Genomic DNA, 57671 nt, shown 5'->3' on the forward strand with positions numbered 1-57671 from the left:
GGTGATCACCGACGTCCGCGCGAGTGATGTCCGTGGTGTCCCGATGGGACAGGGACTGGTGACGCCATGGAGTCGTAGCGTCCATCACACCCGCGACTATCTCGCGGTACGGATCGAAACGGATGCCGGCATCTGGGGGCTCGCCCTCGACGGTGACTGGGACTCCATCCCCATGACCGCCGAGGCGGTCCGAACTCACGTGGCGCCGCATCTCGTCGGCCGCTCCGTGTTCGACCTGGAGGCCCACTCGCGACTGCTCGGCAACGTGGGCGCACCAGGCCGGTTCTATTTCATCGAGATCGCACTCTGGGACATCATCGGCAAGGCGCTCGGCAAACCGCTGTGTGAGTTGTGGGGAGGACGCGACGACCGGGTCGTCGCCTATGCAAGCACGGTGCACTACGGAAAGACCCCGGCGGAGCGCGGCGAGGACTGTCGACGATACCTGGCCAGGGGGTATCGAGCGGTGAAGCTCCGCCTGAGTGAGGACACGATCGACAAGGACCTGGAACTCGTGGCCGCCTGCCGCAGCGCGGTCGGCGACCAGATGGACATCCTGGTCGACGCCAACCAGGCGGGTCGTCGTCCGGACGACCCTCGGGCCTGGACTCTGCAACGCGCCCTCGACACCGCCCGCGGCCTGGCCGAGCTGAACGTCGGCTGGCTGGAGGAACCGCTGTCGTACGCGATGGTCGACGAGAGCAGGCGGTTGGCGGCCGAGGCCGACCTGCCGATCTCCGGGGGTGAAGGAAAGCGCGGCCTCCAGCAGTTCTGGCAGGTGCTCCAGGGCGGGCTCTACAACATCCTGCAGCCTGACCCGGTGACGTCCGGGACCCCGACGACGCTGCTGAAGGTCGCCAGCTTCGCGGATGCCGCGGGACTGCCGGTGGCCTTCCACCACGGCAAGGGCGGAGTCGGGATGCTCGTCGCCCTGCACATGCAGGCGGCGATGGGTGCCCGCAAGTACCTCGAGGTCATGGACGACCCCGGTTACTGGAACCCGGACGGATTCCAGGTCGGTTTCAGGGCACCGGTGTTTCCCGACGCCGACGGTATCGTCCGCTGCCCTGACCGGCCCGGTCTGGGCGCCGACTGGGATCCCGACTGGCTGGAGAAGCACCAGCTCGCGGGGTAGGCGCGCGCGATCCCCGAAACGGTGGGAAACAGACCCTTCAGGCCTCGGCCCGGACCCCACGGCTCGCCGTGCCGGCGCTGGGGAGCGCGGCGTGGGTCACCACCGTCGTGGGTACGACGATGCGCCGTGGCAGGGTGGACTGGTCGACGTCGCCTCCGGCCATGCGACCGGCGAGCAGCCGAGCGGCGTGCCGGCCAAGGGATTCGGCGTCGTAGGTGACCACCGTGACCGGGACGGTGAGCACGTCGGCGAGTTCGAAGTCGTCGAATCCGGAGATCGTGGCCACCACCTGGTTGCGGCGCAGTGCGCGGTAGGCGCCGATGGTGTTGCGGTTGTTGGTGCAGAAGATGGCCGTCGGGGGTTCGGGCAGGGCGAGAAGCTGGTCGGCCGCCGCCTCGGCGGAGGCGAGGTCCTGCTGGGCGCGTCGGACGTAGTCGTCGGGCAGCGGAACGCCCGCCTCCTCCAGCGCGGCACAGAATCCGCGGTAGCGCTCGGAGCCGGTGTAGACCGACGGGGGGTTGCCCAGGAATCCGATCCGTCGGTGACCAGCGGCCAGCAACGCGTTCGTGGCCGCGTGCGCGCCGCCGAAGTCGTCGACCAGCACGCAGTCGGCGTCGATACCGCTCGGCGGTCGTCCGACCATCACCACCGGTGGGCCGCCAGGAAGCTCCTCCGCGAGGTAGGCCTGGGTGGGACCGGCGGGCACCAGGATGATCCCCTCGACCTGGCGGCTCGCGAGGTCGCCCACCGCGTCGCGTTCGCTGGCCGGGTCGCCCGCGGTGTTGGTCAGCATCACCCGGCGGCCCTGCGGGGCGAGTTCGGCCTCGATCCCCAACGCCAGCGCCGCGTAGAACGGGTTGCCGAGGTTGGTCACGATCAGGCCGACCGTCCCGGTGCGATGGCGTTGCCGGAGGCTTCGGGCCACGGCGTTCGGCCGATAACCGAGCACCTTTACCGCCGCCTCGACCCGCTCGCGGTTGGTCTGGCTGACCGTCGGGCTGCCCCGCAGGACACGGGACACGGTCATGGCGCTCACCTGCGCCAGGGCGGCGACCTCGCGAATGGTCGGCGTCCCCGGAACTCGGGCTGTCTCCACCATGGCTCCTCGGGTCAGGTGCGTCCGAGAATAGGTCACCGACGGGCCGCGTCGTGGGCCGTGAGCGCCGCACCGAGCAGCGGCGCCTGAACCGGTCGCCGTGCCACGGCCATCGGCAGCTCCTCCAGTGCTGGTACGGCCTCGACCATCCCACGGCGTACCGACGGGCCGAACAGGTCCCAGGACGCCGACATGGAGCCGCCGACCACGACGACGCCGGCGGCGAAGCTCGCGAACCAGGGCGCGAGCGCCCTGCCGAGGTGCGCGAAGCCCTCGTCGAGAACCCGCTCCGCGACCGCATCGCCGGACCGCGCCAGCTCGGCCAGCTCCGCGACGTCCTTCCGCGTACCGGTCAGCTCTTCGTAGCGGGCGATCAGCGCGCGCCGGGAGATGGTCTCCTCCAGCGGAGCGTCGGCGTACCGGACGAGGTCGGCCCGACCTTCGGGAGGGACGCTGGGCCCGACCCGGACCGCCTTGCCCGACTCCAGGAAGGTCGAGCCGATGCCGGTGCCGAGGGTGATCCCGACGACGCGTTCATGGCCCCTCGCGACGCCGAACGCCCACTCGCCGCCGGTGAAGGCCTCGGCGTCGTTGACGAAGGCGAAACCGCCGGCGCCGGGGAGGCGCTCGGCGAGCTCCGCTCCCACGTCGACGCCGTACAGCGAGTCGAACTTGCCGACGTCGCGGTACCACGCCACACCTGCCGCGTAGTCGAACGGACCGGGAACCGCCACGCCCCAGATCGAACCCGGCCCGGCGGCAACGCTGCGTGCCGCCTCGGCCAGGTCGTCGAGGATCTGCGCGGCGGACTCGTCGTGGGCCAGCGACCTACGCACCGTCGCCGTCACGGCCGGCGCGTCCTGGCGGAGATCGACCAGGGCGGCGGTGACGTGGGTGCCGCCGACCTCGAGTACGGGCACGGGTTCGTGGGTCATCGGAGCAGGTCCCTCACCGGACGTACGCCTTCACCACACGGCTGGTGTCGCCGGCGAGGCCGGTCACCGTGTACCGACCCACGGCCGCCGGGATGACCAGCGTCTCGGCGTAGTTCACGACGTGCTCGACGCCGGCGTCCGTACGCACCACGACGCCAGGACCCTCCACCACGTTGATGACCTGGAACCGATCGGCGGTGTTCTGCGGCGCCTCCACCCCGCCCTCGATCGAGACGCGATGGATGGAGAAGAACATCTCGGGGAGCTGGCCGATCATCTCCTCGCTCCAGCCGTCGGCGCGGACCAGGGCGCGCGGCTCCTGCACCAGGTCCTGTCGAACGGCCTCGCCGGTGCGCTGCGTGTTGAGGTTGCGGAACGCGTGCTCCACGTGGACCGGGCGCTGGCGGTCGGCGGCATCACGGCGCAGCCAGTCGTAGAACCGCAACGAGTACAGGTAGGGCGTCGCGCTGATCTCCAGGACGACGTTGCCCTTGCCGCTGCCGTGCGGCGTTCCCGCCGGGATGAGGAACAGCTGGTGCGGCGTGGCCGGGAAGGTCTGGACGTAGCGCTGGATGTCGAACGCGACGCCGTCGTGGTCGGCGCGGTGAGCCTCCTCGTGGAAGCGTTCGACGTCGATGTCCTCCCGTAGGCCGAGGAACACCTTGTTCTGTTCCTCACCGACCATCAGGTAGTAGGTCTCGTGCTGGGTGTAGGGCCAGCCGAAGACCTCACGCATGTAGTCCGGTTGCGGATGGCAGTGCACGGACAGGTTGCCGCCGGCGACGGTGTCGAGATAGTCGAACCGGATCGGGAAGGAGAACCCGAACATCTCGTGGACGTCGGAGCCCAGCAGGTGTTCTGGGTGGAGCGCCACGAGCAGCTGGAACGGCACTTCGACCGAGCCCTCGGCGGTGCCGATCAGGACACCGGACTCCGGGGCGATCAGCTCGTAACCCAACGCGGTGTTCACCGCCTCGGGATTGAACCCCAGCGTGCGGCGACCCCACTGGCCTCCCCACGGAGTGGTGTTGAACGTCGGCCGGGTGCGGAACGGCTGGCGGACCAAACGTTCGGCGGTGGCACGCAGTGACTCACCGGCCAGCGACACCGGGTCGCCGGGGACCTGCAGGTCGAGATAACGGTCGATGCGCGCGGCGATGGCGTCACGATGCCGGTCGAGGATCGGCCAGTCGATGTAGAGCAGCCGGCGGCCGGCGCCGCGGCCGGAGTCGTCGGGCTGGCCGAGGTTCGTCGCGCTGCCGGCGCCGATGGCCGCCTCGGCGTAGCGCTTCGGCAGGTCGGCGTACCACAGCGCGTCATGCTCGACCAGCGCGGCGCCGGGGCCGTAGACGACGGTCAGGCCGTCGGTCGGCGTCACGGTGGGCAGTGCTTCGAAGAGGTCTGCCAGGTCCCCGTCGGCGAGCTTCGCGAAGTCCGGGTCACCGGTGAGCTCGGTGGAGTCGGTGCGTTCGACGATCGTGGCCCAGGACGCGAGATGAGCACGAAGGTCGACGAGGGTCACACCGGGTGCCACGTCGAGCAGGCCCTTGACGACCGCATCCCAGTCGAGGATCCACGGACCGTCGACGGCGAGGACCGCTACGTCGTCGCCGAGCTCGGCCACGGGTGTGCGCCACCCGTGGTGGATGTCTGTCCCGACCGGTGCGTACCGCGGGTTGGGCTCGTACGAGCGTCCGTCGGCATCTTGCTGCACGGTGACCCCTTCTGAGGCGAAGTTATCGTTACCATAGCTCATCCCGTCATGGCTATGACTAACGCCTACCGATTCACTAAAGCCTAGGCATGTCTCGACATGCTAGCGAGCCAACCTCTTGTCACAAGGTGGAGATAGCGTTAACTTCACTCCACTGAAACATCACCTGTCTCAGGAGGAACCGTTGCTCCCGGCTGCCTCGGAATCCACCCACCTCATGAGTCGCCGCTCCGCGCTGTCACTCATGGTGGCCGGGTTGGGCGCCACTCTCGTCTCGTGCGCACGCGGTTCTGAGACGCGGCCGGCGCCAGGTGACGTGGTGACCCTCGTCACTGACAACGCCACGTGGGGGCCTGGTTACAGCCAGGCCGGGGACGCGTTGCACCGGCTGGTCGGCTACCACATCCGCTCGCGGTCGGTGCCGAACGTCAGCAACTACCAGCAGATCGTCCGCATGTCCGCGCAGACCGACTCCACCTCCGACCTGATCAAATGGTGGAACGGCTACCGGCTCCAGGACCTGGCCCGGGCCGGAATCCTCACCGACGTCAGCTCGGCATGGGACCGAGCCGCGCGCGAAGGTTGGTCGGACGACGCCGAGTTGCGCACGTCGTTCACCTTCGAGGGACGGCAGTACGGCGTACCGCTCTACAAGTCCTACTACGTGATCCTCTACAGCAAGAAGGCGTTTGCCCGGCTGAAGGCCGACGTGCCGACGACCTGGGACGAGTTCGTCCACCTGGTGGAGGCGGCTCGTCGCGCGGGTATGACACCCATCGCCTCGGGTGGCGCCACGACGTGGGAGTCCCTGATCTGGTTCCAGCAACTGGTCAACGGCCTGGACCACGGCTACTACCAGGACGTGACGGCCGGCCGGGCCTCCTACACCGATCCGGTCGCGCAACAGGCCATGCGCCTGTGGGCCGACCTGTACCGGCGCGAGGCGTTCTCCGCACCGGACCTGTCCGCCGGATCCCTGCCCGGCCAGCTCGCCAAGGGCACCACCGTGATGCAGCTGTACGCCACCTGGACCGTCGGGTCGTTGCTCACCTCGGGGTTGTCCGACGCCGACCTCGGCGCGTTCCTGCTTCCGCCGCCACCGGGTGGAGCGCCCTCGGTCGTGGTGGAGAGCGCGGGCCTGACCGTCGCGGCGAAGTCGCACAAGCACGCGGCCGCGGTGGCCGTCGCCGACTCCTGGCTCGATCCCTCGGTGCAGAAGGTCTTCTCCAACTTCCTCAAGGACACCTCCGCCGATCCGTCGGTCGTGCCCGACGTCGGCGTGGTGCGGGACGTCGCGACCGCCGTCAAGGAGCAACAGCCGGCCCAGGCGACGAGGTACTGGGAGGCGTCGCCGCCGGCGCTGGTCGAGGGCAACGTCCAGGACCTCAGCGCCTTCATGACCAACCCGACGCCCGCGAACGCCCGCTCGACGCTGGACAGCATGCAGCGCCGCGCCGACAAGGAATGGAAGGTGTGGAACTCGTGACGACCGCCGGCGAAAGCGCCGCGCCCACCCTCGAGCGCACCGCACCCCGCCCGGCACGCCCGTCGGAGCCCCGGCCGCGCCGCTCCTGGGCGGCCGCCGGATTCCTGCTGCCGGCGGTCGTGCTGGTGGGTGTCCTGCTCGTGCTGCCGTTCCTGTTCACCGCCTACCGCAGCTTCTTCAACGACAACGGGCTGACCCGGCACTGGGTCGGCCTGAGCAACTACGTCGACCTGGTGAGCGACCCCAACTTCGGGCAGTCGCTGCTCAACACGGTCATGTGGGTGGCCGGAACGCTGCTGCTGCCGGTGCTGATCGGCCTCGGGCTCGCGGTGTTGACCAACTCCGTGACCTGGGGTGTGGTGGCCCGGACCGCGGTGACGATTCCGTACGCGCTGTCCGGATCGGCGACCGCGTTGTTGTGGACGTTCCTGCTCCAGACCGACGGCGCTGTCAACCAGATGCTGCGCGCGGTCGGGCTGGGCGCCTGGCAACAGGAGTGGCTGCTGCACTGGCCGCTCAACACCGTGTCCATGATCCTGGTGACGACCTGGCAGGGCACCGGCGCGGCGATGATCCTGTTCCTGATCGGCCTGCAGACCATCCCGACGGAGACGCTCGAGGCGGGCCGGCTGGACGGCGCCACAGGTCTGCGGCTGTTCTGGTACGTCATCGTCCCGCAGCTGCGCCCGATGACCGTCGTGGTCGTCGGTACGTCCATCGTCAACAGTCTCAAGACGTTCGACATCGTGTGGCTGCTCACCCAGGGCGGCCCGGGAACGGCCTCGGAAACGCTGGCACTGACGATGTACCGCGAGACCTTCACACTCAACCGCTACGGCTACGGCGCCGCCGTCTCGGTCGTGCTCACCGTGGTCGTCGTCGCCGCGTCGTGGCTCTACCTGCGCCGAGCGCTGCGGACCCGCTGAGGAGAACGAGATGATCCGCTCGATCGTTCGCAATGTCCTGGTCGTGCTCCTGGCCGTCTTGTGGCTCATCCCGACCTGGCTCGTGGTGGTGAACGCGTTCACCCCCACCAAGAACTACACCGGCACGCCGCGTTGGTGGTTCGACTCCGCCGGCTTCCTCGACAACGTGCAGGCGGCGTTCGACACCGCGGGCGTCGGCCAGGGCATGGTCAACACGTTGATCTTCGCCGTGGTGGGCGGCCTGGTGGCGGTGCTGATCGCCGCGGCCGCGTCGTTCGCCGTGGTGATCATGCCCGTACGCCGACCAGGGCTGTGGTTCTGGCTGATCTTCCTCGGGACCGTGCTTCCGCTGCAGACGTTCCTGTCGCCGTTGTTCACCGGCTACGCACGCACCAACCTCTACGACACGCAGTACGGCATGGTGCTTGTCTACGTCGCCTTGACGATTCCGTTCGCGTTCTTCGTCAACCGCAACTTCATGGCGACGGTGCCGCGTGAGATCACCGAGGCCGCGCAACTGGACGGTGCCACCTGGTTCCGCATGTTCGTCCGCATCCATCTGCCGCTCGCCCGCAGCGCGCTGCTCGCGGCGTTCATCTTCCAGTTCACCTGGATCTGGAACGACCTGCTGTTCGGCATCACGCTGTCGCTCAGTCCCAACGTACGGCCGGTCATGGCGACACTGGCCGACCTGAGCGGGAGCTACTCGACCGTCGGCCCACCGGTGGTGCTCGCCGGTGCGCTGGTCGTGTCCCTGCCGACGGTGGTGCTGTTCTTCGTGTTCCAACGGTTCTTCGTCAACAGCCTGCGCCTGACCTCCTGAGAGTGTCGGCCGTCCGCGCCGACGGACGGTGGGCCCAAAGGGTGACGGCACCGACTCAGCGACGATGCGTCCCGACCGCAACGAGATCAAGGAAGTGTTCCCCACATGACCACCCGAGCTCTGGTGAAGGATCACCCGTGGTCGCACGAGAAGGCCCGGGCCGGCACGGTCAACCTCGCCGTGGCCGCGCAGACGAGCGCCGGCGACAGCATCCTTCGTGCCCTTCCCGAGCACCTCGTCCGACGTTCACCGAACGGCGACCAGCGGAGCGTACGCATCCTGTTCGCGGGTGACGGCGATCCCGGTGACCTGACCGCGTGGCGGTTCTCGGTCCAGGTCGCGGGCCACGGTGAGGTGCCCGTCGAGGTGATCGACGGCCCGGAGGGCTCGGTGCGGTTGCTGCTGCCGGTCGACCCCGACCGCCGGGACGTCCGCATCGAGGCGCGCCGCGGTGACACCCACGCCACGTTGGAGTTCGCGCTCGAGCCGCCCCGCGACTGGACCATCCACCTGGTTCACCACTCCCACCTCGACATCGGTTACACCGACCCGCAGGGCACGGTGCTCAGCCAGCACGTGGCGTTCCTGGACTCCTGCCTGGATCTGACCCGCACCACCGACGACTGGCCCGACGACGCGCGGTTCCGGTGGGCGGTCGAGTCACTGTGGTCCTTCGAACAGTGGGCGGCCGCACGGCCGGCGGAGCGCGTCGCGGAGTTCATCGAGCGGGTGCGGGCCGGGCAGATCGAGCTGACCGCGATGCCCTACAACCTGCACAGCGACACCTGCTCCACCGAGGAACTGCACGAGCTGTTCCGGTTGGCCCGGCAGGTACGCGAGACCTACGGCATCGACTTCCAGTCGGCCATGCAGACGGACGTGCCCGGAGCGGTCGCCGGCCTGCCGGACGCGCTGGGGGAGTACGGCGTCAAGTACCTCTCGGTGGCCCACAACTGGGCCGGCCGCTCGGTGCCCAACGTCAACGGCGGCTCCCGGCTGCCGCGGCTGTTCCGGTGGCGGGCACCTTCGGGCAAGGAGGTGCTGGTCTGGATGACCGACAGCCCGCACGGTCTGGCCTACATGGAGGGCCCGGTCCTCGGCTTCGACACCTCCTACGAGATGGTCGACGACCTGCTGCCGGCCTACCTCACCTCGCTCGCGACCAGGCCGTACCCGTTCCCGCCCGGCATGTTCGGCTGGCACGGCCCGGCCGTGGAGGACCGCGACCCCTACCCGTGGGACGTCCTGCACCTGCGGGTCCAGGGCCACTTCGGTGACAACGCGCCGCCGCGCCTGATCCTCGCCGAGAACGTACGCCGGTGGAACGAGACGTGGGCGAGCCCGCGGCTGCGGCTGTCCACCAACACCGACTTCTTCCGCGACGCCGAGGCCCGCCTCGGTGACCGGATCCCGGCCTTCGAGGGGGACTGGGGCGACTGGTGGGTCGAGGGTGTCGGCTCCGGTGCGCGCCCGCAGGCGATGGTGCGCCGTGCGCAGGCAACGGTGACCGACGCGGAGTCGCTCTACGGCCTGGCCACCGTGGTGGAGAAGAGCCCGCATCCGGAGTGGGCGCAGGCCGCCCGTGGCTCCGCCGCGAGTGTCTACCACCACGTGTCCCTGTTCAACGAGCACACCTGGGGCGCGTCGAACTCCTGGACGCACGGCGACAGCGGCATGAACTCCGGTGAGCAGCAGTGGCACTGGAAGTACGGCCAGGCCCTGCACGGCAACGACAACGCCGAGACGTTCCTGGACCAGGCGTCCGCGACACTGGGCGGCGTCCTCCCGGAGGCCGACGGTGCGGACGTGACCTTCTGGGCCGTCAACACCACCCCCGCCGCGCGCACCTCGATCGTCAAGCTCTTCGTCCGCGAGAGCCGCGTGCCACTGGACCGTCCACTCAGCGTCACCGACGGCCGCACCGGCGCGCCCCTGGCGGCGGTCGAGAAGCCGCAGGTCAACCCGACCCACCGCGACGCCGGACGGTTCCTGCGCGTCGAGGTCCCCGACGTACCGGCGTTCGGTCTGGTCCGCCTCGACGTGACCTCGACGGCGCCGACCCGCACCACGTCGGCCGAGCGGTCGGGCCTGTCGATCGGGTCGCAGACCGAGGTCCAGAGCGGGCTCCCGGTCGAACTGCCGACGGCGAAGGACCTGCTGCTGGAGAACGACCACCTGCGCGTGCAGGTCGACCTGCGGCGGGCCTGTATCGCCAGCGTCATCGACAAGTCCACCGGTCGGGAACTCGTCGACCAGGAAGCGGTGGTGGGCTTCAACGGCTACGTGTACGACACCTACACCACCGCCGGTGGCTACAACCACCACTCCAACCGCACCTCGGTCAGCGACGAGCTGGAACTGCTCGGCAGCCGCCGTCTCGCCCAGCCGGCCGTGCTGGTCGAACGGGTGGACAACGCCATCGAGCAGAAGGTGACCTTCGAGTACCCCGCCGACGGTGTCAACTGGGCGCGGACGACGGTTCAGCTCGGCCGGCACGCGGCGCACGTGGAGATCGACAACCGGTTCGACAAGCCGGCGACGATGACGAAGGAGAGCGCCTATCTCTCCTTCCCCTTCGCGATGGAACAGCCGACCGTCCACTACGAGATCTCCGGCGCGTTGACAGGCTCCGGCCTTGAGCACGTGCCCGGTGCGCCGCAACACATGCGTGCGGTGCGGTCGTTCGTCTCGCTGGAGGACGCCGAGGGGGCTGTCGGCTGGGTGACGCGTGACGCCCCACTGGTCGAGCCGGAGACGATCGCGTTGCCGTACGCGCCGTTCCCGGACAGCACCGCTCCGCGCCAGCCCGGAACGATCTACTCCTGGGTGCACAACAACCTCTGGGACACGAACTTCCCGGCCCAGCAGGCGTTCGAGGCGACGTTCCGGTACGCGGTCGGGGTTCGTCGGGCGGGGGAGGACCTGGGAGCGGACGCGCTCGCGCTGCGCACGGCGTACGAGATCGACCACCCCCTCGTCGGGGTGTGTGGGCAGGCCGAACCCCGTCCCGACCAACCGGCGCAGCTGTCCCTGCTCGGCGTGGACGACCCGCGCGTCACGGTCCTCGCGGTGATGCCCGTGCCGGCGGAGGATGACGCCGCGGCCGCAACCACCGACCTGCTCGTCCGCCTGCAGTCCTACGCGACGACCGAAGTCACGGTGCGGCTGCGGTGCGGATTCGGCATCGAGGGTGCGTCGCGCGCGACGTTCCTCGGGGACACGACCGGGACGGTCGAGGTGGATGGCTCCGACATCGTGACCCCCATCTCGCGTCTCGGTGTCACCGCGGTGCGGATCAGGCTCGCCGACCGCTGATCCCGACCGGCCTGGCCCGGTGACGGGGGCCGAGCCGGGCCGCACTCCCGCACTCCCGCCCTGGCGACGGGCGGACTCCGGTGCCCCGGCGAAGGGTGTCCTTCGCCGGGGCACCGTGATGTCCGGAGCCGCGAACCCTGCGAAAGGCCGTCGACCACGACAGCGTCGCGGCGGCTGAAAAAGCACGACAAGTGGCGCGTCGGAGATCGCAGGTCGACCTTGCTCCGCCATTGCTCGGCGCACGATCACCGGTACGGACAGGCCTCCGGGCGGGGACCATCGGCTCCCGGTGTCGGGTAGTCCTGCCCGCTCCCCGAGGATCGTTGAGCCCCCGGCACACGTGCTGATCGGACATAGGCTTCACCTGCGTCTCCTGCCAGTCGCGGCGAAACGCCCTCGCGAGGAGGCGCCGATCCTGCCGGCTTGGAAGGGAGTTGATTCCACCATGGAGTTCCGCGAGTTGGGGCGTTCGGGGTTACGGATCTCGATGCTGAGCCTTGGGACCATGACGTTCGGGGGTAAGGACAACTTCGGCGCGTTGGGCAGTACCGACGTGAGCGGTGCTCGCCGGCAGATCGGCATGGCGATGGACGCCGGGGTCAACTGCGTGGACACCGCGGACATGTACTCCGCCGGCGCGGCCGAGGAGATCCTCGGCGAGGCGATCGAGGGGCGCCGGGACCAGTTGGTGATTTCCACCAAGGTGCGGATGCCCGCGGGCGACGGACCCAACGATGCCGGGCTCTCACGCCACCACATCATCCGGCAGTTGGAGGGGAGCCTCCAGCGGCTGCGTACGGACTACGTTGACATCTACCACGTGCACGAGTGGGACGGGCAGAGCAGACACCTCTGGAGGAGACGCTCGAGGCACTGGACACACTGGTGCGGACAGGCAAGGTCCGCTATCTCGGCGTCTCGAACTACGGCGGATGGCAGTTGATGAAGGCGCTCGCGGTGTCGGATGCCCACAACTACCAGCGCTTCGTCAGCAACCAGATCTACTACTCCCTGGAGTCCCGGGACAGTGAGTACGACCTGATCCCGGCGTCGATAGACCAGGGGCTCGGCGTCATGGTGTGGAGCCCGTTGGCCGGAGGGCTGCTCACCGGCAAGTACCGACGTTCCGAGAAGGCACCGGAGGGCACCCGCCGGGTGGACGAGCGTTGGCAGGAGCCGCCGGTCCGCGACCCGGACCGGCTCTACGACACGGTCGAGGTGCTGGTGGGTGTGGCCGAGGGGCGGGGCGTGTCGCCGGCCCAGGTCGCGCTTGCCTACCTGCTCCGCAAACCGGGCGTCACCAGCCTGGTGATCGGCGCACGCAAGGACGACCAGCTCGCGGACAACCTAGGCGTCGCCGACCTCACCCTGAACGATGAGGAGTTCGCCGCGCTGGACAAGATCAGCCGACCGGAGCTGATCTATCCGTACTGGCACCAGGCGCACTTCGCCGTCGACCGGCTCGGCCCTGGCGACCACGCGCTCCTCGACCAGTACGTCGCGGCCTAGAAACGCCGTTGGCCGCGGTGCGGAACCGAATCCACACCGCGGCCAACGGATGACGATCAGGGACGGACGCTACCGCGCAGCGACTCGGGGATGAGGTCGCCGTGTGCGGTCGTCAGCTCGTCACACAGGTCCCAGATCTGGTCGACGGTCAGCGACGCGGAGGTGTTGGCGTCGACCATCGCCGCCTGACGGACCAGTCGGGGCTCGCCGCGCACGGCGGCGGCCACGGTGAGGCTTCCGACACTGACGTAGGCCTGGTTGACGGCCGCGCACTGCAGCGGCAGCGCACCGACCGGCTGGGAGCGGACACCGCCTCCGTCCACGATGGTGGGCACCTCGACGGAGTAGTCCTGGGACAGGTTGTCGATCAGGCCGGCGTTGTGGACGTTGGCGTAGAGAGTGCGCTGGGTGCCGGTCTCCAGGCTGTGAATCACCTGCGGGGCGTACTCCGTCGCCTCGCGGTGGATGTCGAGAAGCTTGCCGGCCTGCAGGGCCTGCCTGGTCTCGGCGTACTCGTCGAGGTTGCCCTTGCTGATCCGCAGGTAGTCACCGACGGGGATCCGGAGCCGCTCGATCTCGGAGTCGTGGTGGAGGTACCACGGCAGGTACTCCGAGGAGTGCTCGCTGGTCTCGGTCGGGTAGAAGCCGATGCGTCGGTACATGTCGACGCGGACGCGGCGCCGCAGCTGCTCGTCCTTGGCGATCGCCTCGTCCAGCTTGGGGTACAGGCTCTCGCCGTTGTGCTCCCAGCGCAGCAGCCAGGCCTGGTGGTTGACGCCGGCGCTGTGGTAGGTGACCTCGTCGTAGGGGACCCCGACGATGTCGCAGAGTCCGCGCACGGTCCAGTACACGGAGTGGCACAGGCCCAACACCTTGAGCGAGGGCGCCACCGCGTGCAGGTAGGCGACGTTCATCGCCATCGGGTTGGTGTAGTTGAGCAGCCACGCGTCGGGGCAGATCTCGAGGATGTCGCGGGCGATGGCGTCGAGTACGGGGAAGGTACGCAGGCCACGGAAGATGCCGCCGATCCCAACGGTGTCGGCGATGGTCTGGCGCAGGCCGTACTTCGCGGGAACCTCGAAGTCGCGCACGGTGGCGGCGTACATCCCGACCTGGACCGTGTTGATGACGTAGCTGGCGCCTTCAAGGGCCCGACGCCGGTCCGTGGTCGCGGTCACCGTCGCGCGAGCAGACATCTGCTCGATCGTGTGGAGCGCGATGGCTTCGGCGGTCTCGAGCCGCTCCGCGTCGATGTCCTGCAAGGAGATGTGGACATCGGTGAGGTCCTTGAACCCGAGAACGTCAGCCAGCAGTTCGCGGGTGAACACGACGCTACCCGCGCCGAGGAAGGTAATAGTCGTCACGAGGCCACCTGTCGCCGTTGTGGAGGAGGATGTCATCGGTGGCTGCGCAGGCGGCAGCCAGCATCCCCGGGCAGCGTAGAACGCTCATATCAGCTCGTCAAGGCACTCATATGAGCAAAAACGAGCAATGTTACTGGGCGTGACGTCGTGAACGCGGTGCTTGACGAGGCCGTGCTGGGAGGGCCGGGGAGGGCCGTCAGGCCGTGGTGACGGCCACGCCGGCGCGGCGGAGCGCGGTCAACTCGGCGGGGTCGATGTCCTTGTCCGTGACAAGGTCGTTCACCGCCGAGATGTCGCAGATCCTGGCGAAGGTGACCTTCCCGATCTTGCTGCTGTCGGCGATCACGACGTTGCGCCGGGACTGCCGGATGAACGCGAGGTCGGTGTGCGCCTCGGTGTCGTCGTGGGTGGTGCAGCCTTCGGCGACCGTCAGGCCGTCGACGCCGACGAAGGTGATGTCGAAGTGGTACTCCGCGACCAGCGCCTCGGCCGTCGGGCCGACGAGTTCGTAGGAGGCGTGCCGCGCCTTCCCGCCCGTCACGAGGAGCCGGATGTTGGGGCGTAACACCAGCTCAGTGGCGATGTTGAGCGCGTTGGTGACCACGGTGATGTTCTGCCGGTCGGCCAGTGCCCGGGCGACCTCCGTCGCCGTGGTGCCCCCGGTCATGCCGACCACGGAACCGTCCTGGACGAGCTTCGCCGCCTCCAGGCCGATGCGCCGCTTCTCCGGATGATGGTGCGAGGCCTTGTAACGGATCGGCAGCTCGAGGCCGACGTTGTTGGCCATGGCGCCGCCATGCGTGCGAACGAGCAGCCCCTGGTCATGGAGGGCTCGAAGGTCACGCCGAACCGTGGCGCCGGAAACGCCGAGCCGGTTCGAGAGATGGACCACGTCGACGCTGCCGTGCTGGGCGATGTGGTCCAACACCGCGTTCAGTCGCTCCGCACGCATGCGCGACATCGTAACCGCGGCGACACAGGTTTGCGCAGAACCTGACGTAGCCACTTTCGGCCCTCACATGCCCATTTTTGCTCGTCTTGGCCGGCGCGTCGTGGCACGACCTGGGCTGAACCTAGGCAAGCGCTTTGCGGAAGTGAGTGACATCGCGCTGCCGGGAGGTCTATTGTGTTCGCACCGTAGGCAAAGTGAGCAAAAGTGAGCATCGCGGGTAAGCGTCGTCCACCCACCAGGTGAGCGGTCGCCGCCCGTGAGAAGTCGCCGCACATCGCGACCGCGTGACCCCGGCGAGGCGAGTGGACCACGAGCCTCCGAGGCGTCCCAGGTGTCCGGTTCCGGACGCCTGGGTGACGACGCCTCGCGTCGAGTCGAGCGTTCGGGCCAGTGATCCTGGCGCCCGTCGACGACGCGGGACACGGGTCCGACCAGATCGCGGCCGTAGGGCGCGACATTTTCATCGAGAGGAAAGGCAAGCAATGCAGCTCGATCACTCTTCGGCGTCTGCCCCTGCCCCGGGCAAGAAGCAGGTGTCGCGTCGTGCCCTCCTCGCAGCGGTTCCAGGCGCCATGCTGTTGACGGCCGCGGCGTGCGGCAAGTCGTCCGGCTCGTCCATGGATTCGGAAGAGAGCCACAGCGGCCCGGTCACCCTGACCTATGGCCTGTGGGACGCGACGCAGCTACCGGCCATGAAGCAGATCATCGCCGAGTTCGAGAAGGCCAACCCAAAGATCAAGATTCGCACCGCGGTGACTCCGTGGGAGTCGTACTGGACCAAGCTGCAGACCGCCGCGACCGGCGGGAGCGCGCCGGACGTGTTCTGGATGACGCTCGCGTACTTCCAGCTGTACGCGTCCAACGATGTCCTCATGCCGCTGACGAAGCCGATCGCGGAAGCCAAGCTCGACATGACGCAGTACGAGCCGGCGATCACGAAGGGCTACACCTGGGGTAAGGACGTCTACGCGCTGCCGAAGGACATCGACAGCATCGGCCTCTGGTACAACAAGAAGCTCTTCTCCGAGGCCGGCCTGCGCACGCCGGACGCCTCGTGGAAGTGGTCGGACCTGCTCGCCGCGGCACAGCGGCTGACCAAGGGCGAGGTGCACGGAATCGCCGCGACCCTGTCGGACCAGCAGACCTACTACAACACGATCCCGCAGAACAACGGCTACGTCATCTCCCCCGACGGGAAGAAGTCCGGCTACGACCTGCCGGCGACCATCGAGGGCCTGCAGTTCTGGACCGACCTGATCAACAAGTACCACGTCTCGCCGACCCTGCAGCAGATGACCGACACGGACCCGCAGCAGATGTTCGGCTCGGGCAAGATCGCGATGTACTACGGCGGCTCCTGGGAGTCCATCGCCTTCAAGGCGATTCCCTACGCGAAGGAGAACGTCGACGTCGTACCCATGCCGCAGGGCAAGGTGGCCAAGACGGTCAGCAACGGTCTCGGGAACGTCATCTACTCCAAGACGAAGTACCCGCAGGAGGCCTGGAAGTTCGTCCAGTTCCTCGGCTCCAAGCGGGCCGCGGAGATCCAGGCGCAGACCGGCGCGGTCATTCCGGCGACGAAGGCCGCTCAGGCAGCCTGGGTCAAGTCGACGCCGGAGTTCAACCTGCAGACGTTCGTCGACGAGTTCCAGTACAACTACCCGTTCCCCGTCTCGGTCAACACCCCGGTCTGGCGCGACTACGCCACCAAGACGCTCGCCGACGCCTGGACCGCCAAGAGGCCGGTCGCGACCGTCGCCAAGGACCTCGCGAAGCAGATGAACGACGCCCTCGCGAAAGAGCCGGGCCGCCCGAGCTAGGTAACCGACCCGTTAGGTGGAGTCACTGCCATGGTGGTAGTCACGGAGCAGGCGCAGAGCCAGAGGGTTTCGGGGAGCCCTCGCCGCCCACGGCGTTCGGCCATGAAGAAGCTGGAGGCTCGCTGGGGCTGGTTGCTGATCGCACCGAGCCTCATCGGCCTTGGTGTCTTCTCGATCTGGCCGATCTTTCGAACCTTCTACTACTCGTTCACGGAGTGGGGAGCGTTCGGGGGACACACCTGGAACGGCCTGGACAACTATCGGACGCTCTTCTCCGATCCGGAGATCCTGCACTCACTGCGAAACACGCTCGTGTTCGCGGTGCTGTCGCTGCTGAGCGTGCCGGCCGGCATCGTCGTCGCGGCGTTGCTGAACCGACCGGGACTACGCGGGCTGGGTATCTACCGGACGCTCTACTTCCTTCCGGTGATCACGCTGCCCTCCGCGGTCGCGCTGATGTGGAAGTTCGTCTACAACGGCGACTACGGCCCGCTCAACCAGGTGCTCGGGGTGGTCGGGATCGACGGTCCGCACTGGACGTCGAATCCGGCCACGGCGCTCTACGCCGTAGCCATCGTCTCGATCTGGTCCTCGATCGGCTACAACATGATCCTGCTCCTGGCGGGCATGCAGACGATCCCGCGGCAGTTCTACGAGGCCGCCGAGATCGACGGCGCCGGCAAGATCCGGCAGTTCTTCTCCATCACGGTGCCGCTGTTGTCTCCGACGATCTTCTTCGTCACCGTCATCGGCGTCATCAACTCCTTGCAGGCGTTCGACCTGATCTACGTCATGATCGGGAAGAACAACCCGGCACTGGCCCAGACCGAGACGATCGTCTATCTCTTCTACGACAAGGCGTTCGTGCAGTCCAACGGCGGATACGCCGCGGCGATCGCCTTCCTCCTGCTGGGAATCATCATCGTCTTCACCGGCTGCCAGTTCTGGCTGCAGAAGAAGTGGGTGCATTATGAGTAGCAGCACTGTCGAGGCGTCCGCGGTCCGTGTCCGCGGACGCCGACGGGACAGGTCCAGCCACCGCGTCGTCCACGTGGTCCTCGCGGTGGGGGCGCTGCTGATGATCGCGCCTTTCCTGCTGGAGCTGTTGATCTCGGTCGAGACGTTCGCCGAGGCTACGTCCGTCCCGTTGACGCTGTTTCCCGAAGTCTGGCAGTGGTCGAACTACATGGACGTGTTCAGCGCCATGCCGTTCCGCCAGATGCTCGTCAACACGGTGCTGATGACGGTGGCCCGCACCATCGGACAGCTGGTGTTCTGCTCGCTGGCCGGGTACGCCTTCGCCAGGTTGCGGTTTCGCGGCCAGGGGCTGGTCTTCGGGCTCTTCCTGTCCGTGCTGATGGTGCCGTCGCAGCTGTTCCTGATCCCGCAGTACGAGATCATCCACTCGCTGAACCTGCTCAACAGCCTTCCCGGTCTCTTCCTGCCCGGCATCTTCAGCGCGTTCGGCACCTTCTTGATGCGGCAGTTCTTCATGCAGCTCCCTCGGGAGATCCAGGAGGCTGCCTACATCGACGGTGCCGGCCCGTTCCAGACCTTCTGGCGGGTGCTGCTGCCGCTCGCTCGGCCGGGGCTGATCGCGCTTGCCATCATGGTCATCATGTGGTCGTGGAACGACCTGCTGTGGCCGCTGGTGGTGAACACCGACCCGGAGAGCATGCCGGTCTCCGCCGGTCTGGCCAGCCTGCAGGGTCAGTTCCTCACGAACTACCCGGTGCTGATGGCGGGTTCGGTGATGGCGAGCCTGCCGCTGATCATCATCTTCATCGCGTTCCAGCGCCACTTCATCGAGGGCATCGCGTTCAGCGCCACCAAGGGCTGAGCGACCTCACCGTAGATCCGAGCGAGACGCCGGGCGCCCTGCACCGGCGAGAGCTGACGCATCCGAAAGGATCTCCATGGGTTACGAGCCGCTCCTACGGCTGAGCGACACCGTGTCGTTCTGGCAGGGCGATCTCGACCGGCACGAGCAGACGAACGTAGGAGTGGTTCTCGCCGACGACCAGGCCATCGTCATCGACGCGAACTTCGAGGGCCCGGCTCGTCGAATCCTGAGCAGCCTCAAGGAACGCGACCGGGCGACCGTCACCCATGTGGTCAACACGCACTACCACGCTGATCACAGCCTGGGTAACGAGGTGTATGCCGAGGCGGGCGTCAGCATCGTGGGCGCCCTTGGACAACGGGACGAACTGTTGGCCAAGGGCGCCGACGACGCGCGGCTGCAGACCGGTGCGGCTCCCGATCGACTGTTCCCACCGACGCTGGAGTTCTCGGAGTCGATGGAGTTCCACACCTTCGAACTGCGGTTGATGGCAGTCGGACCCGCGCACAGTGGGGCCGATCTCATCGCGTGGCTGCCCGGTGACGGCATCCTCTTCGTCGGTGACCTGGCGGTGGCATGGGAGCACGGCAACAACTTCTCCGACCCCGACGCCGACATCGAGGGGTGGATCCGCGCTCTCGAGCGGTGCATCGAGTTGCGCCCCCGGGTGGTGGTCCCTGGGCACGGCCGGCTGTCCGAGCCGGACGTGCTGGACACCCAACTGGGCTTCGTCTCGGAGCTGTGGACGATGGCCCTGAAGGCCGTCGAACGTGGAGACGACCTGGACGATCCCGCGGCCGCGCAGCGTCTGCTCGCGGCCTATCCCGACTTCGCGGTGAGCAGCGATCGGCTGCGAGAGATGTCTCGCTCCATGCTGGGCGCCGCGAAGAATCGCCCGGCGTAGGGAAGGAACGGCGATGCTTCCGAACTCCGGCGCCGGTACCGGGGCACCCGCCCCGCGACCCGGCCACGCATCCCTGACCCGGCGGAGACTTCTCGCGGCGGCGCCGGCAGCCATGCTGGCAACGGCGGCGGCAGCCTGCGGTACGTCCGGGTCGAGCGGGCGTACCGCCAAGTCGCCGAAGGGAAAGGTGACCCTGACCTACGGTCTGTGGGACCTGACCCAGCTGCCGGCGATGAAGCAGATCATCGCCGAGTTCGAGAAGGCACACAGCAACATCACCATCCGCACGGCGGTCACGCCCTGGGACTCCTACTGGACCAAACTCAAGACCGCCGCGACCGGTGGTAGCGCGCCGGATGTCTTCTGGATGACCATCGACTCCTTCAAGCTCTACGCCAGCGGGGGAGTGCTCCTTCCGCTCGACGACAGCATCAAGCGAGACGGTCTCGACATCGGCCAGTACGTCCCGGCGGTGACGAACGGCTACCAGTGGAAAGGGCAGCAGTTCGGCATACCGAAGGACACGAACTCCTTCGGGCTGTTCTACAACAAGGAACTCTTCGCGAAGGCGTCCGTCGCCCCGCCGAACCCCACCTGGACGTGGGACGACCTGGTCGCCGCGGCGGTCAAGCTCACCGACAAGGGCACCGGAGTCCACGGAATCGCGGCACCTCTGGTGGACGTGCAGGGGTACTACCTCACGATCCCGCAGGCCGGTGGTTTCGTGATCTCGCCGGACGGGCGTAGTTCGGGCTACGACAAGCCAGGAAGCATCAAGGGCCTGGAGTTCTGGACCGATCTCATCAACAAGCACCACGCTTCCCCGACTCTGCAACAGCTGACCGACACCGACGCGCTGAGCATGTTCACCTCCGGCAAGGTCGCGATGTACTACGGCGGCTCCTGGGATCCGGTGGCGATCGCCGCCGTGCCGTACACCAAGAAGAACGCCGAAGTCGCACCCCTGCCCAAGGGCCCCAAGGACGCGACCTTCTACGCGAACGGCCTTGCCAACGTCGTCTATGCCAAGACGAAGTACCCGGAGGAGTCCTGGGAGTTCGTGAAGTTCCTCGGCTCCAAGGTGGCCGCCAGGATCCAGGCCGGGACCGGGACGGTGATTCCGGCGTATCGGGGTGAGGAGTCCGCGTACGCGGAGGCGATTCCGCAGTTCAACCTGCGGGCGTTCATCGACCAGCTCCCGAACGCGCGGACCTTCCCGTCCTCGGTGCAGACGTCGGTCTGGAGTGACAACGCGCTCAAGGCCTTCGCTGCCTCCTGGAGTGGCCAGGAGCCGGTCGCGCGGACCGCCGGGGAAGTCGCCGCGCAGATGAACTCGGCGCTCGCCGCCGAGCCACGCTAGTCGTAGGGATATCAGGAGAGATGCAATGACGGACGTGGTGGTCGTTGGCGCGGGAATCGTCGGGCTGGCCGCGGCGTACGAGGTGAGCCGGCTGGGCTACGGCGTGACCGTGGTCGACGCGGGGCACCAGGGCAGAGCGACGGACGCGGGTGCGGGGATCGTGAACCCGCTCGACCTCGTCGGTGAGCAGTCCGCTGCCGAGAGGGAGCGGGTGGCCCTGTCGGGAGCCACCTACTACCGTGAACTGCTCGCCCGGCTGGCCGACGACGGGGAGACCGATCATGGCTACGCCACCGTCGGCCAGCTCGTGGTCGCCACCGACGACGCGGAAGACGGCGTACTCGAAGCGCTCCTGGCTCGACTGTCCGGCTCCCTGCCCGCGTCGTTGGCCGACTACCTCGGACCGGTCCGCCGGCTGACGGTCGGCGAGGCCGCGGGCATGGTGCCGTACCTCAGCGACGGCATCCGTGGCGCGCTGCTGCTGCCGGGAATCGCACGTGTCGACGGGCAGAAGCTCGCCGTGTGCCTCGCCAGCGCCCTGCGCAAGCGAGGCGCGGACGTCCGGCACGGTGTCGGCGAACTCGTGACCGTGGCCGGCGAGGTGGTCGCTGTCGAGGTCGACGGCGAGCGCATCGACACCGGTCGAGTGATCGACGCCTCGGGCGCCTGGGCAGCGGCGCGGTGGCCGCGCCTCCTGGGCGACGGCGTGACCCCCGTGCGCGGTCAGATCGTGCACCTTTCCTATCCGCGCGAGGGGATCGCCACGACGCCCGTCGTGAGCAACGTGGGCGGCCCCTACATCCTCGCCTTCGACCCGGATCGGATCGTCACCGGCGCCACCCACGAGCGGGTCGGTTTCGACTACCGCGTGACCGCTGGCGGACAGGCGGACGTCCTGACCACGGCACTGCGGGTCGCCCCCGGGTTGGCGGACGCCACAATGCTGGAGACACGCGTCGGCTTCCGGCCGGTGAGCCGCGACGCGTTGCCCATCGTCGGCGCGGTGCCGGGACTGGCGGGCGCGGTGCTCGCCACCGGCCTCGGCGCCCACGGCCTGACACTGGGACCCGCGGTCGGGGCGATCGCCGCCCGGATCGCGGTGGGGCAGGACCCAGGACACGACCTCACCGCACTGCGACCGGACCGATTTGCCTCCCCGAACTGACACCTGAGGAGACCTGAATGGATTCTGCCGAGGCGGCAGCGATACGGCTGCGCGACTACAAACCGCGGGCCATGGTCAAGCTGCCCGCTCACGAGGTGGAGCGGGCCGCCGCACCCGTGGTCGACGTCCACAACCATCTCGGCCGCTGGCACTCCGGGGACTGGGACGCGCCCGACCTCGTCGAACTCCTGTCCGTCATGGACGACTGCAACGTCGCGGCCATCGTCAACCTCGACGGTGGCTGGGAGGACGAGCTCGAGGCCAACCTGGATCGCTACGACCGCGCCTACCCCGGACGCTTCGCGACGTTCGCCAGGCTCGACTGGACGCTGCCGTCCCGTCCGGGCTGGCCCGAGCTGCTGGTACGGAGCCTGCAGGACTCGGCACGGCGTGGTGCGGCCGGCGTGAAGCTCTGGAAGGACATCGGGCTCCACATCCGGGACGAGAACGACAAGCTCGTGATGATCAATGACGAGCGGCTGGCCGACATGTGGTCCGCGTTCGGCGAGCTGTCGCTGCCGGTGCTGATCCACACCGCTGACCCGGCCGCCTTCTTCGAGCCGCTCGACGGGAACAACGAGCGGATCGAGGAGCTGACAAGGCACCCGGACTGGTACTTCGGGGACTCGCGGTTCCCGCGGATGCAGGTCCTGCTGGACGCCCTGGAGGACGTCGTCGCCGCTCACCCCGACGTGACCGTCATCGGTGCACACGTGGGCTGCTACGCCGAGGACCTCGGCTGGGTGGACCGGATGCTGTCGACCTACCCGAACTTCAACGTCGACATCGCCGCCCGCATCGCCGAGCTCGGCCGCCAGCCCCGCGCCACCCGGGCGCTCGTCGACCGGCACCCGGACCGGGTCCTGTTCGGCACCGACTCCTTCCCGCCCAACCGGGAGGCGTTCCGGCGGTACTTCCGGTTCCTCGAGACGGCCGACGAGCACTTCCCGTACTCCGGGTCCAACCCGCCCGGCTCCGGGCGCTGGACGATCTCCGGGCTGGACCTCGGCCAGGAAGCGTTGCGTCAGGTCTACGGCGCGAACGCCGCACGACTCGTCCCGGCTCTGCGTGACTCGCTCGGTGGGACCGCGGGGGAGAGCACCGCCAGCAACGCCTGATCCCAGGCTCCACCGCACGAGCCGCGCCAGACAACAGAGTCATCCAACGGCGCCATCCAACGGCCCGGCCGCCCACCAGGGTGGCCGGGCCGTACTCGTGTGCCATGGTGCCGTCAGTTCTCCCGCGGAGCCAGGGAGGCTCCAGCCACCCATCACCTGTGTGGCGTGCCGGCAGCCCCGCGAGGATCGCGAGTTCAGCGGTCGCGCCCGAGGCCCGCAACCCGCCTCTTCGCCCTCCGCCTCCGCGCTCTGACCGTTGACGGTCAACGCGTTGACCGGGTCCAACCCGAGCACTACGTTAGCCGCAGTTCTTCATGCAATGAGATCTTTGCAACTCGGAATCGATTGTTGCTCAGCGCCCACATGTTGGTAGGCCACATGGACCGTGGCCGCCCCCGGCGATCACATTCTCTTCTACCTGGGAGAAATCCATGGGTAGTCAACGAAGAATTGCTAACGCTGAAGGCGAGTCCCTTCTTGTGCGTACAGATGATCATGTTCGGTTGACCTGAACTGTTCTGAACCGGACTTCCCGTGTGCCCGGGGCGGCGCGCGACGTCTCGACCAATCGCAAGAACGTATTGGTATTGACGCCTGGCCGACAGAGGCGGTTCTGACCATCGTCGGTCGGGCCGCTGTCCATGCTGGTCAGGGCAGCCAGGATATCCAGAATCGGCAGGAGGAATGCAATGACTGCGTCCACACATGAGCCGAGTTATGACACACAGAATCCGGCGGAGTGGCGCGACCAGATCATGAAGTACGGCTATGTGATCGTGCATGAAGCGGTTCCCGCGGAGGATCTGCGTGCGGTGATCGACGACATGTGGCGGCACACCGGCGCCGGCCCCGACGACCCGGAGTCCTGGTATCGGCCAGACGTCATCCGGCCGGTGGGCATGGTGGAGATGTATCACTACCAGTCGATGTGGAACATCCGGCAGAGCCCGCGGGTGTATGAGATCTTCAAGGCAATTCATGGAACGGACCGACTCTGGGTCTCGATCGACCGGGTTGGACTCAAGCCGCCGGTCGATCCGCGTCATCCGGACTACGACCACAAGGGCATGATCCACTGGGATACCGACATGGCCAAGTATCCCGACATTCCCTTCCGTGTTCAGGGTGTGCTCGCGCTGGCCGACACCGAGCCCGACATGGGCGGTTTCCAGTGCGTCCCCGAGACGTACCAGAACCTCGAGTCGTTCCTGAAGACGCAGACGCCCGAGCAGATCGCGTCCCGAAACCCCGACTACTCGGCATACACGCCCACCAGGCCGCGCCTTCGGGCCGGTGACCTGCTGGTCTGGACGACTCGGCTCCTGCACGGAAACGGCCACAACACCTCGCGGCGTCCGCGGTTCGCGCAGTACGTCAGCATGAACCCGGCCGGCACCGACGAGGCCGCGCGTCAGCAGCGGATCCAGTGCTGGCAGGCCAACACGCATCCCTCCGCCAGGGCGTTCCCGGGCGACCCGCGCGGAATCGAGGAGAAGCGAACGGCTCCTGCCGAGCTGACTCCGCTGGGACGCAAGCTCCTGGGTCTCGACCTCTGGGCCTGATCATGTCCGACCGTCGTGGGCGATGGCACCGGCGCGTCCGGTGGACGAAGGGAGTCGGAGGTGGCCCTCCAAGGCTCAGCAACGAGTTCGGGTGCTGTCGAGGTCGGCGGAGCGTCGACGCAACCGAGTGAGTCTCACCGCATTTCTTTGTGGTCGAGAGTGTGGCAGGAACGCTCGATGTATCTGTTCATCCTGCCCGGCTTTCTGTTCTTCGTGGTCTTCCGGTATCTGCCTCTGGCCGGCAACATCGTCGCGTTCGAGAACTACTCGCCGTATCTCGGGATCATCCAGAGCGAGTGGGTCGGCCTGCAGAACTTCGTCGATCTCCTGAGCGACCCCCGGGTCGGTCAGGCGCTCGTCAACACACTCATCATCAACGGGCTCCAGTTGGTCTTCTTCTTTCCCGCTCCCATCGCGCTCGCCCTGCTGCTGAACAGCATTCTCTCGCCGACCGTCAAAAGAGTCATCCAGACGGTCGTCTACCTGCCGTACTTCATCGGTTGGGTGGTGCTGGTCAGCGTGTGGCAGTCGGTGCTCGGTGGTGACGGCCTGTTGAACCAGGTGCTCGCGGACCACGGTGTGGGTGCGATCAACCTGATGACCAACCCAGATCTGTTCAAGCCCCTGATGGTGCTGCAGTACATGTGGAAGTACGTGGGCTGGGGAACGATCATCTTCCTCGCCGCCCTCACGAAGATCGATCCGGCGTTGTATGAGTCGGCGGTCGTCGACGGTGCCAGGCCGATTCGTCGGATGTGGCACGTGACCCTTCCCGGGATCAGAGGGATCGCGATCCTGTTGCTGATCCTCAACCTCGGAAACATCCTGACCACCGGGTTCGAGCAGATCCTGTTGCAGGAGCCCGCGGTCGGCGCGGAGGCGGGCCAGGTCCTGGACACCTTCGTGTATCTCGAGGGCGTCGTGGGCGGCAACTGGGGTCTCGCGACCGCCGTCGGTCTGTTCAAAGGCGTGGTCGGCACGATCCTGATCCTGATCGCGAACAAGGTCGCACACATGCTCGGTGAGGACGGTGTGTTCTGATGGCTATCCGCACGATGGCGCCTCGGGCCTCCCATCCCATCTGGATCGAGAAGCCCTCCGTCGGAACCCGCATCGTGAAGGTCGTCACCATCGCGGTCATCGTCATCGTGATGCTGTTTCCGTTCCTCTACGTGCTGGCGGTGAGCCTGTCCACCCAGGCCGACCTCGCGGGCTCCTCGGTGACGCTGATCCCGAAGAACCCCACCCTGGAGGCGTATCGGCAGATCCTGGCCGGTGGCGTCGTGACCCGAGCCCTGGTGGTGAGCATCTGCGTCACCGTCGTCGGCACCGTCGTGAGCATGGTGATGACGACGACGTTGGCGTACGGGCTGACCCGCACGCGGCAGGTTCCAGGAAGCAGGCTCGTGCTGCTCATGGTGCTCGGGACGCTGCTGTTCAGCGCCGGCATCATCCCGAACTACCTGCTCGTCCGGTACCTGGGGATGCTCGACTCGTACGCGGCCCTGATCGTCCCCGGGCTGATCAGCGCGTTCAACCTGGTCGTGGTTCGGCAGTTCTTCATGAACATCCCCGAGGAGTTGACCGACGCGGCACGGATCGACGGCGCCGGGACGTTCCAGGTGTTCTGGCACATCATCCTGCCGTTGTCGAAGGCGGTCCTGGCGGTCGTCGCGCTCTTCTACGGCGTCGCCCTGTGGTCGGACTTCTTCAACGCGCTGATCTACCTGAACGACACGACGAAGTGGCCCGTCCAACTGGTCCTGCGACTGTTCGTTCTGCAGGGGCAGAACATCGCGCAGAGCCAGCAGGTCGGCCAGCCGGCCCCGCCGGCGGAGACGGTGCAGATGGCTGTCGTGATCATCGCGACCGCCCCGATCATCCTCGTCTACCCCTTCCTGCAGAAGTACTTCACACAGGGCGTTCTGTCGGGCGCGGTCAAGGGATGAGAAGCGACCATGCGGCTGCTCGATGCCGCACCGATGCTCCAGGAAGGTGAACAGACATGGAATCCGGCGAACTACGGAGCCTGGCGGTCGGCGCGGGTCGGGGAGTGGACAGAAGGGTCCTGCTCTCGGGACTCGCGGGAGCGGGCCTGGCGTTCCTCGGGGCGTGCGGTAAGCCGAGCTCCTCGAGCGCGAGCTGTGTCTCGGAGCTGAAGTTCCCCGCGTCCACGGTGAAGCACCAGCCCGAGGAGGTCGTGTCGAAGGTCACGAACACGCCCATCGCGTGGACGTCGTACCCGAAGTCGTACGTGACGATCCCCGAACCGCCCGGCAAGGGCGAAAGCGTGTCCACCTTCCAGATCCTCTTCAGCTCGCCGCCTCCGGGACTGGGTAAAAACCCTTGGTGGCAGGAGCTCAACAAGCGGCTCAACGTGAAACTGCAGCCGACCCTGGCGCCGTCACCGGACTACGCCACGAAACTGCTCACACTGGCCGCGAGCGGCAACTTCCCCGACATCACCTACATCAACTTCAACCAGAACGGCCAGTACAACGGCGCGGGCTTCCAGAAGTTCATCGCCGAGGGCGCGTTCCACGACCTGACGCAGTACCTCAGCGGCGATGGGCTCAAGGACTTTCCGAACCTGCAGCGGATCCCCCCGCTGACCTGGCAGGGGAGTTCGTTCCAGGGCAAGCTGTACGGCGTTCCGTATCCAATCCAGGCTGTCAACGGCCAGCTCGGCATGTACCGCAAGGACTGGGCCGAGAAGCTCGGCGTGGACAATCCGAAGAACGCCGACGAAGTGATGGAGATGTTCGTCGCCTTCGCGACGGGGGACCCCAACGGCGACGGGAAGAAGAACACCTATGGTCTGGACGGCCTGCGCCAGAGTATGTGGCTGGGGATGTTCCGTTCGCCGAACAACTGGCGGTTGACCTCGGACGGCACCCTGCAGAAGGACATCGAGACCGAGGAGTACCGGGCGGCCCTGGAGTTCACCAACAACCTGTGGAAGAAGGGCGCGATCCACCCCGACGCGTTGACCCTGACCCTGAACCAGAACCAGGACCTCTTCCACGGCGGCCGGACGGGATTCTTCACCCAGGGCGGCTGGGGCTTCTTCGGCAACCAGCCGAACACCGACTACACCCAGACCAAGCAGAACAATCCGAAGGCGAACCCGCAACCGTGGCTGCCGCCGGGTCACGACGGCGGGAAGCCCGCGATGGCCATCGGGACGGCGAGCTACGGCTTCGGCGGCATCCCGACCTCCATCAAGGACGAGAAGAAGATCATCGAACTGATCCACATCATGGAGTACTGGGCGGCTCCGTTCGGTAGCGACGAGTTCACCTTCATGTACAAGGGCATCGAGGGCAAGATGTTCAACTACGTGAAGGGTGCACCGGTCGCGGTGTCGAACGGCAACCAGAACTGGGCCAACGGCCTCAACTATCTCTGCGGTCCGCAGGAGATCAACTACTTCTACGCCAACCAGCCCGGCGAGGCCGAGCGGATGCAGCACTGGCAGGAACTGCAGCTCGACGGTGCGACCCCGGACCCGACCCAGGGCCTCTACTCACCGGCGTGGGTCCAGAACGCGGCGAGCCTGGTGAAGTTGCAGCAGGACGCCTTCAACCAGATCGCGGTGGGTGGTCGGCCGATGTCCTACCTCGACGAGGTGATCAAGACCTGGAAGAGCCAGGGTGGCGACCAGGCGCGCAAGGAGTTCCAGGAGGCCATCCAGAAGTGCACCTGAGCCCCGCGGGTTCTCACCTGTGCTTCGTCGCCGGCCTGCCGGCCGTCGGGTGCTGGAGCGTGATCGGCGCACGGTAGCGTGACCGACGCTCCGGCACCCGACAGACGCCGGCAGATGGGGGACTCGATGAAGCGTGCGATGCTCGTTGGTGTGGCCGCGCTCGTACTGCTCGCGGCCTGCGGGCCCGACTCCGGCACGGTCACCGAGCGTAAGTACGTCCGCGGCTACACCACCATGTCGCGGTCGTGCCACAAGAGCGGCCGGTCGCGAAGCTGCACCAACCACCCGGTCCGGCACCGGGCCTGCTGGGAGATCCGGTTCCGCGACCCGAACGGGCGCACCGGCAAGGACTGCGTCACCGAGGCGCGGTACGCGCGGATCAAGGTCGGGGACCACTACCAGAAGTAGCGGGGCGTTGCTGTCCAGGCGCCGCCCGCCTCGTCACTTCGGGCCGAGGGCCTTCAGGAAGGACGCCGCGATCGGACCGGCGTCGGAGCCACCGGATCCACCGTTCTCGAGCAGTACCGCCCACGCGATGTCGGCGTCCTGCTGGTAGCCGATCATCCAGGCGTGTGTCCGGGGAGGCTTTTCCTCGCCGTACTCGGCGGTGCCGGTCTTGGCATGCGGCTCACCGGGCAACCCTCGCAGCGCGTCGCCGGATCCGTCCGTCACCACCGAGCGCATCATCGACTGCAGGTCACTGACCACCTGCGGGTCGAGGTTCCGGGGCGCCTGGAAGGGGTGCTTGATGGCCTCGGGCACGAGCCTGGGCTGGACGAACCGGCCGGACTTCACGGTGGCGGCGACCGATGCCATGACCAGCGGTGAGGCCAGGTCGCGGGCCTGCCCGATCATCGCGGCCGCCTTGTCGTTGACGTCGGTGTTGACCGGGACCGATCCGTCGAACGTGCCGGCGCCGGTGTCCCACACGCCGCCGATCCCGAAGGCTTTGGCCGTCTCGGACAGGCTGTCGTCGTCGAGCCGATCCCGGGACCGCACGAACGCGGTGTTGCAGGAGTGTGCGAAGGCGTCCCTGAACGTCGACCCGGACGGCAGCGTGAACTCGCCCTGGTTGGCGAATCGATAGCCGTTCACCCACTCGAACTGTGGACACTGGAGCGGGTCCGAGGGCTGCAGGCCCTTCTCGAGCAGCGCGGCGGCGGTGACGACCTTGAAGGTCGATCCGGGCGGATACTGGCCGACCAGGGCGCGGTTGAAGCCGCCGCCCGGGTTGTTGGCCACTGCCAGGACGTCACCGCTCGACGGCTGGATGGCGATGAGTGACGCCGGCGTCACCGCCTGCTCCAGTGCGTCGGCAGCGGCGCTCTGGACGTGGGCGTCGATCGTCGTGTGCACGTCCCGGCCGACCTGGCCGCCGGCCTTGCGTAACGGCTTCAGGGCCTTGCCGGACTCACGATCGGTTATCGCGACGGCGTATGCCGGAGCCGATCCGCCAAGCTGCTTGTCGTACCTCTGCTGCAGCCCGGAGACCCCCTTGCCGGTCTGCTCGTCGACCTGGCCGACCAGCGACGGCGCGGCGAGCACGTCGCCGTTGCGGTCGAGGATCGAGCCGCGAGTCGACATCTTCGCCACCGCGAGCGTCTGGCCCGCCTTCAGCTGCGGGTGGAGCATGGTCGGGGCGAACGTGACGAGCGGTGTCCCGGTCGTCTGGACGATCCGAGCCTTCGACGTGTACGTGAACGCTCCGACCTTCGGGACCGTCATCCGGACCGTGAACGGCACGACGACCGGCCCTCCGGATCGGTCCGGTCGCTCCGCCACCCCGTTGCCGACGTCGATCGTGAAGGCGGTCGGCTGGAGGTTCTTGCCGACGGAAGTGAGCAGCGACTCCGCCTCAGTCGGGCTGTTGGTCAGCGTTGCCGCGCCCTTCCAGTCCCCGGTCGTCCAGGCCTTGGTGAACGTGCGCATCGCCTGCTCGGCCTGCGTCACCGTCTCGTCCTGACGCGCGTCGGCGTGTATGGGAGCGTTGAGCAGGAAGTAGCCGGAGACACCGCCCACGACCAGCAACGCGATCAGGGACCCGACCACGATCGTTCGAACCCGCTGGGTTCGGCGTCCCCCCCGGCCATATTCCGTTCCCACCCCGCTGCCGGCGCTCACCCGTTCCGTGTCCACGCGTGCGATCAAAGCACGACACCACCGACAAGGCCAATATGGATATCGAGGCCTGACAGAGCGCGATTGGATATCGTCCCTGCTCATGGACCTCGTACGGCATCTGGAGTACTTCACCGCGATCGCCGCCGAGGGGCACTTCGGGCGGGCCGCCCAGCGGCTCGACATGCGCCAGCCGCCGCTGTCCCAGGGGCTCCGCCGACTCGAGGAGGAACTCGGGACGCGGCTGTTCGACCGGGGCCCGGCGGGCGTACGGCTGACGGAGGCCGGCCGGGCGCTGTTGCCGGCCGCGCAGCGGGTGCTCGACGAGGTACAGCAGTTGCACCTGCTGGCGCGGCGGCGGCCCGGACCCGGCCGCGAGCTCGTTCGGATCCGGATCGCCCCCGGTCTCGGGCGCGCCCACTACACCCGGCTCGTCGCCGCGTGCCGGCAGGCGGTGCCCGAGGCGGACATCGAGGTGGGGGAGCAGACCAGCAGGGACCAGACCCGCGACCTGCTGGCCGGCCGGGCCGAGGTCGGCGTCCTCCGCGAGCCCGTCGTCGCCCGCGGGCTCGCCCTGGGGCCGGTGCTCGACGTTCCGCTGCGCTGTATCGCGCCCGACGACGGCTCGGTGCCGAGGAGCATCCGGCTTCGTGACCTGACCGGGTACGAGCTGCTGCTGCCCGCCAGGGAGCACGCGCCGGCGGCGCACGACGAGCTCCTCGCGATGTGCGAACGGCACGGGTTCCTTCCGCGGGCCGTCCGCGAGATGGCCGACGAGCGCGTCGCCCGGGGCCTCATCGCCGCCGGTGGGGTCGTCGCGTTCACGACGGACCCACCGGGACTCGACGACGGCGTGCGAATCGCCGACCTCGACGGCGAGCCGCTCACCCTCACCCTCCGCGTCGCCTGGGTCGGAACGCCCTCGCCGGCCGCCGGTCGGCTCTCCGACGTTCTCCAGGAAGTGCTCGGAGAGCACCGACGGTCGTCCCCGGACGGACCGTCGCCGCGACCGGTATCCGAGGTGCCCGCACTGTGAGTGACGACGTGACTTCCGACATCCAGCACTGCTTCGAGGACGCCGGCGTGTGGGGCTGGCTGCACGCGGTCGACCTGCGGGACAGCGGCCGCGAGGTCGGCCTCCTTCCCGACGAGCCGGTCGCCCTCGCCTCGGTGTTCAAGCTGCCCGTGCTCGTGGCGTACGCCCGGATGGTGGACGAGGGGGAGCTGGACCCCACGGAGTCGGTCACGCTCACACCCGCGCAGCGGACGGCGGGGCCGACGGGGTTCGCGGCGATGGTCGATCCGGTGACCGCCTCGTGGCGCGACCTGGCCCGCTCGATGATCGCGGTCAGTGACAACGCCGCCGCGGACGCCCTGCTCGCCGTCGTCGGGCTCGACCGGCTCAAGGCCAGCATCGCGGACCTCGGACTCGTCGGGACCCGGATCACCGGCGGTGTCGCGGACCTGTACGACGCCGTCCTGCGGGAGAGCGGCCGCCCGACCTACGCCGAGGCGCTCACCTGGCTCCGCGACTCCGGCGCGATGGCGTGGGCAGGTGTCCTCGACCCGGCGAACCCGAGCAGTACCGTCGGCAGCTGTCGCGACATGACCCGCCTGCTCACGGCGATCTGGCGGGACCAGGCCGCCTCGCCCGAGCAGTGCGCTTACATGCGTACCGTTCTGGCCCAGCAGGTCTGGACCCAGCGGCTCGCCGCGGCCTTCCCCTTCGACGACGTCGTGGTGGCCGGAAAGACCGGGTCGTTCATCGCGCTCCGGCACGAGGTGGGCGTGGTGGAGTACCCGAACGGCGAGGCCTACGCGGTCGCGGTGTTCACCCGATCGGCACGCACCAGGCTGATCCTGCCCGCCGCCGACGCGGCCATCGCACAGGCCGCCAAGATCGCGGTCGCGAGCCTCCGCTGAGGCGGCTCGTCCGGACCGAGTTCGACACGACGGCGCTCCCGTCTCAGCCCCAGCAGCGGCGGGCCCACCAACCTTCATCCGGGGACGCCGTGGGGTCCGGCCAGCTGTGGGCGAGATAGAGGTCGTCGAGTGGCGTGACCATGCGGCGAAGTTCACGTGCGGCCCGCGGTGGCAATGCGTGAAGAGCGAGTTCGAGGATTTCGCGTGCCTCGGTCGTGGCGAACGGGCTGCAGAGCGCACACCCACATCCACCCGACAGGGCGAGAGAGAGCGGGACGGCGGGCGACCCGCGCCCACTGCCGAAGGGCCTGAGCGATCGCTCCGGGCCACAGCCGTTCACGTTCCAGACGAACCGTCGCGATGACGAGCGTGCCCGATCCGCGCGGGAGTCCCGGTGTCGACGGTCTGGCCAGCCGCCGGGGAGAACGGCCGGCGGCGCGTGGCGGTGACGGCCGTCTACGCGGCATCGTCCCTTCTGAGTCGCTGCACGCGGACAGCATGTCAGAACAGCTCCTGCCGCGACCCCTTCGGCACTGCTTGTGTTCCTCGCGGGGGTACTCGCCGAACCTGCCGGTCTCCTAGCATCTGAGCCGTGATCGAGATCTCTACGGAACGCCTTGTCCTGCGCGACTTCCGAATCACCGATGAGCAGGCGGTCCACGAGTTCGCCTCCGATCCCGCGGTCTGTCGCTACACCGACTGGGGCCCCAACTCTCCGGACGACACACGTCTCTTCATCCGTGAGGCAGTCGAGGAAGTGGCGAGTCCGAAGAGGGATTCCTTCACGCTCGCGATGTCGATGAATCCGAGCGGCGTCGTCGTCGGATCGTGTTCGGTCTGGGTCGAGTCCGCGTCACATCGTCGGGCGGCGCTGGGCTTCGTCGTAGCTCCAGCCCATCAGGGGCGAGGCTACGCGAGTGAGGCGGGACAGGCTCTGCTCGACTTCGCCTTCGAGGTGATGGGCGTTCAACGGGTCGAAGCTACCTGCCGCCCGGGAAACCTCGCCTCGGCACGGGTTCTCACCAAACTGGGCATGCGCAGGGAAGGGTTGCTGCGCTCGCACCTTCTCATCCGCGGCCGCCAGGAGGACTCAGTACTCTTCGCGTCAACCCGGTCCTGACACGACGAGTCGCGCGGTGTCGGACCGGCATGATCGGGAGTTCCCGGCGTCGCGGCCACCTCGGTGTTCCTGGCAGCCTCCTCGACTTCCGTGAGATCACCAGCTGACCGGCCTCGACGGCTGAACAGACAAGGGCGCGGGCACATAGTGTTTTCGGTAAGACGCCGGTATCGCTGCGTGATCGGGCCGCGGCGGGAGGGACAGCGCTCCTCCGAGCTGTCACATACCGCGGGCCGACCCGGTCCTAGCTGGTGACACGAGGGCCAGCCGATGCCCCTGCGAAAAGGAGGGTTTGTCATGAAAATCGCCGTCATTGGAGGCACGGGCCGTGTCGGGTCGAAGATTGTGAGGAACCTCGGCGAACTCGGTCACGAGGTGGTCGCGGCAGCGCCGAGCACCGGCGTCGACACCCTCACCGGCGAAGGACTGGCCGAGGCCCTGGCCGGCGCGTCCGTGGTGATCGATGTCTCCAACTCCCCGTCCTTCGAGGACGCCGCGGCGCTGAAGTTCTTCGAGACCTCCACCCGCAACCTGCTCGCGGCGGAGGAGGCGGCCGGCGTGGGCCATCACGTCGTCACGTCGGTGGTGGGAACCAGTCGGCTGCCCGAGAACGGCTACTTCCGAGCGAAGATCGCCCAGGAGAAGCTGGTCGAGGAATCGCCGATCCCCTTCTCGATCGTGCACGCGACGCAGTACTTCGAGTTCGTCCGCAGCATCGCCGACGACGCCACGGTCAGCGGCACGGTCCGCATGCCCCCTGCGCTCTTCCAGCCCGTCGCGAGCGACGACGTCGCTTCGGTGGTCGGCACGGTCGCGACAGGATCGCCGCTGAACGGGCGGATCGAGGTGGGCGGGCCGGAACGGGCCCCGCTGCACGAGTTCTTCCGGGACGCCCTTGCCGCGTGGGGGGATCCGCGTGAGGTGGTCATGGACCCGCACGCTCACTACTTCGGATGCGAGGTCGGCGAGCGCGACCTGGTTACCGACGAGGGCGCGGTGATCGGCGAGACCAAGTTCCACGACTGGCAGAGCCGAACCGAGAACGCCACATAGGAAGTAGGCCAACCACCACCACTCGAGGAGGTACGTCCATGCCCGGCACCGATCCGACCCCCGCCAAGACGAAGCGCAGGTCGAACGCATGGCAGACGGCGGTCACCGTGGTCCAGGAGGCGGAGCCGCCCTTCATCCCGGAGGGAGCACATTCGATGACGTTGGTCGTCGAGTTCCCACCCGGTGACCCTGGTACGCCGCCGCACCGGCACACCGGCCCGGCGTTCGGCTACGTACTCGAGGGCGAGATGCTGTTCGAGCTCGAAGGTCAGCCGGAGCGGGTCGTCCGTGCCGGCGAGGCGTTCTGGGAGCCCGGCGGCGAGGTCATCCACTACCAGGACGGCAACAACCGCGACGACGTCCCGCTCCGTTTCACCGTCACGATGCTGTGCGAGCCCGGCAAGCCGATGCTCACCCTGGTGGAGGAGGACGAGCTCGCCCGTCTCAGTGATCGCCGCGCTCCGCGCCCGTCCTGACCACGCCGCCCCGCAGCCGAACCTCTCCTGAGCCCGCTCGAGCCGCTCGACGGGCGGGTGACAGGCTGGGCAGGTCCATCGACCGGCAAAACAGGGGCGACAAGATGGAGGACACCGGGCCGACGAACCCGCCCGACGGGCCGGAGGACCTCGACCAGGCGGCGGCGGTCTTCGCGGGCGTACGACCGCGTTTGTACGGTATCGCCTACCGGATGTTGGGCAGCGCTGTCGAGGCCGAGGATCTGGTGCAGGACGTCTGGCTGCGCTGGCAGGCCTACGACCGCGCGACTGTGACCGACCCGGCGGCGTTCCTGGCGACGGTGACCACGCGCCTTGCCATCAACGCCCTCCAGTCCGCGCGAGCCCGCCGCGAAACCTACGTCGGTCCGTGGCTTCCCGAACCGGTCGACACCACGGCCGACCCCCACCTGGGCGCCGAGCGAGGCGAAGCCCTCGGTCTCGCGATTCTGCTGCTCCTGGAGCGGCTCTCACCCACGGAACGCGCGGCCTACGTGCTCCGCGAGGCGTTCGACTATCCCTATCGGCGCATCGCCGACATCGTTCAGGTCAGCGAGGCGGGGGTCCGACAACTCGTCAGCAGGGCGCGCAAGCACCTGGCCTCCGAGCGCCGGGCACCGGTGACCGCTGCCAACCAGCGCAGACTCCTGACGGCGTTCGTCGCCGCGGCCCGCGCCGGTGACCTCACCGGGCTGGAGGAGATCCTCGCGGCGGACGTGATCAGCTACTCCGACGGCGGCGGCGCCGTCCGCGCCTCCCGCATCCCGGTGGTCGGCGTCGACCACGTCGCGAAGTACCTCAGGGCGTTCGCGGACCGGTTCTGGATCGGGGTCGAGGTGGAGGACACCACCGTGAACGGGCAGGCGGCGGCCCTGCTGCGTCGCGACGGCGAGGTGTTCGCTGTCCTCACGGTCGAGGTTTCCGAGCAGGGCATCGACCAGGTGCTGTGGATGATGAACCCCGCCAAGCTCACCGCGGTGTCCGCCGCGGCCTGACCCGGCACGGCCCCTCAGTCGAGCCAGAGCACGATGCCGGTCACTCCGTGGAGCACGGCCGCGACACCCGCCCGGACGGCACGCGTGGCGCGCTCGGGGGTGAAGGTGGCTGGATCGTACGACGAGGACATGCCGAGTCCCTCCCCGCGGAACGACGCACCGGTCCAGTCGGCGGCGGTGACGTTCGCGGTGGGCTCGGCCAGTTCGGCCCCGACGACGAGGAACTGCTGGTCGAGGTGGTTGGGACTGACCACGGTCAACGGGTCGATGAGGTCGTTGCCGGCGCTGATGATGAGGTCGGGCGCCAGGTCCATGGCTTTGCTGATGCTCGGAACGAACTCGTGGGGCTTGGTGGCGGTGACCGTCCGGAGGCTGACGTTCTCCTCCTCCGCCCAGTCCGTCACGGCGTTCACCAGGGTCTGGGTCTGGGGATCCTTCCCCGCGGTGAGCAGCACCACGCGGTAGCCCTTCGACGGGTGGACATCGTCCCAGGAGCCGGGTCGCGGGGTGACCGTCGCCTCCGGAGCCGGCGGAGCGGTCGGGTCGACGAACCCCGCGCCGAGGGCGCCGACGGCGGTGGGCGCCGCGTGCGGCCGGGACCAGTCGTCGCCGGAACTACATCCGTTGACGAGGGCGGCGGTCGCGACGGCCGCCACCAGGATGCCGGCGGGCCGAAGTCGAGAGCGCAAGGAGATCGTCCTCCGGGGTGGTGGGAAAGGCGCCTACTTCCTACCTCATGTCCGGTGGCCCGCGAGGTGAGGGAGGTTTCCCGTCCGCATTGGTTCGTCGCCGGTTCGCGCATGCGCCGCCATTGGTTCACATGGACCCGGCACATTGCGTGCGCCAGCCGATGAGGAGTCACATGCCGCACGCCGCTCGACGTCGCGCCGCCGCCGTCGTCGTGGCCGCTGTCGCGGCCGTCCTGACGACCGCGCTGCCCGCCCTTGCCCACGGGTTCACCTCGACCGTGTACGTCGACGCGACCGCGCCCGAGGCGGGGCACGTCCGCACCGAGATCGGGCTGGAGTACGACCTGCTCGTCGTCTCCGCGGCCGACTACGGCAAGGACGACCCGCTCTTTCGAGCCGGCAACGCGGCGTTCGAGGGCGGAGACGCGAAGGAGCAGGTCGCGGCGCTCACGGCCCATGCCGACTCGGTCGTCGCCTACGTGACCAAACGTTTCGGTGTGACGGCGGACGGTGAGGCGTGTACGCCGACGAAGGACGGCGACTTCACCATCGAGGAACGCGAGGGCGTTCCGTACGCGCTGCTGCCGCTCGACTATCGATGCCCGGAGCGTGCCGAGGCGCACGACGTACGCAGCGGGCTGTTCCCGGACTCCGAGGGTTACGTGCGCGACACCAAGACGATCGTCACCTACGACCTCGACCTGCAGTCCGGAAGCGCCGCCCTGGACGCGCAGCGGCCGTCGTTCTCCACCCACCAGTCCTGGACCGAGCGGTTCTGGGACTTCTTCCGGCTCGGCGCCGAGCACCTGCTCGGCGGGATCGACCACATCCTGTTCCTGCTGGCGCTCATCGCCGGGTCACGCCGCCTGCGCGAGATCGTGCTGGCGGCGACGACCTTCACGCTCGCCCATTCGGTGACCTTCGTTCTCGCCGCCCTCGGCCTCGTGCGCGTACCCGCGTCGTTCGTCGAGCCGGTCATCGCGCTCTCGATCGCGGTGGTCGCGGGCTGGCATCTGTGGCGGACGTGGCGACGCGGGTCGCATGCCTCCGATCTGGAGACGGTCGGTGACAGTCACCTCAGCCTGGACGCCGCGGGCTGGGGGCGGCTCGGGGTGGTCTTCTGCTTCGGCCTCGTGCACGGACTCGGCTTCGCCGGGGCGCTGGGGATCAACGAGGCCTGGTCGTGGACCCTGCTGTGGTCGTTGCTCGTCTTCAACGTGGGCATCGAGGCGGTGCAGCTCGCGATCATCGTGGTCGTGTTCCCGCTGCTCGCCCTGCTGCGCCACCGCCAGCCGATCGTGGGGCTGTGGGCGACCGGCGCGATCGCGGCCGTCGTGTCAGTGATGGGGCTGGTGTGGTTCGTGCAGCGACTTCTCGGACTGTGAAGCCCGGGCCGCGACGCTCGGGCCGCGACGCTCGGGCCGCGTCTTCCGGCAAGCGCAACAGACTCGCCTGTCCACGTTCATCTCGTATCCATCGGATTCCGACATCTTTACCAGGCTCTTCAGTGGCTTCGTACCTGAACGGACGGACATCGATGAAGCTTTACAACTGGACGGACACCCCCGGCGTCTTCCGACGCCGGGTTGCTGGTGGCGCCGTCGCCGCGGTCATGGGCGCCGCGGCGGTGTTCGGCAGCGGTTTGACGACCGTCGCCCACGCTGACGATCCCGCGACGCTCACCGGCGTCGTCCTGGGTGTCGGCGCCAGCGAGTCGCAGCGCGTGGTGTCCTGGTACTCCTCGGCAAACACCGCGCAGGTGGTCGAGGTCGCCCCGACCTCCGAACTCGTCGACGGCGCATTCCCGGCGGACGCCGTTACCTTCCCGGCCACGGTCGGCGCGAACACCGTCAACGGTGGCTACAACGGACACGCCACGGTCGACGGCCTCCAGGAGGACACCGCGTACTCCTACCGCGTCGGCGCCGAGGGCGGCTGGTCCTCGACCTACTCCTTCAAGACCCAGGACTTCGAGGGCGACTTCAACTTCCTGTTCTTCGGTGACCCGCAGATCGGCTCGTCCGGTGATGTGGCGAAGGACGGGGCCGGGTGGCTGGACACCCTGAACGTCGCTCTCGCGGCCAACCCCAACACCGAACTCCTCGTCTCCGGTGGTGACCAGGTCGAGACCGCCAACACGGAGACGCAGTGGAACGCGTTCCTCGCGCCCGACAAGCTGAGGCAGTACCCGTGGGCCGCCACCATCGGTAACCACGACGTGGGTGGCAAGGCGTACGAGCAGCACTTCTGGACGCCGAACACCGACCGTTCCGCGCCCTACTACAACGGCACCCCCGCCACCCGTTCCGGTGGCGACTACTGGTTCATCTACAAGGACGTGCTGTTCATCGACCTCAACAGCAACGCCTACTCCAACGGTTCCGACGCCGCGCACATCGGCTTCGTCACCGACGTCCTGAACACCCACGGCGCGGACGCCAAGTACACCGTCCTCGTCTACCACCACGCGATCTACTCGCCGGCCGCGCACGCGAACGACGGCGACAACCAGCTGCGCCGACAGGACTTCCCGACGGCCTTCTCCAAGCTCGGCGTCGACCTGGTCCTGCAGGGTCACGACCACAGCTACTCCCGTAGCTATGAGATCAAGAACGGCAAGAAGGCGCGCCCGGGTGAGCAGCCCAGCGCGACCGAGGTGGCCCAGGGGCCGGGCGGCGTCATCTACGTGACGGCGAACTCCGCGTCGGGCTCGAAGTACTACGACCTCACCGCGCCGGACACGACCGAGGACCCGAACTACGGCCCTGACCCGCTGAACCCCAAGAGCCACTGGGCCAACTCGGTCGAGAACCAGGAGCACGTCCGTACCTACGTGAAGGTCCAGGTCGACGCGCGTCGCAACCGGCTCGTCGTCGAGAACATCCGCAGCGGCACCTGCGCCGCCCCCAACGCCGCAGTGGAGGAGGGCAACGTGTCGTGGTGTGGCCCGAACGACGGCGCCAGCCCCGCCAAGCCCGTCGGCTCCAAGGTCGACCAGGTGGTCATCCACACCTACCGCGGCGAAGGCCGGGGCAAGGTCGACGCGCCCAAGCCGGCTCGGGGTGAGTCCGCCTGGCTTCGGCAGAGCGCCGAGAGTGGTGCCCGAAAGGTCACGCTCACCTCGCTGAGCTGAGCTGATCCGGTCCACTCGACCCACTGGGGTGGGCACCCTCGGGGGTGCCCACCCCACCGCTCGTCTTCGAACCCCGCTCCACGACCGCCCGAGGATCACCAGATGCGCCCGTCCAGAACGCGTACGACCACTGCAGCGGCACACGTCGCCCAGGCCACCGTCCTGGCGCTGCTCGCCGCGCTCTGTTTCCTCGGAGTCGGGGCCGGGCCGGCCGCGGCGGCGGACGGCGACGTCCCCTGGACGGTCCGGACGGCCTCCAACGACTTCGGTGCCGGTCGGCAGAACTACACCTACACCGTCAACCCGGGCGGTCAGCTCGAGGACGGTCTCGTGGTGGTCAACAACGGCACCACGCCCCTCGACCTGGCGGTGTACGCCGCGGACGGGTTCACCACCAAGGCTGGACAGCTCGACCTCGTGACCAAGGACGCGAAGTCGACCCGGGTGGGTGCGTGGGTCCACACGGACCGGCCCGACCTGACGGTCGAGCCCGGCAAGTCCGTCGAGGTGCCGTTCAGCATCGAAGTTCCGGGCGACGCCGCGCCCGGTGACTACCTGGGCGGCGTCGTCACCTCGCTGACCCAGGCCGGCGACGCGGGGGCCAGTGTGGACCGGCGCCTCGGGATCCGGATCCGGTTGCGGGTGGGTGGGCCGCTCCGACCGAGCCTTTCGGTCCAAGACGTGCACCTGCGCTACGCGGACACGCTCAATCCGTTCGGGAAGGGCGATGCCACGGTCACGTACACGATCCGCAACACGGGCAACGCCATCCTGGGCGCCCGACAAACGGCGTCCGTCGCCGCGCCCTTCGGCGCCATGCGCGCCGCCGCGGGTCACATCGACGACACGCCGCAACTGCTTCCGGGCGAGACCTGGAAGGTCACCGCGAAGGTTCACGAGGTGGCTCCGGCGCTGAGAACCACAGCGACGGTCACCGTCGTCCCGCTGCTCACCGACGCGGCCAGCTCGACCGCCCCGCTCGCCGCCGTCTCGGCGCAGGCCTGGACCGTCCCCTGGGCGCTGCTGGTTCTCGCCGTGGTCGTCTGTGGGCTCGTCGTCGCCGGGGGTCTCGCCCTCCGGCGTCGCCGACGGATCACGGCACGGGCGGACGCCGCCCGCGGTGAGGAGCCGGTCGAGCAGACGTCTCGCGAGCGGGAGACTTCTGACCAGTAGCGGCCCGGACCGGAGTCGCGTGCGGCAACCTGAGGCAACATGTTGCCGAAACGTCCGGCCCGGTGTCCTGCCCTCTTCGCGGACGACGTGGCCGGACTTCTCACGCCCGCGAGGAGAGTGCTACGTGTCGGTGATCGAGCCCAGCTCCAGCGCTCCGCCCGGTGACGCGGCCCCGGACGTCGATCGCGGCCCGGTCGCTCCCGTCGCGCGGGTGGCCTTCACCCCGTTGCCACCGTCCGCGGTGGAGCTGGTGGGCGGCTTCCTCGGCCGGCTGCAGCAGGCGAACAGCGCGATGTCCGTCCCGCGCGGCGCCGAGCACCTGGAGCGGGAGGGAACCTGGCGCAACTTCGACAACGTGGCGAAGGGCGCGGTCGGTGCCGACTACCACGGGCCGTGCTTCGAGGACGGCGAGGCGTACAAGTGGCTGGAGGCCGTCGCCTGGGACGCGGGCCGCACCAAGAGCCCGACGCTCCTCGACTGGCTCGACACCGCCTCGCGGCGGATCGCGGCCGCCCAGGACGCGGACGGTTACCTGAACACCTTCGTCCAGAGCGGACGCCGCGCCCAGCGCTACGAACAGCTGGCCTGGGACCACGAGATCTTCAACAACGGCGCGCTGATCCAGTCCGCCGTCGCGCGGTTCCGCGCCACCGGACGCAGGGATCTGCTCGAGACCGCGGTCAGAGTCGCCGACCACCTGGACCGCACGTTCGGGCCGGGCAGGCGGGCGGGCACCTGCGGTCATCCGCTGATCGAGATGGCTCTCGTCGAGCTGTACCGGACGACGCTGGAGCGCCGCTACCTCGACCTCGCGCGCTACTTCGTGGACGTCCGCGGGCACGACCTGCTGGACCCGACACATGCCTACGGGGACGCCTACCACAGCGATCGCATCCCCGTCCGCGACACCGTCGTCCCCGAGGGTCATGCGGTGCGAGCCGTCTACCTCGCGGCAGGTGCGACCGATGTCGCGATGGAGACGGGCGACACCGAGTTGCTCGAGCGGCTCCAACTGCAGTGGCAGCACATGGTCGAGCAGAAGATGTACGTCACCGGTGGCCTGGGCAGCAGGTGGGAGGGGGAGGCTTTTGGCGACCCGTACGAACTCCCCGCCGATCGGGCGTACGCGGAGACCTGCGCCGCCATCGCCGGCATGCAGTGGAGCTGGCGGCTGCTCCTCGCCACGGGCGAGGCGAAGTACGCCGACCTCATCGAGCGGCAGCTCTACAACGCCGTGCTGCCAGGTGTCTCGCTGGACGGTGACTCCTACTTCTACGCCAATGCGCTCCAGTTGCGCGCGGGCGCGGTGGCGACGGACTCCCGGATGGCCGCGGCCGGTCGGCAGCACTGGTTCGGGTGTTCGTGCTGCCCCACCAACCTGATGCGGACGATCGCCAGCCTGCACAGCTATCTCGCGTCGTCGACGACGGACGGCCTGCAGCTCCACCTGTTCGCGTCGGCCCGTGTCAACGCGGACCTGACAGCTGGGCGGGTCGCGGTGGCGGTGCGGACCGACTACCCGTGGAGCGGCAACGTCACCGTGGAGATTCTCCAGTCTCCGGCCGGCCCGTGGACGCTCGACCTACGGATCCCCGCCTGGGCCGACGGTGCGACGCTTCGGGTCGCTGACCAGACCGTCGCGGTCGCACCCGGCACGTACGCACACGTGCGTCGGTCCTGGGCCGCCGCCGACAGTGTCGTGCTCGACCTTCCCGTCAAGCCTCGCTTGACGGCCGGGCGGCATCGTTCGGACTCGACCCGTGGCTGCGTGGCGATCGAACGCGGACCGCTCGTCTACGCGGTCGAGCAGATCGACCAGGAGCAGGACGTCGCGGTGGACGACCTGCTGGTGGACCCGAGCGTGCTCGATGAGGAGTACGACGCGGACGTGCTCGGTGGCGTCCCCGTCGTGGTCGCCGGCGCGGTCGTCGCGGGCGAACGCGTGGACGCGGCGACGGTCCGGCATCGCCGCGTTCGCGCGATCCCCTACTTCATGTGGGCGAACCGCGAGCTCGGGCCGATGCGGGTCTGGTTGCCGGCGAGTTCCCCGCTCAGCTAGCCGATCCGGTCGACGCGGGCGGCAGGTCGTCGGTCGAGCCGCGGACGACGAGGTGGCACGGCACGTACTCCTTGCCCGCGCGGGAGTTTCCGCCGATGGCTTCCAGCAGTCGTCGCGCCGCCAGGCGCCCCACCGTGGACAGGCCGAGGTCGACCGAGGTCAGTGGCGGACGGGCACCGCCCGCGATGAACTCCCAGTTGTCGGTGCCGATCAGGGCGACGTCCTCGGGCACTCTGCGGCCGAGTTCGCGCAGGCTGTCACCGACTCCCCGCGCGAGGATGTCGCTACCGCAGTAGATCGCGTCGACCTCGGGGCAGGAGCGCAGCAGGATGTGCGTCGCCTGGCGTCCCCAGGCCTCGGTCCAGTCACCGTAGAGGGGATCGCCGGCAACCTCGAGTCCGGCAGCCCCGAGGGCCTCGGCGAGTCCGGCCGCTCGTCTCCGGGCGGGGTCGAACCACGCGGACCCGGTGATGTGGCCGATCCGGCGCCGACCGAGCCGGATCAGGTGCTCTCCGGCGACCCGGCCGGCCGCTGCGTCGTCGACGACGATGGAGCAGTCGCCTGGATCAGAGGACGGTGTCAGCGCGTACACGACGGGGACACCGGGGCTCACGTCGAGCGGCTCGCGTTCGTTGAAGATGCGACCGGTGACGATGAACCCGTCGACGCGCCGGCCGAGCAGGACGTCGACATAGTGTTTCTCGCGGATGGGGTCGTCCCTGCTGTCGCACATGAACACCGAGATCTTGCCCGCCCCGAGCGCGTCCTCGGCGCCGAGCATGACGGGGACGCTGAAGCGTTCGAAGCTGTCGGTCGTGATCAGGCCGACCGTGTAGCTGCGCCGCTCGAACACGCTCCGGGCCAACGCGTTGGGTCGGAAGTCGATCTCCTGGGCGGCGGCCAGGATCCGATCCCTGGTGGCACGGCTGATCTGGCCGGTGCCGTTGAGCGCCTTCGAGACGGTGCCGGGGGAGACCCCGGCCCTGGCGGCGACGTCGCGAACGGTCGCTCGCCTGGCGGGCGGCTCGGCGCGTCTGGGCACGGGGCGGCCTCCGTCGTCCTGGATGTTTCCGGAAACAGGGTACTCGTCATTGGCCAGCCTTTCGCAGATGTGCAACGAGGATCTTGACGCCCCGGATCGCGTTCTGATTTGTTTGGGACAACGTGTTTCCGATGGTTTCCAGTCGGGTCGCACACCGACGTCGTTCCGTCGAGCGGGTGCCGAGTCCGTGTTGTGCCAAGCCGAAGTCTGCCGAGCCGAAGTCTGCCGAGCCGAAGTTTCTGCCGAGTCGAACGAGAGCGAGGCGGACGTGCCGCCAGAGGGAGTGGTGCCGCGCTTTCGCGGCAACGGAGTCATCGAGTTCGAGCCGCACGTCTACCGTGACCCAGGCGAGGGTGAGGTGCTCCTCGCGATCGGTGCGAACGCGATCTGCGGCAGCGACCGCCACCAGTACGTCAACGGCAGCCCCATCGTGCCGGGGCACGAGGTCGCCGGTGTGGTCGTGGCCGCCGGAAGTGGTACGTCCGTCGCGGTCGGCACGCGGGGCGTGGCCTATCTCATGGACTACTGCGGGGCCTGCCGAAGCTGCGGCGTCGGGGCCACGAACCAGTGCCTGGCCAAGCGAGGCGACGTCGGCCTGACGGTGGACGGTGGGTACGGCCCGTTCGTCCTCACACACGAGACGAACTTCTTCCAGGTCGACGACACCACGACGCTGCCCGAGGCCACGCTGCTGCTCGACGTCATGGGCACCAGCGGGCACGCGCTCCGCCGGGCCGAACGGGTCCGCGACGACATCGAGAGCATCTACATCGCGGGCGCGGGTCCCATCGGTCTTGGCCTGCTGGTGATGGCCCGGATCCGCTACGGCGACGACCTCCCGATCCACGTCAGCGACGTCAGCCCGTGGCGCCTGGAGTTCGCCGAGTCCTTTGGTGTGAGAGCGGTCGACGCCACCGACACGCGAACCATCGAGAATCTCCGACCAGATCTCGCGTTCGACTCCTCCGGCAGAGGTTCGGCACGGCAGTTGGCGATCTCCGCGCTCGGCAAGCGGGGAGCGCTGATCTGCGTCGGGCACGGGGAGGACCTGACGCTGAACGTCTCGCGTGACCTCATCGCGCCCGAACGGGCGGTCCTGGGCAGCGAGTACTTCCGCTACGACGAGATGGCCGAGAACCTGCGGCTCCTCGGCGCCCACCGCGCCCTTCTCGGCCGCGTGATCACGCACGTGCTCCCGGTCGAGGAGTTGCCGGGCGCCTTCGAGTTGTTCCTGTCCGGGAAGACCGGCAAGGTCGTGATCACCCAGGAGCTGGCGACATGACAGAACGCATCCGGGTCGCCGTCGTGGGCGCTGGAGGATGGGGTGCGCAGCACGCCCGCATCTTCGCGGGCCGACCCGACACCGACCTCGTGGGCGTCGTGGGCCGCTCGGTGGAACGTACGGCCGCGCGGGCGAGCCAGTTCGAGACGACGCCCTACACCGACGTCGACCGCATGCTCGAGGAGGCCCGACCGGACCTGGTCTCGGTCTGCCTACCGAACGAGCACCACTTCGACGTCACCCTGCACCTGGTCGAGGCCGGTGTGGACCTGCTCGTCGAGAAGCCGCTGGTGTTCGACCTCGACGAGGCCGACCGGCTCCTCGCGGCCGCCGCGAAGAGCGGTGCCTTCTTCGCGATCAACTTCAACCACCGCTATGCCGAGCCGTTCGTTCGGGCCAAGGCGGCGATCGACGCGGGTCAGCTCGGCGACCTGGTCTTCCTGACCTGGCGCTTCGGCGGTGAGGCGAACGTCGGCGCCTCGCCTCACGCCAACCTCATCGAGACCCAGTGCCACGGCTTCGACCTGCTGGAGCACCTCGGCGGGCCGATCGACTCGGTCATGGCCCAGATGACCAACGCCACGTACGGCGCCTACAGCACGGTGGCGATCGCGCTGACGTTCGCCTCGGGCGCCGTCGGGACGATCCTCGGCAGCTACGACTCCTCCTACAGCTACCCGGGCAGCCAGCTCGTCGAGGTCAACGGAACGCGCGGCCGCGCGGTCATCGACGACACGGTTCGCCGGCTCACCCTGTCCGAAGTGGGCAACGAGGTCCGGACGGTCTGGGAGGCCGGCTACTTCAACGACGAGGCGCGCAGCTTCCACGCCACCTTCGACCGCCATGTCGAGCAGGTGCTCGCCGCGTTCCGCGACGGGAACCCGCCACCGGTACCGGCCGCCGCCGGACGGCGAGCGCTGCAACTCGCCCACGCGGCGATCGCGTCGTTCGAGTCCGGGCGCCGCGTGGCGACGCCGGTCCCTGAGTAGGCCGCTCTCCGCTCGGGCTCCGGTCAGGCTCCGGTTGGGCTCTCGGTCGGCCCGTCCCGGCGGACCACCGTCGTCGCGACGTACCGCTCGTTCGGGACGAATGTGCAGAGGTCCCGTAGACAGTACGGGCGCTGTACCAGCTGGATATTCGGGTCAACCGTGGCAACCGAGGCGCTGGACTCGGCCTGTCACCCTGCCGCCGTGGGCGTGTAACCCTGAGAGGCAGAAAGCCGCTGCTCACATGCGTGCCCGCGATCAGGTTGGGGGAGTGAACCGTGATGCAGACTCTCCTTCGAGGGCGCTCGGCGGAGGTCGACACGGCTCTGCGGGTCCTCAGGGAGACAGCCGCGACAGGTCGGTCCTCGGTCCTCGTCGTCAGCGGTGAGGCCGGGCTCGGCAAGACAGCACTGCTGGAGGCTGTCGTGGAGCAGGCCGAGCGCAGTGGGTTCGCCGCCGGCGTCGGTAAGGCCGAGGAGCTCGACCAGATCTCGCCGATGGCCCCCCTGTTGTTGGCCCTGCGCGGCAGCCGACCACCTCTGCTGAGCGAAAGTGACCTCGCCGACCTGGGGCCGCTCTTCGACCAGCAGTTGTGGTTGGTGGACCGCATCGCGGGGTCCCTGGAGGAGCGGGCCCAAAGCGGTCCGGTGCTGATCGCGGTCGACGACGTCCAGTGGGCGGATCCCCTGACGCTGTTCGCTCTGCGCCTGTTGCCGTCGCGTCTGTCCGGGTCTCCGATCGTCTGGCTGGTCACGGCCCGCTCGGACGCCCCTACGACGAGTACGGAACTCACCGAGGTGGCGCCTCGTGACCTTCCGGTCCAATCGATCGCGCTCGGCCCGTTGGGTCCGACCGCCATGAAGGAGGTGGCCGCCGACCGGTTGGGCAGGCAGCCGGGTCCGAGGTTGCAACGCCTGCTCGGGGGAACGGCCGGAAACCCGTTCCTGGTCACGGAGCTTCTCGAGGGTGTCCTGGGTGAGGAGATGCTCGAGGGCGGCGACGTCTCCCCGAGCGGCTCCGGTATACCCAGCAGGCTGCGCACCGTGCTGCGGCGGCGACTGTCCGGACCGCAGACGAACGTGTGGAGCCTGTTGCAGGTTGGTTCCGTCCTGGGGGGCACGTTCTCCATCGACGACGCGGCCGCCCTACGGCGCGAGCCCGTCACCGACCTTCTACCGGGCCTCGAGGACGCCGTTCGCGAGGGCATGCTGGTCGACGCGGGGCTGCACCTGACCTTCCGGCACGACCTGATCCGAGAGGCCGCCTACGACGACCTGCCGCCCTCGACCCGGCGGGTCCTGCATCGGGCGGCGGCGGTGCACCTGCTCGACACCGGCCGGAGCCCGGTGGACGCGGCGCCCCATCTCCTGGCCGGCGCGGCCGCCGGAGACCGGGAGGCGGCGGACGTACTCCGCCGCGCGGCGGCCGAGGTCGTACCCCGGACGCCGACCACCGCGGTCAGCCTCATCACCCATGCGTACAACCTGTTGCCCCAGGGTGACCCGCTCAGGCTGGAGGTCGGTCAGGACGTCGTCGAGACCTTCGTGCGGGCGCGGCGTGTCCAGGACGCGATCTACGCCGCGGACGAACTCCTCCAAACCTCACCGGACACCGAGACGGTCGCACGCATCCACGCCCGGCTCGCTCGACCTCTGTGGGACCTCGGCCTGGACGATCAGCTGCTTGGCCGGGTGACGGAGGCGCTGGAACTCGACGGCATCTCGGCCCCGGTGCGGGCGCGGCTGGTGGCGCAGCGCGCGTTGGCCCTGGCACGGACCATCGACCCCGAGGCCGCCACGAGGGCCGGCGGGGTGGCGCTCGCCGAGGCCGACCAGGTGGGCGACCAGGACGCCAGGACGATCGCGCTCCGGGCGCTCGGTCATGCCGCGGCCACCGACGGCTGGTACGCGCGAGCGCTGGAGTGCTTTCGGCAGGTTCGCGAGATTCACGGCGGGCCCGCCCAGGCGGGTGAACTCGTCGCGCTGGCCTCGCTGGACCGCTACGACGAGGCGTCTTCGGGACTCGCCCAGTCCAGGCGAGAGGCCGAGGAGCACGGCGGAACGTGGGAGGTGCCGGCGTTCGGGTGGCTGGAGGCCGCCATCGAGCTCGCCGCGGGCCGGCTGGAGGAGGCGGAGGCGGGTTCCCTCACGATCGTGCGGCTCGCGGAGGATCTCCAGGAGTACGGCTACCGAGTCCAGGCGTACTCCCTGCTGGGCCGGATCGCCCAGCTGCGCGGCGATCTTCGCCAGGCGGGGGAGTACCTCAACGAGGCCAGCCGGTGGACGAGATCCGAGGTGCGGCTCGCCTCCGCCCAGGGGGCGTTGGCGCGGGCGCAGTTGCTGGACGCCGAGGGAGACTCCGCGGCCGGCGCGCGTCTCCTCGGTTCGGCCGTCGACTCACCCGCCGCGCTCGCCCGTCACACCGACGCGGGCTACGCGGAGTTGCCGGCCGTCGTACGGATCGCACTTCGCGGGCAGGACACCGACCTCGCGGAGCGGGCCGCCCGACTTGCCCAGCTGTATGCCGATCGCAACCCGGACGTCGCGACCGCCGTCGGGGCCGCCTCGCACGCCCGGGCGTTGCTCGATGACGATGCCGAAGTGCTCGGTGAGGCGGTCGCCGCCCTCCGGACGAGTCCCCGGCTGCTCAGCCGTGCCTCGGCGGCCGAGGACTACGGCCGGGTGCTGGTCGCACACCAGCGCCGCGAGGAGGGGATCGCGGAGCTGGACCGGGTCTGGGACCTCTATGCCGCCATCGGCGCCATCGGAGAGGCTCGCCGGGTGCAGCGTCGCCTCCAGGCGGCCGGCGCGCGGCGGCGCCGCTGGATGGCGACCACGCGCCGTCCACGTTCCGGGTGGGCCGCACTCACCGACACCGAACGGCGGGTCGCCCAGCTCGTGGCGGAAGGTCGAACCAACCGGGCGGCGGCGGAGACGTTGTTCCTGTCCCCGAACACCGTGGGGACCCACCTGCGGTCGATCTTCGCCAAGCTTGGCGTCAACTCCAGGGTCCAGCTGACCCGGGTGGTCCTGGACCACAGATGACGGACATACCGGTGCGGACGGGGCTCCCGCCGGGGCGTTGGCCGGGGCGTCTCACCTGAACAGGTGAGGTACCTGCACGGTTGGTGGTTCGACGGGGACGAGTGGCCTCACTCATTTGGTCCGAATCCGTGATTCATGCGAGCGCGACTTCGCGCTTCTCTGGCACTGCACGGAGAAAGTCCCGCGAGCGGCGGGACTTTCAGCCCCCTGGCACCAAGACCAGACTGCCCGCCATCCGCCCGCTGCCGGCCCAGTCCGCACCTGGGACCGACGCTGCCCGACGACGAAGGCATAACCACGTGATCGTAACTGTCCTCAGCGCCCTGGCGACCTGCATCGGTATGACACAGGCCTGCGCTCTGCTCGACCAGACCCGGAAACTGCGCCGTGCCGGTAGCGCGCAGGAGGTCTCCGTCATGTTTCTCCTGGCCTCGCTGATCGGCAACGTGATCTGGTTCGCCTACGGCACCCTCCGGGTCGACCCCGCGCTTCTGGTCGTCAACAGTGCCGGCCTGATCGGCGGCGGGGCCACTCTCATCACGGCGGTCCGACTCCGCCGCCGGTCTCGTCTCGCGGCACCCGCCACGGGGCCGAGTTCGCCCCAGCACCGGGTTGATGTGGGTCGTCGCACCCTGTCACGCCGGGACGTCCTGGAGCCCAGCGGGAGCCGCAACGTGCTGGAGAGCCAGCGCCGTACCTGCCGCATGGCCGCTGGTCAGCTGCCCGCGGCGCGGTTCCAGAACGCCCCGACCGCCCGGGCCACCGCGCGGGCCTGGGCGGCGCAGGCAGGCTCGGGAGCGACGCCTAGGACACCCGCGCGTGGAGCCGCGCCCGCGACGCGGGACGCCCGCCCGCGGATGCGGCGGACGTGCACCACGGCTCCAGCGCGCTGAGGTGTCACCTGGTCGCGACGTCCAGCCTCACTTGCCGAGGAACGACAGCAGTGCCTCGTTGACCTCATCGGCGTAGGTCCAGCACAGGCCGTGGTCGGCACCGTCGATCACGACGTACTCGCTCCCGGCGATGGCCTCGTGGGTCGGCCGTCCACACGCCTCGATGGGCAGGATGCGGTCGGCGCTGCCGTGGACGACGAGCACCGGAATGTCGATCTTCGGCAGGTCGTCCCGGAAGTCGGTGTGCCAGGTGGCGACGCAGGCGATCGTCCCGATGGCCGAGGCGCCGGCCGCGGAGTTCCACGCGTCGCGGACGGTCTCCTCGCTGATCCTGCTCCCGAGGGTCTGGTCGAGGTTGAAGAAGTTCTTGTTCCACTCGGTGAAGTAGGCGAACCGGTCCGCGGTGAGGCCCGCCGCGATCTGGTCGAAGATCTCCTGCGGAACACCGTTGGGGGTCTCCGGCGTGTTGAGGAGGAACGGCGGAACGCCGGAGATGATGGCCGCCCGGCGCACCCGTGCCGACCCGTAGGTGCCGAGGTAGCGGACGATCTCGCCGCCGCCCATGGAGTGGCCCGCGAGGTCGAAGTCATGCAGGTCGAGGGCCTCGACGAGCTTGGCGAGGTCGGCCGCGAACGTGTCGTAGTCGTACCCGACGCTCGGCTGGCTGGACTTGCCGAAACCGCGACGGTCGTAGGTGATGACCCGGTAGCCGGCGGCGAGCAGGGCCCGCTCCTGCCGTTCCCAGGCCCGTCCGCTCAGCGGGAACCCGTGGATCAGGACGATCGGCCGACCGGTGCCGTGGTCCTCGTAGTAGATGTTGATATCGGCAGAGTTCTCCTGGCCGACCTTGACGTAGGGCATGTCGTTCCTTCCATGCTTGTGGCGCGTAGGAATGCGCTGCAACGGGCGGATGGCCGCTGCGACCTGACTACCGAACCGGACGCTAGTACGTCACTTCGCGGGCCTCCGCAACAGGTCCCGCCGAATTGGCCGTTTCCGGTCAGTTGGCCCCCTCCTCGCCGGCAACGTCGCGGTGCGGCGTGACCGGCCAGCGTCGTCCGATTCCGACGTGCAGGATGATCGAGGTCGCCAACGCGTTGAGTGACGCGTGCTCCACCCACTCCTGCGCGTGGGGCGGCCGGACACCGACCGCGTCGACAGCCGCGCCGAGAGCGACCGCCAGTACCACGGCGAGTGCGAGTGTCAGGACCAGGAGTGTGGCGCGTTCGCCGCGCGGGCCGAGGCGGCCGTGCAGCCAGTCCTCGAAGAGCATCCCGAACAGCAGCCCGGCGGCGACGAAGCAGCCGGCGAGGGCCGCGACCCGCGTGGAGTCGAGCCCCAGCAGGTCGCACGCCGCGACGTAGCTGAGGATTCCGCCCGCGATCATGACCACGTGCGCCCAGCTCAACCGCCACACCCGGGCCCGGATCCGGGAGAACGGCCAGCCGCGCCAGACGACGTAGAAGAGCACCTGCCAGACGCCGATCAGCACGAGCGCGGCGCCGGCGTCACCGCCGGATATCGGTCCGTCCCGTGCGATCACGTCCGAGCCGGCCAGGGGCTCCACCGCCACCAGCGTGAACGAGACCACCAGTGCGACGGCCCACGAGATCGCCACCGCCAGGAGACCGGCAGGCAGCCGAAGCAGCCGGCGCAGCGGCCAGCCCTCGCCGACGAGGGTGAACTGCAGCATGGCGACGAACGCCGTACCGGCGACCGGCATGGTCGCCGGGAAGGTGGGCACGTGGCCGGGCCCGGGTGAGGGGTCGAAGATGCCCACCGGGTCGAGGCGGCCGGCCAGAGCCTGGCCGATCCCCGTCAGGACGATCGCCCCGACGGCGATCAGGGCCGTGTCAGCCCACCCGGACCAGCTCGCCCGAAGCCGGGTGCCCGGCCAGTCCTCCCACCAGAACGCGAGCATCGCGACGAGGGGGAGTGAGTACGTGATGAGCGGTCCGAGTACGAGGGTCGAGCCTTCGCCGCCGGCGCCGACCGCGAGCACCGCCGCGACCGGAACGACGAGCAGCAACCCGAGCAGGCCGACGCCTGGCTGCCTGGAGGACCACGCGTGCCCGGCACCAACCGTGGAGCGGTGCCGTCGTTCGTGGGGGAGGGAGATCGGCGGTCGTTCGGACAGCCCGGCTCGCCGGTCACGCCCGGTGGGACCGGTCGTGGCCGGGTCGACGCGCGTCATTCCGGTACGACAGAGGGCGCCGGGTCCATGATCAGCTCCGGAGCCATCGGCAGCCTCCGGATCCGTCGGCCGGTCGCGTGGAAGACGGCGTTGGCGATGGCGGCGGCGACACCGACCTGGCCGATCTCCCCCACGCCCTTCGCGCCGAGCGCACCGATCACGTCGTCGTCCACCTCGACGAAGTCGACGGTGACGTCGGGGGCGTCGGCGTTGACCGGCACGAGGTACTCGGCCAGGTTCGTCTCCGCCCAGCGGCCGTGTCGCGGGTCCATGTGGTTGCCCTCGAGGAGGGCCTGGCTCATACCCCAGAGCATGCCGCCCATCAGCTGGCTGCGGGCGAGGAGCGGGTTGAGCACCCGCCCGGGCGCGAACGCGCCGTTCAGCCGGCGGACGCGTACCAGCCCGAGTTCGGGGTCGACGGCGACCTCGGCGAACTGCGCGCCGAAGCACAGCAGACCGTGTGGCGTGTCGAGCGGTGGTGGGCGCCACGTGCCCGTTGCCTCCGCGTCCGACATGTGGTTGCGCGCGAGCAGTTCGCGGTAGGTGTCGGCCACGCCGGAGCGTTCGGAGGAGCTGAGGCGACCGTCCGCGACGGTCACCGACGCCGTACTGACGCCGTGCAGCGGCGATCCCTCGTCGCCGACCGCCAACCCGACAAGCTGTTCGCGCAACGCGGTGCCGGCGACGTGCACGGCGGAGCTGACCATCGCCGAACCCATCGAACCCACCGCCGCCGAACTGTTGGGCAGGTCGGTGTCGCCGGCCTCGAACTCCATGTCGTGCAGCGCGACGCCGAGCGCGTCCGCGCCGACCTCGGTGGCCATCGTCAGCACGCCGGTGCCGAACTCCTGCGTGGAGGTCGACACCGTCGCGCTGCCGTCAGCGAGGATGCGCGTCCGGGCGCGCTGCGGCGGCATGAAGAACGCCACCGGGTACGCCGCGGCCGCCATTCCGGTGCCGATCAGCCAGTCGCCGTCGCGGGTCGAACGCGGCGTCGGGTCCCGATCGGCCCAGCCGAATCGTTCGGCGCCGAGGCGAAGACACTCCGCCAGCCCGTCGCTGGACCAGGGATGGCCGTAGGGGTCGTGCGGTGCGCGGTTGCGCAGCCGCAACTCGACCGGGTCGACCCGCAGCAGACAGGCGAGCTCGTCCATCACGGTCTCGAGCGTGTAGACGCCGAGGGTCTCGCCCGGTCCGCGGGTGAACGTCGGCGTCATCGTGTTGCCCTTGATGAGGCGGTGCACGCCCAGGAAGTTGTCGCAGGCGTAGAGCTGGGAGGAGACGCCGGTCGCGGGCTCGGCCCAGTCGTCGAAGGGCGAGGTGATCGAGAGCTTCTCGTGCCGGATGGCGGTCAGCCGCCCCTCGTGGGTGACGCCGATCGCCATCCGCTGCTCCTGCTCCTCCCGGTGTCCGGTGGAGGTGAACATCTGCGGCCGGGTGAGCATCAGCTTCACCGGTCGGTCGACGTGGCGCGCGGCCATCGCGGTGAGCGTCACGTGCGGCCAGACCATCGCCTTGGAGCCGAACCCGCCGCCGACGAAGTGCGTGCGGACGCGGACGTGGGAGATGGGCAGCCCGAGGTACGCGGCCACGGTCTGCTGGGTGGCCCGGATTCCCATCGTCGAGTCGTACAGCATCAGCTTCCCGCCCTCCCACACGGCGACCGTCGACGGAGCCTCCAGCGCGTTGTGGTGGTTGGCCGCCATCTGGAAGGTGGCGTGGATCCGCACGTCCGCCCGCGCCAGACCGGCCTCGACGTCGCCACGCTCGTTGCGCCCGGGCATCAGTCCGCCGAAGAGGCGCTCCGCGTCGTAGGCCTGCTCGCGGCCCTGGTCGATCGTGGTGACCGCCGGGGTGGGTTCGTAGGAGACGCGCACCAGCGAGGCCGCGTACTGCGCCTGCTCGTACTCCTCGGCGACGACGAGGGCCACCGGCTGGCCCGCGTAGTGGACCACGTCGTCCTGCATCGGGAAGAAGGTCTCGCCGGGCGCGGCACCGCCCAGGAGCGACGGCAACAGCGGCGGCTGTACGGCGACCTTCGGCAACTCGTCGTGGGTGAGCACGGCCAGCACGCCCCGCGCGGACCGGGCGGCCTCGACGTCGATCGCGCTCACCCGGCCACTGGCGATCGTCGCCCCGACGAGCACCAGATAGGCCATGTCTGGTTGGGGAATCTCCGCTGAGTACCGGGCGGCTCCGGTGACCTTGGCCGGACCGTCCACCCGCGTCACCGGCGTACCGACGGCGGTCATGGCCGCCCTCCCCTCAGGCTGGCGGTCAGGCCCCGGACGAGTGCGCGCCGCGCGAACTCGACCTTGAAGGCGTTGTGTTCGCGGACGACCGCGGTCTCGAACTCGGCGGCGGCGGCGCGCCGGAACGACTCCTCCTCCGCCGGGGCTCCGACCAGCGCGGCCTCGGCGCGGCGGGCCCGCCACGGCTTCGTGCCGACGCCGCCCAGGGCGAGGCGCACACCGGTCACGGTGCCGTCGTCCACCTCGATCGCCGCCGCGACCGACACGAGCGCGAACTCATACGACTGCCGGTCGCGGAACTTGAGGTAGATCGAGCGGCGACCGATCGGCGCGCCGGGAACGTCGATGCCGACGATCAGCTCGCCGTGGGCGATCGGATGCTCGACCTCGGGTGTCTCGCCGGGGAGCAGGAAGAAGTCGTCGAAGGCGATCGCCCGCTCGCCGTCAGGACCCACCGTCTGGACAACGGCGTCGAACGCCACGAGCGCGACCGCGACGTCAGAGGGATGGGTGGCGATGCAGTGCTCGCTGGTGCCGAGGATCGCGTGACCTCGGTTCAGCCCCTCCAGGGCCGAGCAACCCGAACCCGGCTCACGTTTGTTGCACGGTGAGACGCCGTCGCGTAGGTAGGCGCAGCGGGTGCGCTGGCGAAGGTTGCCTCCAAGCGATGCCATGTTGCGGAGCTGCTCGGAGGCGCCCAGCAGCAACGCCCGGGAGATCGCCGGGAACTCTCGGACCACACTCGGCGTGCGCGCGATGTCGCTCATGCGGGCGAGTGCGCCGATGTGCAGGCCGCCGTCGGGACGTTCCTCGACGTCGGTCAGCGGGAGGTCGTTGATGTCGATGAGGTGGTCCGAACGTGAGATGCCGGCGCGGATCAGGTCGACCTCGGTCGTCCCACCGGCGAGGAAGGCACTCGTGGGACTCGTCGCCGCCAGCGCGACGGCGTCCTCGACGTCGGCCGCCCGGCTGTAGGTCAGCGGCCTCACACGCCACCGCCCGCACCGTCGCGGACGTGCCGGATCGCGGCCCGGATGTTCGGATAGGCCGCGCAGCGGCAGATGTTGCCGCTCATGAACTCACTGATGTCCTCGTCGCTTTCGGCGTTGCCTTCCTCGATGAGCTTGACGGCGGACATGATCTGTCCCGGCGTGCAGTAGCCGCACTGGAACGCGTCGTGCTCGATGAACGCGCGCTGCATCGGGTGCAGCTCCTCGCCGTCCGCGAGCCCCTCGATGGTGACGATCTCGTGGCCGGACGCGGCGATCGCCAGGGTGAGGCAGGCGAGGACCCGGCGGCCGTCGACCCACACCGTGCAGGCGCCACACGTGCCCTGGTCGCAACCCTTCTTGCTGCCGGTGAGGTCGAGGTGCTCACGCAGCGCGTCGAGCAGGCTGACGCGCGGCTCGAGATCGACCTCGTGGTGGCTGCCGTTGACGTCGAGCGGCACCGGCACCTTCGCCGGTCCTCGAACGCGGACTCGGGCATTGCTGCGCGGCTCGGCGACAGTCACGGTCGATTGCTCCTTGACTCGATCGGCACGACCCTCAGCGTGCGCATGCTCGAACGCGCATGTCCAAGACCTTTGTCGCGCCGATCGATTCCCGTACGGCATGGACCCTCGTCCCGCGGGGACAGGGATTCCTGCGTCGAGTCGACCTATATCCCGATCGATCAGGCTCCTCGCCCGGCGAGGTCCGGGACATCGGCGACGAACCGGGCGTCGACCACCGCGACCAACTCCTGCGGAACCGGGTCGAGAGAGGGCGTCTCGGGCATGCCGACAGCGGAGGCTCGCGCCGCCATGCGCGAGACGTTCGAGTCACTCGCGTATGCCCCGCTCCCGCGCTCGAGCAGTCCGGCGTCCGCGATCTGTTCGAGGCGGTTCAGTGAGCCACCCAGCGCCGATGCGTAGTGGCGCCCCTTGTCGATCGCGGCCTGGACAGCCTCCGCGCGAACCTCGGGCCAGGACGGGTTGTCGGGATCGACCCCCCAGCTGACGTACGTCACGTCGAACGCCTCGTGGGTCGCCAGCGCGGCGGTGAGCCGATCGACCAGATCGAACTCGCGCACGACGAGGGAAACCGCGACCTGTGCGATCACCCGCCCGGTGGGTCGATGCCCATGGGTCCGTTCGTCCACGTCGTACTCCGGCTGGGTGGTGGCCGAGTAGGCCGACCAGGTGAGCGCCGAGCGTTGCGAGTCGGCCGTGCGGCGCACTCCTCCGAGCGAGCCGACCGCGTCGGTCAGCTGCCTCAACGCGCCCGCGACAGTCGTCAACGCCGCCGGCTTGGTGTCCTCGGTGGCTTCCAGCGTCCCGTTCAACACGCCGAAGTCGGGTGCCACGGTCATCCGGGCCTCCCCACGCACCGAGACCAACGTGGTCCTCTGCTCGTCCATGGCACCGCTCCTTCAGCTGGGCCGAGCCTTCCCCGGCATCCTGCCCCTCATGCTCGGAACATGCTTGGGAACGACGGGCTTGGACCCG

Annotated in this window: 47 protein-coding genes (1 of these 47 cut by a window edge); 33 read left to right on the forward strand and 14 right to left on the reverse strand. The window is 68.8% G+C overall.

Annotation, left to right across the window (positions count from 1 at the left end; translation table 11 throughout):
• Nucleotides 1-1135: the 3' portion of a mandelate racemase/muconate lactonizing enzyme family protein gene (locus HEB94_RS24730; protein ID WP_192752102.1), read on the forward strand. It extends 17 nt beyond the left edge of the window; 1135 of the gene's 1152 nt are visible here — the last part of the coding sequence; its start codon lies off the left edge, out of view; its stop codon occupies nt 1133-1135.
• A gap of 37 nt (nt 1136-1172) precedes the next feature.
• On the opposite strand, the gene HEB94_RS24735 is transcribed toward HEB94_RS24730, so the two are convergent.
• From HEB94_RS24735 to HEB94_RS24745, 3 genes are read right to left on the reverse strand one after another with little or no spacing between them, the layout of a single operon-like run.
• Nucleotides 1173-2234, reverse strand: coding sequence for a LacI family DNA-binding transcriptional regulator (locus HEB94_RS24735; protein WP_192752103.1), 1062 nt, complete (start codon nt 2232-2234; stop codon nt 1173-1175).
• Between the two features lie 32 nt (nt 2235-2266).
• On the reverse strand, nt 2267-3166 hold the full coding sequence (locus HEB94_RS24740) for an ROK family protein (RefSeq protein ID WP_192752104.1): 900 nt from the start codon (nt 3164-3166) through the stop codon (nt 2267-2269).
• 13 nt (nt 3167-3179) lie between these two features.
• Nucleotides 3180-4922 carry a class I mannose-6-phosphate isomerase gene (locus tag HEB94_RS24745; RefSeq protein ID WP_202896525.1) on the reverse strand — a complete coding sequence of 581 codons (1743 nt, stop codon included), beginning with the start codon at nt 4920-4922 and terminating at the stop codon, nt 3180-3182.
• Nucleotides 4923-5199: 277 nt separating this feature from the next.
• Here HEB94_RS24745 and HEB94_RS24750 point away from each other — a divergent pair, with 277 nt between their 5' ends.
• The 6 genes from HEB94_RS24750 to HEB94_RS52680 all read left to right on the forward strand — a co-directional run bounded on the left by HEB94_RS24750 (nt 5200) and on the right by HEB94_RS52680 (nt 12939).
• Nucleotides 5200-6366 (forward strand): extracellular solute-binding protein, encoded by a 1167-nt coding sequence (locus HEB94_RS24750; protein WP_192752105.1) that lies wholly within the window; start codon nt 5200-5202, stop codon nt 6364-6366.
• Nucleotides 6354-7292, forward strand: a complete 939-nt coding sequence (locus HEB94_RS24755) for a carbohydrate ABC transporter permease (protein ID WP_337917982.1) — start codon at nt 6354-6356, stop codon at nt 7290-7292. Before HEB94_RS24750 ends, HEB94_RS24755 begins: the two co-directional genes overlap by 13 nt.
• A 10-nt stretch (nt 7293-7302) precedes the next feature.
• Nucleotides 7303-8115 carry a carbohydrate ABC transporter permease gene (locus HEB94_RS24760; RefSeq protein ID WP_192752107.1) on the forward strand — a complete coding sequence of 271 codons (813 nt, stop codon included), beginning with the start codon at nt 7303-7305 and terminating at the stop codon, nt 8113-8115.
• Between the two features lie 105 nt (nt 8116-8220).
• The gene (locus HEB94_RS24765; protein ID WP_192752108.1) at nt 8221-11430 is read left to right on the forward strand and encodes a glycoside hydrolase family 38 N-terminal domain-containing protein; all 3210 of its coding nucleotides are present in this window, start codon (nt 8221-8223) and stop codon (nt 11428-11430) included.
• A gap of 445 nt (nt 11431-11875) precedes the next feature.
• Nucleotides 11876-12373, forward strand: coding sequence for an aldo/keto reductase (locus tag HEB94_RS52675; RefSeq protein WP_202896526.1), 498 nt, complete (start codon nt 11876-11878; stop codon nt 12371-12373).
• Nucleotides 12316-12939: an aldo/keto reductase gene (locus tag HEB94_RS52680; protein ID WP_337917986.1), complete on the forward strand. Its 624-nt coding sequence runs from the start codon at nt 12316-12318 to the stop codon at nt 12937-12939. The genes HEB94_RS52675 and HEB94_RS52680 overlap by 58 nt, the downstream gene beginning before the upstream one ends.
• Before the next feature lie 56 nt (nt 12940-12995).
• Here HEB94_RS52680 and melA read toward each other — a convergent pair whose 3' ends face one another.
• Together melA and HEB94_RS24780 are read right to left on the reverse strand one after the other, a co-directional pair.
• The gene (gene melA, locus HEB94_RS24775; RefSeq protein WP_337917988.1) at nt 12996-14303 is read right to left on the reverse strand and encodes an alpha-glucosidase/alpha-galactosidase; all 1308 of its coding nucleotides are present in this window, start codon (nt 14301-14303) and stop codon (nt 12996-12998) included.
• Between the two features lie 196 nt (nt 14304-14499).
• Nucleotides 14500-15255 carry a DeoR/GlpR family DNA-binding transcription regulator gene (locus HEB94_RS24780; protein ID WP_192752110.1) on the reverse strand — a complete coding sequence of 252 codons (756 nt, stop codon included), beginning with the start codon at nt 15253-15255 and terminating at the stop codon, nt 14500-14502.
• 617 nt (nt 15256-15872) lie between these two features.
• Here HEB94_RS24780 and HEB94_RS24785 point away from each other — a divergent pair.
• The 12 genes from HEB94_RS24785 to HEB94_RS24840 all read left to right on the forward strand — a co-directional run bounded on the left by HEB94_RS24785 (nt 15873) and on the right by HEB94_RS24840 (nt 29141).
• A complete protein-coding gene (locus HEB94_RS24785; protein WP_202896528.1) occupies nt 15873-17075 on the forward strand; it encodes an ABC transporter substrate-binding protein in 1203 nt (400 codons plus the stop codon).
• A gap of 102 nt (nt 17076-17177) precedes the next feature.
• Nucleotides 17178-18053 carry a carbohydrate ABC transporter permease gene (locus tag HEB94_RS24790; RefSeq protein ID WP_202896529.1) on the forward strand — a complete coding sequence of 292 codons (876 nt, stop codon included), beginning with the start codon at nt 17178-17180 and terminating at the stop codon, nt 18051-18053.
• Entirely contained in the window at nt 18046-18915 is an 870-nt protein-coding gene (locus HEB94_RS24795) for a carbohydrate ABC transporter permease (protein ID WP_192752113.1), read from the forward strand. The genes HEB94_RS24790 and HEB94_RS24795 overlap by 8 nt, the downstream gene beginning before the upstream one ends.
• Before the next feature lie 76 nt (nt 18916-18991).
• Nucleotides 18992-19822: an MBL fold metallo-hydrolase gene (locus HEB94_RS24800; protein WP_192752114.1), complete on the forward strand. Its 831-nt coding sequence runs from the start codon at nt 18992-18994 to the stop codon at nt 19820-19822.
• Between the two features lie 13 nt (nt 19823-19835).
• Nucleotides 19836-21182 (forward strand): ABC transporter substrate-binding protein, encoded by a 1347-nt coding sequence (locus tag HEB94_RS24805; RefSeq protein ID WP_202896530.1) that lies wholly within the window; start codon nt 19836-19838, stop codon nt 21180-21182.
• Between the two features lie 25 nt (nt 21183-21207).
• A complete protein-coding gene (locus HEB94_RS24810; protein ID WP_192752115.1) occupies nt 21208-22347 on the forward strand; it encodes an NAD(P)/FAD-dependent oxidoreductase in 1140 nt (379 codons plus the stop codon).
• A gap of 17 nt (nt 22348-22364) precedes the next feature.
• Complete coding sequence (locus tag HEB94_RS24815; RefSeq protein WP_192752116.1) at nt 22365-23465, forward strand: amidohydrolase family protein; 1101 nt, start codon at nt 22365-22367, stop codon at nt 23463-23465.
• A gap of 689 nt (nt 23466-24154) precedes the next feature.
• Complete coding sequence (locus HEB94_RS24820; RefSeq protein ID WP_192752117.1) at nt 24155-25027, forward strand: phytanoyl-CoA dioxygenase family protein; 873 nt, start codon at nt 24155-24157, stop codon at nt 25025-25027.
• Between the two features lie 177 nt (nt 25028-25204).
• Nucleotides 25205-26068, forward strand: coding sequence for an ABC transporter permease (locus tag HEB94_RS24825; RefSeq protein WP_202896531.1), 864 nt, complete (start codon nt 25205-25207; stop codon nt 26066-26068).
• Entirely contained in the window at nt 26068-26976 is a 909-nt protein-coding gene (locus tag HEB94_RS24830; RefSeq protein ID WP_192752119.1) for a carbohydrate ABC transporter permease, read from the forward strand. Before HEB94_RS24825 ends, HEB94_RS24830 begins: the two co-directional genes overlap by 1 nt.
• 56 nt (nt 26977-27032) lie before the next feature.
• Nucleotides 27033-28733: an extracellular solute-binding protein gene (locus HEB94_RS24835; protein ID WP_192752120.1), complete on the forward strand. Its 1701-nt coding sequence runs from the start codon at nt 27033-27035 to the stop codon at nt 28731-28733.
• Nucleotides 28734-28859: 126 nt separating this feature from the next.
• Nucleotides 28860-29141, forward strand: a complete 282-nt coding sequence (locus HEB94_RS24840) for a hypothetical protein (protein ID WP_192752121.1) — start codon at nt 28860-28862, stop codon at nt 29139-29141.
• 33 nt (nt 29142-29174) lie between these two features.
• Here the strand turns inward: HEB94_RS24840 and HEB94_RS24845 are convergent, their stop codons facing one another.
• Nucleotides 29175-30869 (reverse strand): penicillin-binding transpeptidase domain-containing protein, encoded by a 1695-nt coding sequence (locus HEB94_RS24845; protein WP_337917989.1) that lies wholly within the window; start codon nt 30867-30869, stop codon nt 29175-29177.
• 85 nt (nt 30870-30954) lie between these two features.
• Between HEB94_RS24845 and HEB94_RS24850 the strand changes: the two genes are divergently transcribed.
• The 6 genes from HEB94_RS24850 (at nt 30955) to HEB94_RS24875 (ending at nt 36436) form a co-directional block, all read left to right on the forward strand.
• The gene (locus HEB94_RS24850; RefSeq protein ID WP_192752123.1) at nt 30955-31887 is read left to right on the forward strand and encodes a LysR family transcriptional regulator; all 933 of its coding nucleotides are present in this window, start codon (nt 30955-30957) and stop codon (nt 31885-31887) included.
• Entirely contained in the window at nt 31884-32774 is an 891-nt protein-coding gene (locus tag HEB94_RS24855; protein ID WP_192752124.1) for a serine hydrolase, read from the forward strand. The genes HEB94_RS24850 and HEB94_RS24855 overlap by 4 nt, the downstream gene beginning before the upstream one ends.
• Before the next feature lie 592 nt (nt 32775-33366).
• Nucleotides 33367-33894, forward strand: coding sequence for a GNAT family N-acetyltransferase (locus HEB94_RS24860; RefSeq protein ID WP_192752125.1), 528 nt, complete (start codon nt 33367-33369; stop codon nt 33892-33894).
• 297 nt (nt 33895-34191) lie between these two features.
• The gene (locus HEB94_RS24865) at nt 34192-34947 is read left to right on the forward strand and encodes an SDR family oxidoreductase (protein WP_192752126.1); all 756 of its coding nucleotides are present in this window, start codon (nt 34192-34194) and stop codon (nt 34945-34947) included.
• Nucleotides 34948-34985: 38 nt separating this feature from the next.
• Entirely contained in the window at nt 34986-35423 is a 438-nt protein-coding gene (locus tag HEB94_RS24870) for a cupin domain-containing protein (protein ID WP_192752127.1), read from the forward strand.
• A gap of 104 nt (nt 35424-35527) precedes the next feature.
• Entirely contained in the window at nt 35528-36436 is a 909-nt protein-coding gene (locus HEB94_RS24875) for an RNA polymerase sigma-70 factor (protein ID WP_192752128.1), read from the forward strand.
• Nucleotides 36437-36450: 14 nt separating this feature from the next.
• Here the strand turns inward: HEB94_RS24875 and HEB94_RS24880 are convergent, their stop codons facing one another.
• Nucleotides 36451-37125, reverse strand: a complete 675-nt coding sequence (locus tag HEB94_RS24880; protein WP_192752129.1) for a type 1 periplasmic-binding domain-containing protein — start codon at nt 37123-37125, stop codon at nt 36451-36453.
• Nucleotides 37126-37298: 173 nt separating this feature from the next.
• Between HEB94_RS24880 and HEB94_RS24885 the strand changes: the two genes are divergently transcribed.
• The 4 genes from HEB94_RS24885 to HEB94_RS24900 all read left to right on the forward strand — a co-directional run bounded on the left by HEB94_RS24885 (nt 37299) and on the right by HEB94_RS24900 (nt 43490).
• Entirely contained in the window at nt 37299-38510 is a 1212-nt protein-coding gene (locus HEB94_RS24885) for a HupE/UreJ family protein (protein WP_192752130.1), read from the forward strand.
• Between the two features lie 152 nt (nt 38511-38662).
• On the forward strand, nt 38663-40258 hold the full coding sequence (locus tag HEB94_RS24890; RefSeq protein ID WP_192752131.1) for a purple acid phosphatase family protein: 1596 nt from the start codon (nt 38663-38665) through the stop codon (nt 40256-40258).
• 102 nt (nt 40259-40360) lie between these two features.
• Nucleotides 40361-41431 (forward strand): WxL protein peptidoglycan domain-containing protein, encoded by a 1071-nt coding sequence (locus tag HEB94_RS24895; RefSeq protein ID WP_192752132.1) that lies wholly within the window; start codon nt 40361-40363, stop codon nt 41429-41431.
• A 124-nt stretch (nt 41432-41555) separates the two neighbouring features.
• Nucleotides 41556-43490 carry a beta-L-arabinofuranosidase domain-containing protein gene (locus HEB94_RS24900; RefSeq protein WP_192752133.1) on the forward strand — a complete coding sequence of 645 codons (1935 nt, stop codon included), beginning with the start codon at nt 41556-41558 and terminating at the stop codon, nt 43488-43490.
• On the opposite strand, the gene HEB94_RS24905 is transcribed toward HEB94_RS24900, so the two are convergent.
• Complete coding sequence (locus HEB94_RS24905; RefSeq protein WP_192752134.1) at nt 43483-44532, reverse strand: substrate-binding domain-containing protein; 1050 nt, start codon at nt 44530-44532, stop codon at nt 43483-43485. The genes HEB94_RS24900 and HEB94_RS24905 overlap by 8 nt on opposite strands.
• A 268-nt stretch (nt 44533-44800) precedes the next feature.
• On the opposite strand from HEB94_RS24905, the gene HEB94_RS24910 reads away from it, so the two are divergent.
• The 4 genes from HEB94_RS24910 (at nt 44801) to HEB94_RS24925 (ending at nt 50737) form a co-directional block, all read left to right on the forward strand.
• Nucleotides 44801-45814: an alcohol dehydrogenase catalytic domain-containing protein gene (locus HEB94_RS24910; RefSeq protein ID WP_337917990.1), complete on the forward strand. Its 1014-nt coding sequence runs from the start codon at nt 44801-44803 to the stop codon at nt 45812-45814.
• Nucleotides 45811-46803, forward strand: a complete 993-nt coding sequence (locus HEB94_RS24915) for a Gfo/Idh/MocA family protein (protein WP_192752136.1) — start codon at nt 45811-45813, stop codon at nt 46801-46803. Before HEB94_RS24910 ends, HEB94_RS24915 begins: the two co-directional genes overlap by 4 nt.
• A 278-nt stretch (nt 46804-47081) precedes the next feature.
• Nucleotides 47082-49844, forward strand: a complete 2763-nt coding sequence (locus HEB94_RS52685) for a helix-turn-helix transcriptional regulator (protein ID WP_273378310.1) — start codon at nt 47082-47084, stop codon at nt 49842-49844.
• A 299-nt stretch (nt 49845-50143) separates the two neighbouring features.
• Nucleotides 50144-50737 (forward strand): SemiSWEET family transporter, encoded by a 594-nt coding sequence (locus HEB94_RS24925; RefSeq protein WP_192752138.1) that lies wholly within the window; start codon nt 50144-50146, stop codon nt 50735-50737.
• Between the two features lie 27 nt (nt 50738-50764).
• Here the strand turns inward: HEB94_RS24925 and HEB94_RS24930 are convergent, their stop codons facing one another.
• From HEB94_RS24930 to HEB94_RS24955, 6 genes are all read right to left on the reverse strand, one after another.
• The gene (locus HEB94_RS24930) at nt 50765-51598 is read right to left on the reverse strand and encodes an alpha/beta fold hydrolase (protein ID WP_192752139.1); all 834 of its coding nucleotides are present in this window, start codon (nt 51596-51598) and stop codon (nt 50765-50767) included.
• 139 nt (nt 51599-51737) lie between these two features.
• The gene (locus HEB94_RS24935; protein ID WP_192752140.1) at nt 51738-52931 is read right to left on the reverse strand and encodes a hypothetical protein; all 1194 of its coding nucleotides are present in this window, start codon (nt 52929-52931) and stop codon (nt 51738-51740) included.
• Entirely contained in the window at nt 52928-55183 is a 2256-nt protein-coding gene (locus tag HEB94_RS24940; RefSeq protein ID WP_192752141.1) for a xanthine dehydrogenase family protein molybdopterin-binding subunit, read from the reverse strand. The genes HEB94_RS24935 and HEB94_RS24940 overlap by 4 nt, the downstream gene beginning before the upstream one ends.
• Complete coding sequence (locus HEB94_RS24945) at nt 55180-56172, reverse strand: FAD binding domain-containing protein (protein WP_192752142.1); 993 nt, start codon at nt 56170-56172, stop codon at nt 55180-55182. The genes HEB94_RS24940 and HEB94_RS24945 overlap by 4 nt, the downstream gene beginning before the upstream one ends.
• A complete protein-coding gene (locus tag HEB94_RS24950) occupies nt 56169-56696 on the reverse strand; it encodes a (2Fe-2S)-binding protein (RefSeq protein ID WP_337917991.1) in 528 nt (175 codons plus the stop codon). The genes HEB94_RS24945 and HEB94_RS24950 overlap by 4 nt, the downstream gene beginning before the upstream one ends.
• A 161-nt stretch (nt 56697-56857) precedes the next feature.
• Entirely contained in the window at nt 56858-57583 is a 726-nt protein-coding gene (locus HEB94_RS24955; RefSeq protein ID WP_192752144.1) for an SIMPL domain-containing protein, read from the reverse strand.
• Nucleotides 57584-57671: the final 88 nt, after the last annotated feature.

This window comes from Actinopolymorpha pittospori (genome assembly GCF_014873875.1).
In the GTDB taxonomy this organism is placed as follows: Bacteria; Actinomycetota; Actinomycetes; order Propionibacteriales; family Actinopolymorphaceae; genus Actinopolymorpha; species Actinopolymorpha pittospori.

Excerpts from the sequence above, each read along its gene's own strand:
- HEB94_RS24765 (WP_192752108.1), top strand. The coding sequence starts at position 8,221 with ATGACCACCCGAGCTCTGGTGAAGGATCACCCGTGGTCGCACGAGAAG.
- HEB94_RS24935 (WP_192752140.1), bottom strand. The coding sequence starts at position 52,931 with ATGACGCGCGTCGACCCGGCCACGACCGGTCCCACCGGGCGTGACCGG.
- HEB94_RS24915 (WP_192752136.1), top strand. The coding sequence starts at position 45,811 with ATGACAGAACGCATCCGGGTCGCCGTCGTGGGCGCTGGAGGATGGGGT.
- HEB94_RS24890 (WP_192752131.1), top strand. The coding sequence starts at position 38,663 with ATGAAGCTTTACAACTGGACGGACACCCCCGGCGTCTTCCGACGCCGG.
- HEB94_RS24740 (WP_192752104.1), bottom strand. The coding sequence starts at position 3,166 with ATGACCCACGAACCCGTGCCCGTACTCGAGGTCGGCGGCACCCACGTC.
- HEB94_RS24895 (WP_192752132.1), top strand. The coding sequence starts at position 40,361 with ATGCGCCCGTCCAGAACGCGTACGACCACTGCAGCGGCACACGTCGCC.
- HEB94_RS52685 (WP_273378310.1), top strand. The coding sequence starts at position 47,082 with ATGCAGACTCTCCTTCGAGGGCGCTCGGCGGAGGTCGACACGGCTCTG.
- HEB94_RS24810 (WP_192752115.1), top strand. The coding sequence starts at position 21,208 with ATGACGGACGTGGTGGTCGTTGGCGCGGGAATCGTCGGGCTGGCCGCG.
- HEB94_RS24850 (WP_192752123.1), top strand. The coding sequence starts at position 30,955 with ATGGACCTCGTACGGCATCTGGAGTACTTCACCGCGATCGCCGCCGAG.
- HEB94_RS24735 (WP_192752103.1), bottom strand. The coding sequence starts at position 2,234 with ATGGTGGAGACAGCCCGAGTTCCGGGGACGCCGACCATTCGCGAGGTC.
- HEB94_RS52675 (WP_202896526.1), top strand. The coding sequence starts at position 11,876 with ATGGAGTTCCGCGAGTTGGGGCGTTCGGGGTTACGGATCTCGATGCTG.
- HEB94_RS24835 (WP_192752120.1), top strand. The coding sequence starts at position 27,033 with ATGGAATCCGGCGAACTACGGAGCCTGGCGGTCGGCGCGGGTCGGGGA.
- HEB94_RS24760 (WP_192752107.1), top strand. The coding sequence starts at position 7,303 with ATGATCCGCTCGATCGTTCGCAATGTCCTGGTCGTGCTCCTGGCCGTC.
- HEB94_RS24795 (WP_192752113.1), top strand. The coding sequence starts at position 18,046 with ATGAGTAGCAGCACTGTCGAGGCGTCCGCGGTCCGTGTCCGCGGACGC.
- HEB94_RS24840 (WP_192752121.1), top strand. The coding sequence starts at position 28,860 with ATGAAGCGTGCGATGCTCGTTGGTGTGGCCGCGCTCGTACTGCTCGCG.
- HEB94_RS24780 (WP_192752110.1), bottom strand. The coding sequence starts at position 15,255 with ATGCGTGCGGAGCGACTGAACGCGGTGTTGGACCACATCGCCCAGCAC.
- HEB94_RS24825 (WP_202896531.1), top strand. The coding sequence starts at position 25,205 with ATGTATCTGTTCATCCTGCCCGGCTTTCTGTTCTTCGTGGTCTTCCGG.
- HEB94_RS24955 (WP_192752144.1), bottom strand. The coding sequence starts at position 57,583 with ATGGACGAGCAGAGGACCACGTTGGTCTCGGTGCGTGGGGAGGCCCGG.
- HEB94_RS24885 (WP_192752130.1), top strand. The coding sequence starts at position 37,299 with ATGCCGCACGCCGCTCGACGTCGCGCCGCCGCCGTCGTCGTGGCCGCT.
- HEB94_RS24800 (WP_192752114.1), top strand. The coding sequence starts at position 18,992 with ATGGGTTACGAGCCGCTCCTACGGCTGAGCGACACCGTGTCGTTCTGG.
- HEB94_RS24875 (WP_192752128.1), top strand. The coding sequence starts at position 35,528 with ATGGAGGACACCGGGCCGACGAACCCGCCCGACGGGCCGGAGGACCTC.
- HEB94_RS24805 (WP_202896530.1), top strand. The coding sequence starts at position 19,836 with ATGCTTCCGAACTCCGGCGCCGGTACCGGGGCACCCGCCCCGCGACCC.
- HEB94_RS24745 (WP_202896525.1), bottom strand. The coding sequence starts at position 4,922 with ATGAGCTATGGTAACGATAACTTCGCCTCAGAAGGGGTCACCGTGCAG.
- HEB94_RS24940 (WP_192752141.1), bottom strand. The coding sequence starts at position 55,183 with ATGACCGCCGTCGGTACGCCGGTGACGCGGGTGGACGGTCCGGCCAAG.
- HEB94_RS24820 (WP_192752117.1), top strand. The coding sequence starts at position 24,155 with ATGACTGCGTCCACACATGAGCCGAGTTATGACACACAGAATCCGGCG.
- HEB94_RS24830 (WP_192752119.1), top strand. The coding sequence starts at position 26,068 with ATGGCTATCCGCACGATGGCGCCTCGGGCCTCCCATCCCATCTGGATC.
- HEB94_RS24790 (WP_202896529.1), top strand. The coding sequence starts at position 17,178 with ATGAAGAAGCTGGAGGCTCGCTGGGGCTGGTTGCTGATCGCACCGAGC.
- HEB94_RS24815 (WP_192752116.1), top strand. The coding sequence starts at position 22,365 with ATGGATTCTGCCGAGGCGGCAGCGATACGGCTGCGCGACTACAAACCG.
- HEB94_RS24930 (WP_192752139.1), bottom strand. The coding sequence starts at position 51,598 with ATGCCCTACGTCAAGGTCGGCCAGGAGAACTCTGCCGATATCAACATC.
- HEB94_RS24865 (WP_192752126.1), top strand. The coding sequence starts at position 34,192 with ATGAAAATCGCCGTCATTGGAGGCACGGGCCGTGTCGGGTCGAAGATT.
- HEB94_RS24870 (WP_192752127.1), top strand. The coding sequence starts at position 34,986 with ATGCCCGGCACCGATCCGACCCCCGCCAAGACGAAGCGCAGGTCGAAC.
- HEB94_RS24785 (WP_202896528.1), top strand. The coding sequence starts at position 15,873 with ATGGATTCGGAAGAGAGCCACAGCGGCCCGGTCACCCTGACCTATGGC.